General features: G+C 32.8%; 63 protein-coding genes and 5 pseudogenes (2 of these 68 only partly in view). 51 read left to right on the forward strand and 17 right to left on the reverse strand.

Going from position 1 to position 57,671, the window contains the following annotated elements; genetic code table 11:
• On the forward strand, positions 1–78 hold the final stretch of the coding sequence (locus ABID96_RS06330) for a cytochrome d ubiquinol oxidase subunit II (protein WP_192601302.1). It extends 960 nt beyond the left edge of the window; only the last 78 of its 1,038 coding nucleotides appear in the window; its start codon lies off the left edge, out of view; it ends in the stop codon at positions 76–78.
• A gap of 291 nt (positions 79–369) precedes the next feature.
• Here the strand turns inward: ABID96_RS06330 and rnjA are convergent, their stop codons facing one another.
• Positions 370–2,037, reverse strand: a complete 1,668-nt coding sequence (gene rnjA, locus ABID96_RS06335; protein ID WP_192601303.1) for a ribonuclease J1 — start codon at positions 2,035–2,037, stop codon at positions 370–372.
• 4 nt (positions 2,038–2,041) lie between these two features.
• Positions 2,042–2,254: a DNA-dependent RNA polymerase subunit epsilon gene (locus ABID96_RS06340; protein ID WP_192601304.1), complete on the reverse strand. Its 213-nt coding sequence runs from the start codon at positions 2,252–2,254 to the stop codon at positions 2,042–2,044.
• A gap of 350 nt (positions 2,255–2,604) precedes the next feature.
• Between ABID96_RS06340 and ABID96_RS06345 the strand changes: the two genes are divergently transcribed.
• The gene (locus ABID96_RS06345) at positions 2,605–3,513 is read left to right on the forward strand and encodes a DMT family transporter (RefSeq protein ID WP_192601305.1); all 909 of its coding nucleotides are present in this window, start codon (positions 2,605–2,607) and stop codon (positions 3,511–3,513) included.
• 16 nt (positions 3,514–3,529) lie between these two features.
• Positions 3,530–4,302: pseudogene (locus tag ABID96_RS06350) on the forward strand (Cof-type HAD-IIB family hydrolase).
• Between the two features lie 54 nt (positions 4,303–4,356).
• Here the strand turns inward: ABID96_RS06350 and def are convergent.
• Positions 4,357–4,914, reverse strand: coding sequence for a peptide deformylase (gene def, locus ABID96_RS06355; RefSeq protein ID WP_192601306.1), 558 nt, complete (start codon positions 4,912–4,914; stop codon positions 4,357–4,359).
• Positions 4,915–5,104: 190 nt separating this feature from the next.
• A pseudogene (locus ABID96_RS20785) lies at positions 5,105–5,182 on the reverse strand (YjcZ family sporulation protein); the annotation flags it as partial.
• A gap of 228 nt (positions 5,183–5,410) precedes the next feature.
• Here ABID96_RS20785 and ABID96_RS06365 point away from each other — a divergent pair.
• From ABID96_RS06365 to ABID96_RS06390, 6 genes are all read left to right on the forward strand, one after another.
• Positions 5,411–6,058: a YkyA family protein gene (locus ABID96_RS06365; protein ID WP_192601308.1), complete on the forward strand. Its 648-nt coding sequence runs from the start codon at positions 5,411–5,413 to the stop codon at positions 6,056–6,058.
• Between the two features lie 476 nt (positions 6,059–6,534).
• A complete protein-coding gene (pdhA, locus tag ABID96_RS06370; RefSeq protein WP_377897037.1) occupies positions 6,535–7,614 on the forward strand; it encodes a pyruvate dehydrogenase (acetyl-transferring) E1 component subunit alpha in 1,080 nt (359 codons plus the stop codon).
• 3 nt (positions 7,615–7,617) lie between these two features.
• Positions 7,618–8,595 (forward strand): alpha-ketoacid dehydrogenase subunit beta, encoded by a 978-nt coding sequence (locus ABID96_RS06375; protein WP_192601309.1) that lies wholly within the window; start codon positions 7,618–7,620, stop codon positions 8,593–8,595.
• A 109-nt stretch (positions 8,596–8,704) separates the two neighbouring features.
• On the forward strand, positions 8,705–10,072 hold the full coding sequence (locus ABID96_RS06380) for a dihydrolipoamide acetyltransferase family protein (RefSeq protein WP_377896756.1): 1,368 nt from the start codon (positions 8,705–8,707) through the stop codon (positions 10,070–10,072).
• Between the two features lie 5 nt (positions 10,073–10,077).
• Positions 10,078–11,490, forward strand: a complete 1,413-nt coding sequence (gene lpdA, locus ABID96_RS06385; protein WP_192601310.1) for a dihydrolipoyl dehydrogenase — start codon at positions 10,078–10,080, stop codon at positions 11,488–11,490.
• A 147-nt stretch (positions 11,491–11,637) separates the two neighbouring features.
• Positions 11,638–11,877 (forward strand): hypothetical protein, encoded by a 240-nt coding sequence (locus ABID96_RS06390; RefSeq protein ID WP_192601311.1) that lies wholly within the window; start codon positions 11,638–11,640, stop codon positions 11,875–11,877.
• On the opposite strand, the gene ABID96_RS06395 is transcribed toward ABID96_RS06390, so the two are convergent.
• A complete protein-coding gene (locus tag ABID96_RS06395) occupies positions 11,878–12,273 on the reverse strand; it encodes a DUF1885 family protein (protein WP_192601312.1) in 396 nt (131 codons plus the stop codon).
• A 156-nt stretch (positions 12,274–12,429) separates the two neighbouring features.
• On the opposite strand from ABID96_RS06395, the gene ABID96_RS06400 reads away from it, so the two are divergent.
• Together ABID96_RS06400 and ABID96_RS06405 are read left to right on the forward strand one after the other, a co-directional pair.
• Positions 12,430–12,723, forward strand: a complete 294-nt coding sequence (locus ABID96_RS06400; RefSeq protein ID WP_088000180.1) for a DUF3055 domain-containing protein — start codon at positions 12,430–12,432, stop codon at positions 12,721–12,723.
• Positions 12,724–12,894: 171 nt separating this feature from the next.
• Positions 12,895–13,017: a GapA-binding peptide SR1P gene (locus ABID96_RS06405; protein ID WP_088000181.1), complete on the forward strand. Its 123-nt coding sequence runs from the start codon at positions 12,895–12,897 to the stop codon at positions 13,015–13,017.
• Positions 13,018–13,087: 70 nt separating this feature from the next.
• Here the strand turns inward: ABID96_RS06405 and ABID96_RS06410 are convergent, their stop codons facing one another.
• Positions 13,088–13,921 carry a protein-glutamine gamma-glutamyltransferase gene (locus ABID96_RS06410; protein ID WP_192601313.1) on the reverse strand — a complete coding sequence of 278 codons (834 nt, stop codon included), beginning with the start codon at positions 13,919–13,921 and terminating at the stop codon, positions 13,088–13,090.
• 144 nt (positions 13,922–14,065) lie between these two features.
• Positions 14,066–15,518: pseudogene (locus tag ABID96_RS06415) on the reverse strand (aminotransferase class I/II-fold pyridoxal phosphate-dependent enzyme).
• A 277-nt stretch (positions 15,519–15,795) separates the two neighbouring features.
• Between ABID96_RS06415 and ABID96_RS06420 the strand changes: the two are divergent.
• Positions 15,796–16,065 (forward strand): UPF0223 family protein, encoded by a 270-nt coding sequence (locus tag ABID96_RS06420; protein WP_088000184.1) that lies wholly within the window; start codon positions 15,796–15,798, stop codon positions 16,063–16,065.
• 472 nt (positions 16,066–16,537) lie between these two features.
• On the opposite strand, the gene ABID96_RS06425 is transcribed toward ABID96_RS06420, so the two are convergent.
• The gene (locus ABID96_RS06425; protein WP_192601315.1) at positions 16,538–17,167 is read right to left on the reverse strand and encodes a YktB family protein; all 630 of its coding nucleotides are present in this window, start codon (positions 17,165–17,167) and stop codon (positions 16,538–16,540) included.
• 198 nt (positions 17,168–17,365) lie between these two features.
• Here ABID96_RS06425 and ABID96_RS06430 point away from each other — a divergent pair, with 198 nt between their 5' ends.
• Both ABID96_RS06430 and ABID96_RS06435 read left to right on the forward strand, forming a co-directional pair.
• A complete protein-coding gene (locus ABID96_RS06430) occupies positions 17,366–17,554 on the forward strand; it encodes a hypothetical protein (protein ID WP_088000186.1) in 189 nt (62 codons plus the stop codon).
• 214 nt (positions 17,555–17,768) lie between these two features.
• The gene (locus tag ABID96_RS06435; RefSeq protein ID WP_192601316.1) at positions 17,769–18,590 is read left to right on the forward strand and encodes an inositol monophosphatase family protein; all 822 of its coding nucleotides are present in this window, start codon (positions 17,769–17,771) and stop codon (positions 18,588–18,590) included.
• Here ABID96_RS06435 and ABID96_RS06440 read toward each other — a convergent pair.
• Entirely contained in the window at positions 18,587–18,772 is a 186-nt protein-coding gene (locus ABID96_RS06440; protein WP_192601317.1) for a DUF5325 family protein, read from the reverse strand. The two genes, ABID96_RS06435 and ABID96_RS06440, sit on opposite strands and share 4 nt — an antisense overlap.
• Before the next feature lie 198 nt (positions 18,773–18,970).
• Between ABID96_RS06440 and typA the strand changes: the two genes are divergently transcribed.
• The 3 genes from typA (at position 18,971) to ABID96_RS06455 (ending at position 21,528) form a co-directional block, all read left to right on the forward strand.
• On the forward strand, positions 18,971–20,812 hold the full coding sequence (typA, locus tag ABID96_RS06445; RefSeq protein ID WP_088000447.1) for a translational GTPase TypA: 1,842 nt from the start codon (positions 18,971–18,973) through the stop codon (positions 20,810–20,812).
• 88 nt (positions 20,813–20,900) lie between these two features.
• Positions 20,901–21,224 carry a YlaH-like family protein gene (locus ABID96_RS06450; protein ID WP_377896760.1) on the forward strand — a complete coding sequence of 108 codons (324 nt, stop codon included), beginning with the start codon at positions 20,901–20,903 and terminating at the stop codon, positions 21,222–21,224.
• Between the two features lie 31 nt (positions 21,225–21,255).
• Complete coding sequence (locus tag ABID96_RS06455; protein WP_088000189.1) at positions 21,256–21,528, forward strand: hypothetical protein; 273 nt, start codon at positions 21,256–21,258, stop codon at positions 21,526–21,528.
• A gap of 136 nt (positions 21,529–21,664) precedes the next feature.
• Here the strand turns inward: ABID96_RS06455 and ABID96_RS06460 are convergent, their stop codons facing one another.
• Positions 21,665–21,865, reverse strand: coding sequence for a YlaI family protein (locus ABID96_RS06460; protein ID WP_192601318.1), 201 nt, complete (start codon positions 21,863–21,865; stop codon positions 21,665–21,667).
• A 154-nt stretch (positions 21,866–22,019) separates the two neighbouring features.
• Here ABID96_RS06460 and ABID96_RS06465 point away from each other — a divergent pair, with 154 nt between their 5' ends.
• On the forward strand, positions 22,020–22,481 hold the full coding sequence (locus ABID96_RS06465) for a PNPOx family protein (RefSeq protein ID WP_192601319.1): 462 nt from the start codon (positions 22,020–22,022) through the stop codon (positions 22,479–22,481).
• A 157-nt stretch (positions 22,482–22,638) separates the two neighbouring features.
• Positions 22,639–23,967 (forward strand): PhoH family protein, encoded by a 1,329-nt coding sequence (locus ABID96_RS06470; RefSeq protein WP_088000192.1) that lies wholly within the window; start codon positions 22,639–22,641, stop codon positions 23,965–23,967.
• 87 nt (positions 23,968–24,054) lie between these two features.
• Here the strand turns inward: ABID96_RS06470 and ABID96_RS06475 are convergent, their stop codons facing one another.
• Positions 24,055–24,543: a peptidyl-prolyl cis-trans isomerase gene (locus tag ABID96_RS06475; protein WP_192601320.1), complete on the reverse strand. Its 489-nt coding sequence runs from the start codon at positions 24,541–24,543 to the stop codon at positions 24,055–24,057.
• A 344-nt stretch (positions 24,544–24,887) separates the two neighbouring features.
• Between ABID96_RS06475 and ABID96_RS06480 the strand changes: the two genes are divergently transcribed.
• The 3 genes from ABID96_RS06480 (at position 24,888) to pyc (ending at position 30,018) form a co-directional block, all read left to right on the forward strand.
• Positions 24,888–25,178 carry an Fpa/YlaN family protein gene (locus tag ABID96_RS06480; protein WP_088000194.1) on the forward strand — a complete coding sequence of 97 codons (291 nt, stop codon included), beginning with the start codon at positions 24,888–24,890 and terminating at the stop codon, positions 25,176–25,178.
• Positions 25,179–25,350: 172 nt separating this feature from the next.
• Positions 25,351–26,493, forward strand: a complete 1,143-nt coding sequence (locus tag ABID96_RS06485; protein ID WP_192601321.1) for an FtsW/RodA/SpoVE family cell cycle protein — start codon at positions 25,351–25,353, stop codon at positions 26,491–26,493.
• A gap of 75 nt (positions 26,494–26,568) precedes the next feature.
• Positions 26,569–30,018, forward strand: a complete 3,450-nt coding sequence (gene pyc / locus ABID96_RS06490) for a pyruvate carboxylase (RefSeq protein WP_192601322.1) — start codon at positions 26,569–26,571, stop codon at positions 30,016–30,018.
• 45 nt (positions 30,019–30,063) lie between these two features.
• Here the strand turns inward: pyc and ABID96_RS06495 are convergent, their stop codons facing one another.
• Positions 30,064–30,999, reverse strand: coding sequence for a COX15/CtaA family protein (locus ABID96_RS06495; RefSeq protein ID WP_192601323.1), 936 nt, complete (start codon positions 30,997–30,999; stop codon positions 30,064–30,066).
• A 440-nt stretch (positions 31,000–31,439) separates the two neighbouring features.
• Here ABID96_RS06495 and cyoE point away from each other — a divergent pair.
• From cyoE to ABID96_RS06530, 7 genes and pseudogenes are all read left to right on the forward strand, one after another.
• Positions 31,440–32,322 (forward strand): annotated as a pseudogene (gene cyoE, locus ABID96_RS06500) (heme o synthase).
• A gap of 94 nt (positions 32,323–32,416) precedes the next feature.
• Complete coding sequence (coxB, locus tag ABID96_RS06505; RefSeq protein ID WP_192601324.1) at positions 32,417–33,460, forward strand: cytochrome c oxidase subunit II; 1,044 nt, start codon at positions 32,417–32,419, stop codon at positions 33,458–33,460.
• Between the two features lie 31 nt (positions 33,461–33,491).
• Entirely contained in the window at positions 33,492–35,348 is a 1,857-nt protein-coding gene (gene ctaD, locus ABID96_RS06510) for a cytochrome c oxidase subunit I (RefSeq protein WP_192601325.1), read from the forward strand.
• On the forward strand, positions 35,348–35,971 hold the full coding sequence (gene ctaE / locus ABID96_RS06515) for a cytochrome c oxidase subunit III (protein ID WP_088000201.1): 624 nt from the start codon (positions 35,348–35,350) through the stop codon (positions 35,969–35,971). The genes ctaD and ctaE overlap by 1 nt, the downstream gene beginning before the upstream one ends.
• A gap of 3 nt (positions 35,972–35,974) precedes the next feature.
• Positions 35,975–36,316, forward strand: a complete 342-nt coding sequence (gene ctaF, locus ABID96_RS06520; RefSeq protein ID WP_192601326.1) for a cytochrome c oxidase subunit IVB — start codon at positions 35,975–35,977, stop codon at positions 36,314–36,316.
• A 292-nt stretch (positions 36,317–36,608) separates the two neighbouring features.
• Entirely contained in the window at positions 36,609–37,508 is a 900-nt protein-coding gene (gene ctaG / locus ABID96_RS06525) for a cytochrome c oxidase assembly factor CtaG (RefSeq protein WP_192601327.1), read from the forward strand.
• Positions 37,509–37,519: 11 nt separating this feature from the next.
• Positions 37,520–37,981 carry a DUF420 domain-containing protein gene (locus ABID96_RS06530; protein ID WP_192601328.1) on the forward strand — a complete coding sequence of 154 codons (462 nt, stop codon included), beginning with the start codon at positions 37,520–37,522 and terminating at the stop codon, positions 37,979–37,981.
• Positions 37,982–38,047: 66 nt separating this feature from the next.
• Here ABID96_RS06530 and ABID96_RS06535 read toward each other — a convergent pair whose 3' ends face one another.
• Positions 38,048–38,419, reverse strand: coding sequence for a YugN family protein (locus tag ABID96_RS06535; protein WP_088000204.1), 372 nt, complete (start codon positions 38,417–38,419; stop codon positions 38,048–38,050).
• Between the two features lie 175 nt (positions 38,420–38,594).
• Between ABID96_RS06535 and ABID96_RS06540 the strand changes: the two genes are divergently transcribed.
• The 6 genes from ABID96_RS06540 to ABID96_RS06565 all read left to right on the forward strand — a co-directional run bounded on the left by ABID96_RS06540 (position 38,595) and on the right by ABID96_RS06565 (position 42,556).
• Positions 38,595–39,641, forward strand: coding sequence for a CAP domain-containing protein (locus tag ABID96_RS06540; RefSeq protein ID WP_192601329.1), 1,047 nt, complete (start codon positions 38,595–38,597; stop codon positions 39,639–39,641).
• 116 nt (positions 39,642–39,757) lie between these two features.
• A complete protein-coding gene (locus ABID96_RS06545; protein ID WP_192601330.1) occupies positions 39,758–40,168 on the forward strand; it encodes a YlbD family protein in 411 nt (136 codons plus the stop codon).
• A 10-nt stretch (positions 40,169–40,178) separates the two neighbouring features.
• The gene (locus tag ABID96_RS06550) at positions 40,179–40,463 is read left to right on the forward strand and encodes a YlbE-like family protein (RefSeq protein WP_088000207.1); all 285 of its coding nucleotides are present in this window, start codon (positions 40,179–40,181) and stop codon (positions 40,461–40,463) included.
• A 65-nt stretch (positions 40,464–40,528) separates the two neighbouring features.
• Positions 40,529–41,101, forward strand: a complete 573-nt coding sequence (locus tag ABID96_RS06555) for a histidine phosphatase family protein (protein WP_192601331.1) — start codon at positions 40,529–40,531, stop codon at positions 41,099–41,101.
• A 60-nt stretch (positions 41,102–41,161) separates the two neighbouring features.
• On the forward strand, positions 41,162–41,617 hold the full coding sequence (locus ABID96_RS06560) for a YlbF/YmcA family competence regulator (protein ID WP_192601332.1): 456 nt from the start codon (positions 41,162–41,164) through the stop codon (positions 41,615–41,617).
• A gap of 660 nt (positions 41,618–42,277) precedes the next feature.
• Entirely contained in the window at positions 42,278–42,556 is a 279-nt protein-coding gene (locus ABID96_RS06565; protein WP_088000211.1) for a YlbG family protein, read from the forward strand.
• An 84-nt stretch (positions 42,557–42,640) separates the two neighbouring features.
• On the opposite strand, the pseudogene ABID96_RS06570 reads toward ABID96_RS06565, so the two are convergent.
• Positions 42,641–43,031: pseudogene (locus tag ABID96_RS06570) on the reverse strand (DUF7147 family protein).
• 159 nt (positions 43,032–43,190) lie between these two features.
• On the opposite strand from ABID96_RS06570, the gene ABID96_RS06575 reads away from it, so the two are divergent.
• Genes ABID96_RS06575 through coaD form a run of 3 tightly spaced genes read left to right on the forward strand, consistent with a single transcriptional unit; the run spans position 43,191 to position 44,439 of the window.
• Complete coding sequence (locus ABID96_RS06575; protein WP_192601334.1) at positions 43,191–43,331, forward strand: hypothetical protein; 141 nt, start codon at positions 43,191–43,193, stop codon at positions 43,329–43,331.
• A gap of 41 nt (positions 43,332–43,372) precedes the next feature.
• On the forward strand, positions 43,373–43,936 hold the full coding sequence (gene rsmD, locus ABID96_RS06580) for a 16S rRNA (guanine(966)-N(2))-methyltransferase RsmD (RefSeq protein ID WP_192601335.1): 564 nt from the start codon (positions 43,373–43,375) through the stop codon (positions 43,934–43,936).
• An 11-nt stretch (positions 43,937–43,947) separates the two neighbouring features.
• Entirely contained in the window at positions 43,948–44,439 is a 492-nt protein-coding gene (gene coaD, locus ABID96_RS06585) for a pantetheine-phosphate adenylyltransferase (RefSeq protein ID WP_192601336.1), read from the forward strand.
• Here the strand turns inward: coaD and ylbJ are convergent, their stop codons facing one another.
• A complete protein-coding gene (gene ylbJ / locus ABID96_RS06590; protein ID WP_192601337.1) occupies positions 44,440–45,711 on the reverse strand; it encodes a sporulation integral membrane protein YlbJ in 1,272 nt (423 codons plus the stop codon). It lies immediately after the preceding gene.
• Between the two features lie 133 nt (positions 45,712–45,844).
• Between ylbJ and ABID96_RS06595 the strand changes: the two genes are divergently transcribed.
• Together ABID96_RS06595 and ABID96_RS06600 are read left to right on the forward strand one after the other, a co-directional pair.
• Positions 45,845–46,651, forward strand: coding sequence for a patatin-like phospholipase family protein (locus tag ABID96_RS06595; protein ID WP_483300649.1), 807 nt, complete (start codon positions 45,845–45,847; stop codon positions 46,649–46,651).
• Entirely contained in the window at positions 46,626–47,651 is a 1,026-nt protein-coding gene (locus ABID96_RS06600) for a SepM family pheromone-processing serine protease (RefSeq protein ID WP_192601339.1), read from the forward strand. The genes ABID96_RS06595 and ABID96_RS06600 overlap by 26 nt, the downstream gene beginning before the upstream one ends.
• An 85-nt stretch (positions 47,652–47,736) precedes the next feature.
• Here ABID96_RS06600 and ABID96_RS06605 read toward each other — a convergent pair whose 3' ends face one another.
• Positions 47,737–48,972, reverse strand: a complete 1,236-nt coding sequence (locus ABID96_RS06605) for a nucleotidyltransferase (protein ID WP_192601340.1) — start codon at positions 48,970–48,972, stop codon at positions 47,737–47,739.
• 520 nt (positions 48,973–49,492) lie between these two features.
• Here ABID96_RS06605 and ABID96_RS06610 point away from each other — a divergent pair.
• The 4 genes from ABID96_RS06610 to ABID96_RS06625 all read left to right on the forward strand — a co-directional run bounded on the left by ABID96_RS06610 (position 49,493) and on the right by ABID96_RS06625 (position 51,890).
• Positions 49,493–50,008: a YceD family protein gene (locus ABID96_RS06610; protein WP_088000224.1), complete on the forward strand. Its 516-nt coding sequence runs from the start codon at positions 49,493–49,495 to the stop codon at positions 50,006–50,008.
• Positions 50,009–50,063: 55 nt separating this feature from the next.
• Positions 50,064–50,237, forward strand: coding sequence for a 50S ribosomal protein L32 (gene rpmF, locus ABID96_RS06615; protein ID WP_025672195.1), 174 nt, complete (start codon positions 50,064–50,066; stop codon positions 50,235–50,237).
• A 216-nt stretch (positions 50,238–50,453) separates the two neighbouring features.
• Positions 50,454–51,221 (forward strand): enoyl-CoA hydratase/isomerase family protein, encoded by a 768-nt coding sequence (locus ABID96_RS06620; RefSeq protein ID WP_192601341.1) that lies wholly within the window; start codon positions 50,454–50,456, stop codon positions 51,219–51,221.
• Positions 51,222–51,299: 78 nt separating this feature from the next.
• Positions 51,300–51,890, forward strand: coding sequence for an RsfA family transcriptional regulator (locus ABID96_RS06625; protein ID WP_192601342.1), 591 nt, complete (start codon positions 51,300–51,302; stop codon positions 51,888–51,890).
• Between the two features lie 46 nt (positions 51,891–51,936).
• Here the strand turns inward: ABID96_RS06625 and ABID96_RS06630 are convergent, their stop codons facing one another.
• Positions 51,937–52,344 carry a GNAT family N-acetyltransferase gene (locus tag ABID96_RS06630; RefSeq protein ID WP_377896764.1) on the reverse strand — a complete coding sequence of 136 codons (408 nt, stop codon included), beginning with the start codon at positions 52,342–52,344 and terminating at the stop codon, positions 51,937–51,939.
• A 156-nt stretch (positions 52,345–52,500) separates the two neighbouring features.
• Between ABID96_RS06630 and ABID96_RS06635 the strand changes: the two genes are divergently transcribed.
• From ABID96_RS06635 to ABID96_RS06665, 7 genes are all read left to right on the forward strand, one after another.
• Positions 52,501–53,388 carry a 2-dehydropantoate 2-reductase gene (locus ABID96_RS06635; RefSeq protein ID WP_192601343.1) on the forward strand — a complete coding sequence of 296 codons (888 nt, stop codon included), beginning with the start codon at positions 52,501–52,503 and terminating at the stop codon, positions 53,386–53,388.
• Positions 53,389–53,394: 6 nt separating this feature from the next.
• A complete protein-coding gene (locus tag ABID96_RS06640) occupies positions 53,395–53,787 on the forward strand; it encodes a DUF3397 family protein (protein ID WP_192601344.1) in 393 nt (130 codons plus the stop codon).
• Positions 53,788–53,813: 26 nt separating this feature from the next.
• Positions 53,814–55,442: a bacillithiol biosynthesis cysteine-adding enzyme BshC gene (gene bshC / locus ABID96_RS06645; protein ID WP_192601345.1), complete on the forward strand. Its 1,629-nt coding sequence runs from the start codon at positions 53,814–53,816 to the stop codon at positions 55,440–55,442.
• A gap of 125 nt (positions 55,443–55,567) precedes the next feature.
• Entirely contained in the window at positions 55,568–55,999 is a 432-nt protein-coding gene (gene mraZ / locus ABID96_RS06650; RefSeq protein ID WP_192601346.1) for a division/cell wall cluster transcriptional repressor MraZ, read from the forward strand.
• Positions 56,000–56,092: 93 nt separating this feature from the next.
• Positions 56,093–57,025: a 16S rRNA (cytosine(1402)-N(4))-methyltransferase RsmH gene (rsmH, locus tag ABID96_RS06655; protein ID WP_192601347.1), complete on the forward strand. Its 933-nt coding sequence runs from the start codon at positions 56,093–56,095 to the stop codon at positions 57,023–57,025.
• Between the two features lie 13 nt (positions 57,026–57,038).
• Entirely contained in the window at positions 57,039–57,410 is a 372-nt protein-coding gene (gene ftsL, locus ABID96_RS06660; protein ID WP_192601348.1) for a cell division protein FtsL, read from the forward strand.
• Between the two features lie 11 nt (positions 57,411–57,421).
• Positions 57,422–57,671, forward strand: partial view of a penicillin-binding protein gene (locus ABID96_RS06665; protein WP_192601349.1) — the beginning only. The gene runs 1,943 nt beyond the window's last position; only the first 250 of its 2,193 coding nucleotides appear in the window; the start codon lies at positions 57,422–57,424; its stop codon lies beyond the right edge, outside the window.

Here is a 57,671-nt window from a genome sequence, read left to right on the forward strand (position 1 = left end):
TTTTTAATGATGAATAAACCGCTTTTCATGAGACTATATTTAAAAAATAATGATAAAAATAACATATCTGAGAAATGAAAAATAGGCTCACAATTTTATTTACGGCTCTCTTTATAAAGAGCATATAAATTACTAAATCTAACTTTAAATAAAAATAAGCACGATAAAGGGGGCTCATCAGTCAATATGACTTGAAACTCCCTTTTTTTATTTATGTATCAATTAAACCACTAGGTGTCATAGAGCCAGAATAGAGTCTCTAACTAAAGTGGTATATCCACAAATGAATGTAGAAATAAAAAATGGCAACTAATTAGTAGGTTAATTAGTTGCCATTTCGTCTGTTTGTTTTATTACCGCTTGTATGATTTATACTTCCATAATAATTGGAAGGATCATTGGTTTTCGCTTTGTTTTTTCGTAAAGGAATGGAGATAATGTGTCTGTAATTTCGTTTTTAATTTCAGACCATTGCGATGTTTTGCGATCCATTATTTTATTTAAATGAGCAGAAATCATTGCTTGTGCCTCATTAATTAAATCGCCACTTTCTCTCATGTAGACAAAACCACGTGAAATAATATCAGGTCCAGCAGAAATTTTAAATTCTTTCATATCAATGCTTACTACAACAATAACAAGACCTTCTTCAGAAAGGATTCTTCTGTCGCGTAAAACGATATTTCCGATATCACCTATTCCGCTTCCATCAATATACACATTGCCTGATGGTACTTTACCCGCAACCATCGCTTCATCAGAACGAAGTGCTAATACTTCACCATTGTCCATGATAAAACAATTTTCTTCAGGTACACCACAGTCCATTGCAAGTTTAGCATGCATACGTTGCATTCTATATTCACCATGGATTGGCATGAAGTATTTTGGTTTCATTAAACGAAGCATAAGCTTTTGTTCTTCTTGTCCACCATGACCACTAGTGTGAATATCATTTAATGAACCGTGAATTACTTCTGCGCCTGCGCGGTATAGAAGATTGATTGTACGGTTAACGCTCATTGTATTACCTGGAATTGGTGAAGAAGAAAATACAACTGTATCTCCAGGGATAATTTGAATTTGACGGTGTGTACCGTTTGCAATTCTAGATAGCGCTGCCATTGGTTCACCTTGGCTACCAGTACATAAGATAACAATTTGATTAGCTGGAATTCGATTGATTTGTTGTGCATCAATAAAAGTATCTTTTGGACATTTGATATAACCTAGGTCATGACCGATGTCTATATTAGCTTCCATACTACGACCGAAAACTGCTATTTTACGACCAGTAGCGATCGCAGCTTCAACTACTTGTTGAAGACGGTGGATGTTTGAAGCGAAAGTAGCAAAAATGATACGACCGTCAACCTTACGGAAAATTTCATTGATCGTGTCACCAACTTTGCGTTCAGACATCGTGAAGTGAGAAACCTCACTGTTAGTACTATCAGAAAGTAAGCATAAAACGCCATCTTTTCCGATTTCAGCCATCTTTGTTAAATTAGCTGAATCTCCAACTGGTGTGAAATCAAATTTAAAATCTCCAGTATGAACAACTTGTCCTTGAGGAGTTTTAACGACAATACCATAACAATCAGGAATACTATGTGTAGTACGGTAAAACGAAACGCTAGTCTTTCTAAATTTAATGATGTCATCTTCTTTAATTTCTATTAACTTAGCTTTACGTAATAAACCATGCTCTTCAAGTTTATTTTTGATTAAAGCTAAAGCAAGTTTACCACCATAAATTGGTATATTTAATTCTCTTAATAAATATGGAATACCACCAATGTGATCTTCATGTCCGTGAGTGATAAATAAACCTTTAATTTTTTCCTCATTTCGAACTAAATAGGAATAATCAGGAATTACATAGTCTATCCCTAATAGCTCATCTTCAGGGAACTTGATGCCGGCATCGATTAATATAATTTCATCTTGGTATTGTACTGCGTATGTATTTTTTCCAATTTCCCCTAAGCCACCTAGTGCGAATACGGCAGCTTGATCATTTTTAAGAAATTTCATAAATTTACACTAACTCCAAAATTTTAAAGTTTTCACTTTGTTTTTCAAATTCAAGATGAGCACCGGTTAAAGCTTGAACAAGCTCAATATTATAATTGAAAGGTAATAATTTCGCACGAACTTCTCTTTCACTCTCTGCTTCAACATAAACCGTCTTTGTTTTCTCTCTTACAGGCGCTTCTAAAAGCACTTCCTGATAGTATACTTTAAAAATCATTTAAATCTCTCCTTGTCAATTCTCTATCTTCTCAATATTATAAGGGATTTTCATTATATTTTCATTCTTTTTATTGCATATTGCCTAAATTAGGCTCATTTTAAAAATTTATTTGAAATTATAGAGATATATTTCTTCTTTTTTAATAATTGTTTTAGCCGTTTCTTTAATTTATTTCTAAGTCTTCTTAACATTAGTTTTGCCTCCATTACTCAAAATTAAACTCGTATGTAAAGAACACGGACATTGGATAAATTATGTATAGTATTTAACGAAAGAACATTTTCATACAATATAGTGGAAAAAGGAGATAAAATAAAGGTTATCTAACTTATTAAGGAGAGAATGCTGTGAAGAAATTATATGTCGCCTTATTTTTACTAAGCATTATTTGGAGTACTTCATTTTTGTTTATTAAGCTATTATTAAATGATATTAGCCCAGAGGGGATCGTATTTTATCGATGCTTTTTTGGGGCAACCACCCTATTAATCATCATGCTGATAAAAAAAGTAAGGATTGATTTTAAAAATTTACCTAAAATGGGTTTACTAATTGCAATATCGCTTTTTAATCATGCGATTCCTTGGTTATTCCTATCCTTCAGTGAAACGCATCTTCAAAGTAATGAAGCAGCAATCCTTAACGCATTTACACCTATAGCAACACTGGTTATTGGAATTTTTTTCTTCTCGCAAAAAATTGTTTCAAAACAGTGGATTGGACTATTCGTAGGAATTATAGGATTAATGATTATGATGAATATCAAACTATCAACAATCTTTTCCAATAATATATATTATTCTTTATTAATGATTTTTGTTACTTTCTGTTATGGGCTTGGTTCACATTTAACAAAAAAATATCTTCAAAAAATAGATGTATTAATCGTGTCATTTTTAACGCTTGGCATTTCAGCCTTTTTCGGCTTCATTTATATGGTACTAGCTGGGAAGGGTACAGTTAAACCATTTGTAAACATTGAAGTATTCGGTGGAATTCTAGGACTTGGCGTACTGTGTTCAGGCTTGGCATATTTATTATTTTATTATATGGTTAAAGAGGGTAGTGCGGAGTTTGCGACAATGGTAACTTATATTGTTCCAGTTTTTGCGTCTATCTGGGGATTCTTCTTTTTAAATGAACCATTAACAATTAAAATGGTTGCTGGATTACTAATTGTATTAGTAGGCGTGTTTATTACAAATAGTAAGAAAACTACGAGGATCAAAAACAAAAATGCAAATGCGGCTTCATAAGTAAGGAGAGAAGAATATGTCAAAACCAATCGTATTTTTTGATATAGATGGCACAATTTTAAATCATGATAAACAGATTCCAAAGAGCACAAAGAGGCAATTTTTGAGCTCCAAAATAGAGATGTACATGTAGCAATAGCAACTGGAAGAGCACCATTTATGTTTAAAGAGTTAAGAGAAGAATTAAACATTAATAGTTTTGTCAGTTTAAACGGTCAGTATGCAGAATTTGAAGGGGAAACAATTCATAAGCATGCTTTACATTCCGAACAGCTTCACCTATTTACACAAAGAGCTAATGAATTAAATATCCCACTTGTTTACTTAAATAACGAAACGATGAAAGCTTCCATAGATGCACATCCACATATTCTTGAAGCTATGACTTCGATAAAAATGAATCATCCAGAAGTACAAAGTGATTTTTATCATGGTCGTGATATTTATCAAGTTCTACTTTTCTGTGAGGAACATGAAGAGACAAAATTAACAAATGGATTTGAACAATTTAATTTTATTCGTTGGCATGATTATTCTTCAGATGTATTACCGATTGGTGGATCAAAGGCAAATGGTATACAACAAATGGTTAACCATTTAGGAATAGATATGAAGAATGTATTTGCATTCGGTGATGGATTAAATGATTTAGAGATGATAGAGAATGTAGGTACTGGTATAGCAATGGGGAATGCAGTTGAACCCCTAAAAAAATTAGCTAATCATATTACTTCTAGTGTAGAAGAAGATGGTATTTTAAAAGGATTAAAGTGGGCTGGATTACTATAAATAAAAAAAGCAGAATTTCGCAAGTGCGATTTCTGCTTTTTTATTTTATCTAAACTAGTTTCTTTCCAATGGAGCTGCCCCTTCAGGAGCAGAAAAAGGATTATTTTTATTAATACGATCATAAAACATAATGCCGTTTAAGTGATCAATTTCATGTTGAAAACAGATTGCTGGTAAGCCCTTTAATCGGATTTTTACTTCGCCTAATCTAGTATCAAAACCTGTAACTGTAATCCTAGCGTATCTCGGAACGTATCCTTGAACATCGCGGTCAACTGATAAGCAACCTTCTCCAGCAGATAAATATACTTCCTCAACAGAATGACTGATAATTTTAGGGTTTAATAAAGCATAACTGAATAAATTACCTTGTAAATCAGTTACATGCACACCAATCGCTCTTTTTAAAATCCCAATTTGGGGCGCAGCTAACCCGATTCCTGATCGTAAACTGTATTCTTTTGATATTTCAGGATCCTGACTATTAATAACATATTCCAATAAAGAATTTGCTAAGTTGATATCTTCAATACTTGGCGGTAAATTTACTTCCGCTGATACTTCCCTTAACCTAGGGTCACCTTCACGGATAATATCTTTCATTGTAATCAAACAATCTCACTCCTTATGTTGCATTATATTAAATATGTAATTTGTATTAGTAATAATACTAACAAATCTTCTTTAAATTGTCAGTAAAGCAAAGATTTGAATGAAATTGAAAAGGAGCGAATATAACATTCGCTCCTAAAGTTTGTGGTTATACATAAATATAGAGTGTTTTAGCGATGAAACTAAAAAATTAGTAAAGGAATGCCGCACCAACGATGATTAATAAAATGAATAGAACAACGATTAATGCGAAACCACTTCCGTAACCGCAACCGCAACCGCCATATCCAGGCCCAACTCCGCCTTTACCATATCCTCCGTAACCGTACATAATATAACCTCCTTTTAAGGGTGTTTCCGCCAGTAGCGGATACTACAAAATATGAAAAAGGAGCTAAAGTGTGTGGGTATGTGACTATGTTTATTATGAATACGCATAAAAAGTCAGAAAAGATGCATGATGAACATAATACAAAAAAAATTTCAGGTGAAAATCATGTATAAAAAAATAATCAGTTATTTAATGGTTTTTTCATTTCTCATTTTGGTAAACACAGCTTGTCAATCGCAAGCTAAACAAATGGATTCTGTTATTGAAAAATTAAATAAAATAACGACCATGGAACAAAAATTCTTCAAAGCTGGTGAGCAAATTCAAGAATTAGAAATACAAGAATTAGAATGTTACGAAAAGATATTTTCATTCAAAGTAAATGAAATTGATAAAAGACAAGCTACTGCAAAAAAGGCAATCACATTATTAAATGAGAGAAAAGGAATGATAGAAGAGGAATCAAAATTAATTCACAAGATAGACATAAAAATTGAAGAACTTCAAACAATAAACATTGAAACAAAAGATGCTGAGTTTCGAAAAGATGTGAATGAGTTCATACTCACTTGGAAAAAAAGAACAACAAAGTATGATCAGTTAAATAAGAAATATCAGGAAGCAATTAAAATAGACCTTACAATTTACAATTTACTATCTCAGAAAAAAGTTGAATTGAAAAATGTTAAGAATAAGACAAAGAACACAAACGTTGTTTATAAAGATGTCATAAAAATAAATGATAGACTAAATCTTTATACTCAAAAATTAAATGAACAAAGAAAAGATATATATGAAAAATATGGAAAATAAGTTAATAATAGTAGGGTCTAACAATAAAAAGTCGTTGTAGTACAGCTTTGTTTTACTTCAAAAAAATCAAGGAAATTCGCTATTGAAGTATAATTAATAGGATGTTCGATTATTGTATAACAGATGGGTGTTTCATGGGTAATACAGATTGAAATTGTAACGATATTTTTTTAGTGAAATCATGTTTAAAATAATACAACAAAATATTTGACGAGTCTGTGAACGTGCGATAAACTGTACTAGTATTGAACGTTGTACTAATGTAATACACTATAAAGATAAGTACAGTTTAAAATTGTAAGTGAAATCATCTCGAACAACTTATAATTACTACCTAAAATACTAAAGTGGATATTGTTAATAAATGATAGCCTCCATAATTAAAGAAGGGTGTGGGTTTAGTGGCAACTACTACTAAGAAAGTAGAAGGAAAGGAAAAAACAGAAATGAAGAATAAACAAACTGTTTCTGAATTAATGGACCAAATGCTTCAATTTGGTGATTCAGTAGGAACTCTTCAAATTTTAAACGAAGAGGGCGAAATCGTTAATGAAGCAGCTATGCCTGAATTAACAGACGAGCAATTAAAAGAATTAATGAAGCGTATGGTATGGACACGTGTTCTTGATCAACGCTCAATTTCATTAAATAGACAAGGTCGCTTAGGTTTCTATGCTCCAACAGCTGGTCAAGAAGCTTCACAATTAGCGAGCCATTTTGCTCTTGAAAAAGAAGACTTTATCTTACCTGGTTACCGTGATGTACCTCAAATGCTTTGGCACGGTTTCCCATTATATAAAGCATTTTTATGGTCACGTGGACATTTAGTAGGAAGTCAAATTCCTGAAGATGTTAATACACTGTTCCCACAAATTATCATTGGTGCGCAAATTATTCAAGCTGCAGGTGTTGCACTTGGTATGAAGTTAAAGGGGCAAAAATCTGTTGCCATTACATATACAGGTGACGGTGGTGCTTCTCAAGGTGATTTCTACGAAGGTATGAACTTTGCTGGTGCTTACAATGCTCCTGCGATTTTCGTTGTTCAAAATAACAGATACGCAATCTCAACTCCTGTTTCTAAGCAGTCAAAAGCTAAAACAATTGCTCAAAAAGCAATCGCAGTCGGTATTGCTGGTATTCAAGTAGATGGTATGGATCCATTAGCAGTTTATGCAGCTACGTCAGAAGCTCGTAAACGTGCAGTTAATGGCGAAGGTCCAACATTAATCGAAACATTAACATTCCGTTATGGACCTCATACTATGGCTGGTGATGACCCAACTCGTTACCGTACAAAAGACACTGAAAATGAGTGGGAAGCAAAAGATCCAATCGTTCGTTTCCGTAAATTCTTAGAGAAAAAAGGTCTATGGACTGAAGAAGAAGAAAATGCAATTATCGAAGAAGCTAAAGAAGCAATTAAAGAGGCAATTAAACTTGCTGACCAAGAGCCAAAACAAAAAGTTACTGACTTAATGGCTAATATGTTCGAAAACAAAACAAATAATTTAGAAGAGCAATATGCAATTTACAAAGAGAAGGAGTCGAAGTAAGTCATGGCGCAAATGACAATGATTCAAGCTATCACAGATGCATTACGCGTTGAAATGAAGAATGATCCTACTGTAGTAGTATTCGGTGAGGACGTTGGAGTAAACGGTGGTGTATTCCGTGCAACTGAAGGTTTACAAGCAGAATTCGGTGAAGAGCGTATTTTCGATACTCCACTTGCTGAATCAGGAATTGGTGGATTAGCAATCGGTCTTGGAATTCAAGGATTCCGTCCTGTAGCAGAAATTCAATTCTTCGGATTTTTATTCGAAATAATTGACTCAATTGCTAGTCAAGCATCTCGTATGCGTTACCGTACTAGTGGTCGTTTTACTTCACCAATTACGTTCCGTTCTCCATTTGGTGGAGGGGTGCACACACCTGAAATGCACGCGGATAGTTTAGAAGGCTTAATGGCTCAAACTCCTGGTTTAAAAGTAGTTATTCCATCAACACCTAAAGATGCAAAAGGTCTTTTAATTTCATCAATTCGTGATAATGACCCAGTTATCTATTTAGAGCACATGAAGTTATATCGTTCATTCCGTGAAGATGTACCTGAAGGTGAATACACAATTGAATTAGGTAAAGCTGATGTTAAACGTGAAGGTAAAGATGTATCTGTATTTGCTTACGGTGCAATGGTTCACGCTGCATTAAAAGCTGCTGAAGAATTAGAAAAAGAAGGGGTTTCAGTAGAAGTTGTAGACTTACGTACTGTTCACCCATTAGATATCGATGCAATTGTTGCATCTGTTGAGAAAACTGGCCGTGCAGTTGTTGTTCAAGAAGCACAAAAACAAGCTGGTATTGCTGCAAATGTAGTTGCTGAAATTAATGATCGTTGTATTCTTTCATTAGAAGCACCAGTTGTACGTATTGCGGCAGCTGACACTGTATTCCCATTCTCAGAAGCGGAAACTGTTTGGTTACCAAACCATAAAGATGTAGTTGAAGGTATTCAAAAAGTATTAAACTTCTAATAAGTATGTAACAAAAATAGTGGAAAGGTATTTGATGAATTCATCAATACCTTTCTTACATTATAGATGAAAGTTTAAAAATAATAACTTTGTTCGGAGGTAGAAATCTGTGTCAAACTCAGTGGCAAGTCTATTTGAATTTAGATTACCAGATATCGGTGAAGGTATTCACGAAGGTGAAATTGTAAAATGGTTTATTAAAGCAGGCGACGAAGTAAATGAAGATGATATCATTTGTGAAGTTCAAAACGATAAATCAGTTGTTGAAATTCCATCACCTGTTAAAGGTAAAGTTTTAGAAGTATTAGTAAGTGAAGGAACAGTTTCAGTTGTTGGTGACGTTTTAGTACGCTTAGATGCACCAGGTTATGAAAACATTGCTTTCAAAGGGCAACATGCTGAAGAAGCTCCAAAGACTACTCCAGTACCAGAAGCTGCTGATGCTGTTCAAGCGAAAGTACAAGAATCTTATGAGCAAAGCGAACCAAAAACAGATGCTGCACCACTTTCTCCAGTTGCTGCAATTGAACCAAAAGCACATGTAATTGCTATGCCATCTGTACGTAAATATGCACGTGAGAAAAACGTAGATCTTCGTATCGTACCAGGTTCAGGTAAAAATGGTCGTGTAACTAAACAAGACGTGGATGCATTCTTACTAGGTGGAGTAGCTCCAGCTGCTGCAGCACAAACAGAAGTTGCTGTTGAAGTTGTTAAAGAAGCTCCAGTTGCAGAAAAAGAAGCTCCAAAAGCAATGCCAATTCCAGAAGGTCAATATCCTGAAACTCGTGAAAAAATGAGCGGAATTCGTAAAGCAATTGCTAAAGCAATGGTTAACTCTAAACATACTGCTCCACACGTAACATTAATGGACGAAGTAGATGTAACGAAACTAGTTGCTAGCCGTAAAAAATATAAAGAAGTTGCTGCTGCTCAAGGTATTAAGTTAACATTCTTACCTTATGTTGTTAAAGCTTTAACTTCAGCATTACGTAAGTTCCCAGCATTAAATACATCAATCGATGATGCTTCTAGCGAAATCATCCACAAGCATTACTATAACATCGGTATTGCTGCAGATACTGATAAAGGTTTATTAGTACCAGTTGTTAAAGATGCTGATCGTAAAGCAATCTTCTCAATTTCAGCTGAAATTAACGAATTAGCTACAAAAGCTCGTGATGGTAAATTAGCTCCTGCAGAAATGAAAGGTGCTACTTGCACAATCTCTAATATCGGTTCAGCAGGTGGACAATGGTTTACTCCAGTAATTAACCACCCTGAAGTAGCTATCTTAGGTATTGGTCGTATTGCTGAAAAACCAGTAGTATTAAACGGAGAAATCGTTGTTGCTCCAGTATTAGCGTTATCATTAAGCTTTGACCACCGTATTATCGATGGTGCAACAGCTCAAAACGCTTTAAACCACATTAAACGATTATTAAATGATCCAGAATTATTATTAATGGAGGCGTAAGATAAATGGTAGTAGGAGATTTCGCAATTGAACTAGATACGGTCGTTATCGGCGCTGGTCCTGGTGGATATGTTGCAGCAATTCGTGCAGCACAACTTGGACAAAAAGTTGCAGTTATTGAAAAAGGTAACCTTGGTGGAGTTTGCTTAAACGTTGGTTGTATTCCTTCAAAAGCATTAATTACTGCTGGTCACCGTTATGAGACTGCAAAGCATTCAGAAGAAATTGGTATCACTGCTGAAAATGTAAAAGTTGACTTTACTAAAGTACAAGCTTGGAAAAGCAGTGTTGTTAATAAATTAACTGGCGGTGTAGCTGGTTTACTAAAAGGAAACAAAGTTGAAGTAATCAAAGGGGAAGCTTACTTTAATGATGCAAACACACTACGTGTGATCACTGAAGATTCAGCTCAAACTTATACTTTTAATAATGCAATTATCGCAACAGGTTCAACTCCAATCGAAATCCCTGGTTTCAAATGGAGTAAACGTGTAATCGACTCAACAGGTGCATTAAACTTACCTGAAATTCCAAAAAAATTAGTTGTTATTGGTGGCGGCTATATTGGTATGGAATTAGGTACTGCTTATGCAAACTTTGGTACACACGTAACAATTTTAGAAGCTGGTGATGAAATCTTAAATGGTTTTGAAAAATCAATGAGCTCAATTGTTAAGCGTGGATTAAAGAAAAAAGGCAATGTTGATATCGTAACGAAAGCATTCGGTAAAGGCGTTGAAGAAACTGCTGATGGCGTGACTGTTAAATTCGAATCAAACGGAGAAATGAAAGAAATCGAAGCTGATTATGTATTAGTAACAGTTGGACGTTTCCCGAACTCTCGTGATATGGGCTTAGAAAATATTGGTGTTGAAATTAACGAACGTGGTGTAATTGGTACTGATAAACAAGCTCGTACATCAGTTAAAAATATTTTTGCAATTGGTGATGTAATTGCTGGGCCTCCATTAGCTCATAAAGCTTCTTACGAAGGTAAAGTTGCTGCTGAGGCAATCAGTGGGTTATCAAGCGAAATTGAATACCTAGCTATTCCTGCAGTCGTATTTACTGATCCAGAATTAGCAACAGTTGGATATACGAAAAAACAAGCAACTGATGAAGGTTTAGATGTAAATGTTGCGAAGTTCCCATTTGGTGGAAATGGTCGTGCGTTATCTCTAAACGCTACAGAAGGTTTCGTACAATTAGTATCTCGTAAAGAAGATGGCGTGTTAGTCGGAGCTCAAGTAGCTGGTGTAAATGCTTCTGATATTATTTCTGAATTAGGTCTTGCAATTGAAGCTTGCATGAGTGTTGAGGATATTGCTCAAACAATCCATGCTCACCCAACATTAGGTGAAATTTCAATGGAAGCTGCTGAATTAGCAATGGGACACCCAATTCACGTATTGAAATAATCTGTCATACTGTAGTGACATTTGCCACTACTCATCATAAAAAACCTCCTATTATTAGGAGGTTTTTTTGCATGTTAAAAGTATGTACCGCATAACGTTGTAGAAAATAACATTTTTTGGTATGTAATGGGTGGTGGTGGTGTAAAAATGCGTAAACAATTAATGGTATTATTTATTCATCAAATCTTTTGGTTCGGCTTTTCAATTGTCATGTATTTATCAAAAAGAGATCAATTGTACGCAAAATTTATATTATTTTTAGTATTTTTTTATCAATTGTATTTAATTGCTAAATTTGTTGGAAACACAAGAAAAGCAAGTATTATGATTACTTGCTTCTACGCTTGTATATTTTTCTTTTGTCAATTGATCGTAAACTTGTTTTAATTATCTTTTATAAAAATACATGATACGTTTATTAAATAATTCAAGTTTACCTTCTATTTTTTGAGCTAAGTATCGGCACAATTCATTTGCTTTTCCTTTATCACCATAAGTTGAATTCGGTAATAAAGTAATGATAATATGTTTGTCATCTTGGATAGAAACAACAAAATGATTATAACGTGAATCATTGCTTTTTAAATATAATGCATCCTGTTCATCTAGCTTTTTATTTGAAAGGTTATAAGGGAATGAAGCCCTTTCATAATTCCAGTCAACTTGTTGTCCAATTTTTGTAGACGATTGTATGTAGTCGTTAATTAAGTTTTGTAATAAGTCTAAACTTGCCTCTTGATATTTTGATTTATCCATTAATTGAATGGTAGCTTGTTGAACCATTTTCATATCCCCCTAAGTTGTATATCCAGTTAAACATCACTTTTTTCTTTTTTATCATAACATTATTTCAAATTTTTAGACAAGTATTCGGAATGAATTTTACTTTCACTTCATATGTATTAATTTACAACACAAATGTGAGGAGTGGAAAATGATATGTTTGAAAAATTATATGATGATCACGAAAATGTTAGAGTAAGATTTGTTGGTTTTATAGCAAACGATGTAAGGTACGATATAGGCATTGTATATACGAACATGTTTTTTGGGAAACCACTCGTCATCTGCATGCAGTCTAGGCAATGTATTGTTCTAGATCGACAAGATGTTTCATATCCAAATCAATTAAAATTCCTTTGCAAATTGAAGAGTGATGAGGAAGCAATGAAGCTTGCAGATTATTTAGCTGATTGGTTGCCACACCCAAGGATGGAAGAGAGTTACGAATAAGTTTGAATTTAATGTGTCATACTAATTACTTCGTTAATACAATGAATTATGAAATAAAAAGATTGAAAATAAATTTATTGAGTTATACTTATTTACCTATTGCGTAAATAAGTATAACACTTTATAATGAAGTTAAGTTAATTGATACAACATTATGAAAGGGGTTACAAGATGGGAACGTTCGTATGTAAATGTTGTGAGAAAACAGTAGGTCATTTCGAGGATGAAAAAGTTACGACTTTATATGTAAAAGACTGTGAGCATTGTGAACCGTCAATTGAAGAAACTTGCTAATATAATTTAAATAAGTAACGATAAAGAGGGTACTTTAAAAAGTTCCCTCTAATTTTATTTTTTTAAGAATTTAAGCTATTTGGTGCTGGTCACCTATTCTAGCAGTAATAACATCACGTGATTCTTCTCTAGTATTAACAGGAATTAATTTTGAATCATCCGTTAAATAATTTACCATTTCATTTGCATCTATTCGTGTATTTAAGCTAGTTAAATAAGCAGAAATCATTGCAAATGGGTATCTATGCATATTTAGATGAAAGATTATTTCAGGTAAAGGTCGAATACCAATACCATGTCCATAATAGTAATTACTACCCATACTTACAGTATTCTCACCTTGCCACTCCGGCGTAATAGGGTCTACTTGAGGATTTTTTATATAAACGACATCTCCAGGTACTGGTCGATCAATTTCTGCAGTACGAATAGCTAATTTTGGATCGTAGTTCCATGTATATAAGTACATTCCTCGATTGAATAATTCGTCAAATACTTCATAACCGTATAAATCCAACAGAGCTTTATAGAAAACAATTACGATTGCTGTAGCACACTCAGTAGCATAAAATTGTCCATTTCTAAAAATGTCATATATGCCAGCAGAAGGTCTAACACCTGGTCTTAAACGAAATCCTCCCTGTCGTGTACGAATCCAAAACATAGGATTACAGTAAGCTCTCCTAAAAACTCTAAATTGCATATTACTTGCCAACAATTCTTTTGAAGCTCTAATAATATAAGAACGTAATGTTAAATCAAATGATAATTCTCGATCAGATTTATAAATATTTGAATGTCGACTGTTTGATAAATTTCTTATAATTTCTTGTAGAAGTTGCTCATTCCAATCTCCACTATCTTTTAATGAAGCATGAACAATTTTATTATTCACGACTATCATTAGGTTCACATCCTATCATAATAGCTTTTTTATAACATTTCTCTAATTATTTACCTTAGCTATCATATGCCTAATAAAAATGAATGTGATACATATAAAAAAAACTAAGGAAAGTTTTCCTTAGTTTTCGGTTTCAAACATAAATTATTTAATTACTTTTAACATATATAAGTCATCATCTTCAGGTCCTTGTACAGGTAGGCCAGCTTCAATATTCTTCTTAATATATATTAAATTTTCTAGTGAAATTTCTTCACCTGGCAAGAAGATTGGGATACCTGGTGGGTAAACCATAACGAATTCAGCTATTATACGTCCAACTGATTCTTCTAGCGGTACTGACTCTGTTTCAGCATAAAAAGCATCCCTAGGTAATACGGCTAGATTTGGTATTGTTGGAATCGTTACATTATAAGCTTTATATTGATCTACAATAGGAAACTCTTTTACAAGAACTTCAAATGCATGGATTAATTTCTCGATATCTTCTTTACTATCTCCAGGAGTTAGTATACATAAGACGTTATATAAATCAGACATTTCTACTTCAATATTAAAACGTTCTCGTAACCAAACCTCAACGTCATGACCAGTAATGCCTAATTTTTTTACACTTATTAATAATTTCGTTGGATCAAAGTTATATGTTGCTTCATTTCCAAGTAATTCATAGCCTGGACTGTATAAACCTTCTATATTATTAATCCTTGCCCTAGCATCATTTGCTAGTCTAATAGTTTCTGTAATCAGTTCCTCACCAATTGTTGCAAGACGTTTTCGTGCAACGTCAAGAGAGGCTAGTAATATATACGATGTTGAAGTTGTCGTTAACATACTTAATACAGATTGCACTCTGTGGACGTTTACAATGCCTTCTTTGACATTTAAAATGGAACTTTGAGTTAGTGAGCCACCAAGTTTATGAACGCTTGTAGCAGCCATATCAGCACCGCGCTTGCATAGCCGAGATTGGAAGTTCATCATTAAAATGAATATGTACACCATGTGCTTCATCAACTAGTACAGCTATTCCATGTGAGTGAGCTAAATCTACGATACTTTTTAAATCAGCAACAAAGCCAAAATATGTAGGATTGATGACTAAAACTGCTTTTGCATCCGGATGATTAACGATCGCTTCTTTTACAGCATTTGTTGTAATACCATGAGAAATTCCTAACTCATTATCAATTTCCGGATGAACAAAAATTGGCATCGCGCCTGAAAAAATAATGGCTGATAATACCGATTTATGAACATTTCTAGGAACAATGATCTTATCTCCAGGACCACATACACTCATGACCATTGTCATGATAGCCCCGCTAGTACCTTGCACTGTAAAGAAAGTATAATCAGCACCAAACGCTTTTGCAGCAAGATCCTGCGCTTGTTTTATTTTACCTTTAGGATGATGTAGGTCATCTAAAGGAGCAATATTGATTAAGTCGATAGACAATGCGTTATCGCCAATAAATTCCCTAAATGTTGGATCCATTCCATTCCCTTTTTTATGTCCTGGGATATGAAACTGAATAGGGTTCTTCTTTGCATGTTCAAGTAAAGAAGTAAATAACGGCGTTTCATTTTGGTTCATTTAACATACACCCCATTTATGAATAATAGTGTTTTTCGGAAGTGGTATGTTTGTAAACAAATCAAATATGTTTACTCTCATTAAGTTATAAACTGTTGTACCTTCATTTGAAAAACAAAAAAATTATATCATTCTATGAATTTTCTGTATAGGAAAAAATGCTAAACTTATGAAATATTATTCATTGAAATGAAATTATATCAATATTTATTAGAAGAATTGAAATCGAAAAATGTGATAAAATGGTAATAGTAACATGATATAGGAGTGGGTTTACATGGATTATCAATATCCGATACTTTACGATTGGAGTACGAATGAAACAATCGAAGTTATTCAATTTTACACATCAGTGGAAAAAGCATATGAAAAAGGAATTGAACGTGAAGAATTAATGTTAGCGTATAAACAATTCAAAAAAATAGTTCCAAGTATTGCTGAAGAGAAGAAGTTATGTGGTGAATTAGAAGAAATTTCAGGTTATTCGGCGTACAGACTAATGCAAAAAGCGAAAAGTGCTGCACCTGGAGATAAAATTAAAATGTAAATGAAAAAAGCAAATGATGTCCGAGACGGTATCATTTGCCTTTTTTTATGCCAATTTCTTCCATTAATTATACGATATGAAAAAATGTATTCTATAGTCCTTGTCTCATGCTTGTCGGAGCCGAGCAGTCGCCTCCACTTTTCGGGATGTCTAGTTCCGGCTCCTAGCTCCTCGAGTACATAAGCCAAACCCCTTTAAAGTTAAAAAGCACCTTTCTTGGTTTTTGTCTTATGCTTGTCGGGGTAGAGCAGTCGCCTCCACTTTTCGGGATGTCTAGTTCCGGCTCCTAGCTCCTCGAGACATAAGCCAATGCCTATTTAAGTTAAAAAGCAACTTTTATAGTCCTTGTCTTATGCTTGTCGGAGCTGACCAGTCGCCTCCACTTTTCTTACTGTCGAAAAATGTGAAGAGATTGGGCATAGACTTTTGTTTTTGACATATGTATAATTAAACAACACTTATAAAAATTTATTCATTTTATACTGATTTCGTATAAAGGAAGTAAAGTGTTATAAGTATCTTTAATTGTATGGATGAGACTTTCTTTTGTAAGTGTAATGGCTTCATCTTTTGGAATTGTAATGCCACAAAGGTACTCGGATTTTTTTACATCATGGAATCTTTGGATTCCTTGTTGGAAGTCATCTTTTTTCATTTTACTTCTTGGGTGAACATCAGGCTTCATATGGTCATAGGAAATTACAAAGTTTTTAGGGATTAACTTAAATAGTTTGTTTTTATTTTTATCAAAATTAGTTGCAATCTTTTGTTTATTTGGACTTTCGTAAATGATACCGAAAAGAACAAAAAGATGTGTGCCCCAAAGGCCAAATTGAAAATGAGGAAGCATTTTGTAACCTCGTTTATTCGTTGCAAATGCGATCCAAGTGTCTTTTGGAGCATTTACTGTACGACGAGCGTGTTTTGCAATATGACCGAAGAATTCTTCTTCTGTTGAGTTGTTTAAAAAAGGAAGGATTTCTTGTTCTATTTCCTTGAATTTTGGTTGAATTTCACTTTTAATAGCATCCATTCTAGTTTCTAAGGATGAGTCAGTTGTGAAGATGTTAAAATCGCTTTCTGTAAAAAATGGTTGATTCATTTTGGACCCCCTAGTATATAGTCTTTAAATAGTATACCATGATTGTCCGCAAACAAATGGGTAGAATGTTTCACTATAAAATAGTTACATTATAAGCTCAAATAACATATATTAGTAGCAAAATAAAAATCAGAAAATTTAGTTAATTAAACTGAACACATTTTGTTTTGCCAACTTATATTCTATGGAGGGATAATAATGAGACAAGTGATTAATGCGTTAAAAAGAACTGATGCTGAGAAGAGAATTCCTGTACTTAGATTAGAATTAGATTATGAATTAGCAACATTATTCGATGCAATGACAATTAACGACAATGAAGCTATGATCGAATCTAAGAAAAAATTAGAAGTGCTAAGATTAGAATTAATTCGTTTAGAAGCTTAGCGAGTATTTAATTACCGAACCTTTAAATAGGTTCGTTTTTCTGTGCACACATTTCTTTCTTTAGCCCATCGATGTATCGTATGCCCACCCTCCAAAAAAGTTCCTCATTTTTTATGATTAAAATCATTTCATTAGGTTTTTTTAGGATATTATTGGTAAACTGTTAAACAGAAGATATTTTATCAGTTTAGATGTAGACATTGGAGTGTTCAAAATGAAAGAAGATTGGAAAAAAATAGAGCAGTTTGCAAGAAACCTTCTGATTAATGCCACGAAAAATATAAAAAGTTCTTTATACGACTCCATTACTATTAATACAAAATCAAACGAAAATGACTTAGTTACAAATAAAGACGAAGAAATTCAAAGATATTTCTTTGAAAACATTAAAACAGAATTTCCTCATCATTCTCTACTTGGAGAAGAAGGCAAAGGTGACGATCTGAAAAATGTAAACGGTATCGTCTGGATATTAGATCCAATTGATGGGACAATGAACTTTGTTCATCAAAAACGGAATTTTGCAATTTCGTTAGGGATTTATGAGAATGGAATTGGGAAAATGGGCTTTATATTTGATGTAATACATAATGAATTATATTTTGCAAAAAAAGATGAAGGTGCTTATCTAAATGACCAAAAAATAAGCCCGTTAAAAAATATCGTCATAGAAGAAGCGATTGTTGCAGTTAATGCGATTTGGTTGACAAAAAATCGATATTTAAATCATGAAAAATTAGGATTACTCATTAAAAAAATAAGGGGTAGTCGTTCGTACGGTTCAGCTGCACTAGAGATGGTTTATGTAGCAACAGGTAGAATAGATGCATATATTACCCCTAGATTGTCACCATGGGATTTTGCAGCAGGGAAAATAATTGTAGAAGAGCTTGGCGGGATTTGTACTACTCTTAAAAATGAAGAACTTTCAATTTTAAAAAATAGTTCAGTATTAGTAAGTAACGCATCAATACAAAATGAGTTGTTAACAAATTATATTGAGTTTCTTCCTGATCAAAAGGAAGGTAAGTTTTAAAGCTTACCTTCTCTTTTTAATTTAGCACGTAAAATAAATCCATATCCTACTGAAAAAATCGAAGCAATCAGTGCGATAATTGCCCCAATAACGCTTTTTTCTGCTAATAAAATACCAACAAGAATTAAGAAAATGACTGATAATAGTGCTATAAATAATAGACGGTATTTAATGCTCGACATGATGAAACCTCCTGTTCCTAATCCTATTTTACTTAAAGTATATATGTATGTAAATTTGAAAAAAACAATATTTACGAAATTTTTATTTTAATTTTATATAGGATTATAAACATTTAGTTGAAAAATTATGTCATGCATGTGCTATAATGTTTTAGTTAATAATGAAAATAGATGTGGAAACATTTTAGGAGTGAATATATTTTGAAAAAAAGAGAAGATTTACGCAATATTGCTATTATTGCGCACGTTGACCATGGTAAAACAACTTTAGTTGATGAACTATTAAAACAATCTGGTACATTCCGTTCAAACGAAAATGTTAACGAACGTGCAATGGACTCTAATGATATAGAACGTGAACGTGGTATTACGATTTTAGCGAAAAACACTGCAATTCAATATGAAGGTAAACGTATCAACATCATGGATACTCCAGGTCACGCTGACTTTGGTGGAGAAGTAGAACGTATCATGAAAATGGTTGATGGTGTTCTTTTAGTAGTTGATGCATATGAAGGTTGTATGCCTCAAACACGTTTCGTACTGAAAAAAGCTTTAGAACAACATTTAACACCAATCGTTGTTGTAAATAAAATTGACCGTGACTTTGCTCGTCCAGATGAAGTAGTAGATGAAGTAATCGATCTATTTATTGAATTAGGTGCAGATGAAGATCAATTAGAATTCCCAGTTGTATTCGCATCAGCGATCAACGGTACTTCAAGCTTAGATTCAGATCCAGCGAAACAAGAAGGAAATATGAATGCACTATTTGACACAATTATTGAGCACATTCCAGCTCCGATTGATAATAGTGATGAGCCATTACAATTCCAAGTTACATTATTAGATTACAATGACTATGTTGGTCGTATTGGTATTGGTCGTATTTTCCGTGGAACAATGAAAGTTGGTCAATCAGTAGCGTTAATGAAACTAGATGGATCAGTAAAACAATTCCGTATTACGAAAATGTTTGGTTTTATCGGATTAAAACGTATTGAAATTGAAGAAGCTCAAGCTGGAGATTTAGTTGCAGTATCAGGTATGGAAGATATCAACGTAGGTGAAACAGTATGTCCTGCAGAATACCAAGATGCACTTCCAATCTTACGTATTGACGAGCCAACTCTTCAAATGACATTCTTAGTTAACAACTCACCATTTGCAGGTCGTGAAGGTAAGTTTGTAACATCTCGTAAAATTGAAGAAAGATTATTACAAGAACTTCAAACAGACGTAAGTTTACGTGTAGAAAATACTGACTCACCTGATGTTTGGATTGTTAGTGGACGTGGAGAGCTTCACTTATCAATCTTAATTGAAAACATGCGTCGTGAAGGATACGAGTTACAAGTTTCTAAACCAGAAGTTATCATTCGTGACATTGATGGTGTGAAATGTGAGCCGGTTGAACATGTTCAAATCGATGTTCCTGAAGAGTACACTGGTTCAATTATGGAATCAATGGGTGCTCGTAAAGGTGAAATGCGTGACATGGTAAATAACGGTAGCGGTCAAGTTCGTTTAACGTTTATGGTACCAGCACGTGGCTTAATCGGATATACTACAGAGTTCTTAACATTAACTCGTGGATACGGTATTATTAACCACACGTTTGATAGCTATCAACCTGCTATCCAAGGTCAAGTTGGTGGACGTCGTCAAGGTGTATTAGTTTCTATGGAAACTGGTAAAGCTTCAACTTACGGTATTATGGGCTTAGAGGACCGTGGTGTTATTTTCCTTGAAGTTGGTACTGAAGTTTATGACGGTATGATCGTTGGTGAACATAACCGTGAAAATGACTTATCGGTAAACGTAGTTAAAGTAAAACAAGCAACAAACATTCGTTCAGCAAATAAAGATCAAACAACTACAATGAAAAAACCACGTATCATGACGCTGGAAGAATCATTAGAATACTTAAATGATGATGAGTACTGTGAAGTAACGCCTACATCAATTCGTTTACGTAAAAAGATTCTTGATAAGAACGAGCGTGAGCGTGTAGCGAAAAAGAAAAAATTCGCTGAGTAAGAATCAAATATTTAAAATAATTATGATATAATAAAAACCGACTAACAGATTAGTCGGTTTTTTATTAACGTTTAGGGGGATAAAGAAATTGGCTCCAAATGAATTAGACAAGTTAGAATTTGTTATTAGAAATATAATAAAAATAACGAATGAAGATTTTCAATTGTCAATGTGGATTTTATATGGATTAATTATTGTATTAAGTATAGCGGTCTATCACTTAGGTTTTGCGAAAAAACTTAGTATCATAAAAATGTTAATCACTTATGTATTATTATGTGTAGGTTGTACATTCTTAACATTTTTAGCACTTCGAATTCCAATAGTAGAGGCATTGCTTGCAAGTGTATTTGTTTTAGGAATTTATAAAATACGATTACATCAATCAAAAAAAAATAATGCAACTACATAGTTAATTTGTTAATAGAAAGTGGGATTTTAGGATGAATTCTGTTCAGGATGCTTTATATAACTGGTTAACGATTAAAGTGATATATGATGGAAGGCCATCTGATGAAGCAGCAAAAGAGACTTATGAAATGTTTGATACGATCTTAAAAGAGGATCATAAAGTTTCTAATATTAAAATTGAAGTAATGGAGGATTTCTACTTAATCTCATTCACTCAAGGTGAAAAGGATCGAACGACTCGTTTCCCAATTGAAATGATCGATTGTTTTTTAGATCAAGTAAAAGTGAATCCTGAAAGATATTAAGAACAGACTGCTTCTAAACATTTTTTTATTGTTGCAGTTCGCTTTTAGTGACTTTAAACATCTAATTTAAAATACGTTATTAATATCAAAAGCCTAGAAAAAATTCTAGGCTTTTTTTATTTCGTGATTGTATGTATTACCATTCGTCATTATCTTTTATCGGTTTTTGAAAACGGAATTTTCCAGTAGCAATTCTTTGCTCGGTTTTTATCGTAATCCTGTCATAGCATTCTGAACAAGTGTATGTATGGATTGGTCGATTACGTAGTTTTTTAGCGACTGGTGATTCATCACTAATTGATTCTGATTTATCACAGATCATACATTTAACTCTCATGTAAAGTTTCTCTCCTTATATCTGTAACTTAAGTTAACATAATTATAACAGGTTTTAGAATATATTTTTAGAAATCAATTTAATAAGCAGGAAGTTTTTATATAAACTTTGAATTATCTTAGTATACTCTTTATTTGAAGGAGATGAAACAGCAATGGCAAACAGTATCGAGAAAGAATTGTCACCAGTATTGTTTGAAGACTGTAATAAAGAAAAAATTGTCTTATTAAGTACAATTAGTAGTGAGAAAAGCATACCTGTAATGAATGCAATTTCGTGGTTTATTGCTTTAGATGAGAAAACAATTCGCTTTGCGATCGATCAACGTTCATTAGTTGTTTCAAATGTAGAGACAAATAGTACTGTTTCGTTTAGCTTATTTTCGAATGAAACAGTCTATAACATTTTAGGTGATGCTAAAGTGTTAACAAAACAAATGCCTTCTATTCCTTTGAAATTAGCATGTATTGAAGTCAATATTAATGAAGTGAAAAATATTTTATTTTATGGCTCAAAAATTATCACAGAACCACAGTATGCAAAAACGTATGATGAAAGAGCTGCTAAAAAATTAGATGACGCTGTTTTAAATGGCTTAAGAACGCTAGAAGTTTGATGGCAAGATAAAACGTATTCTAAAGTAGAGAGAAATTCATATAATATATAAACGGTTCGTCCAATACTTCACAAGTAACCTAACTGTTTTTAAAACTTGCACTTAGAATTTAATTCAAATATTTTATTCTGTGTTATTTGAGTCAGGAGGTTAAGGATTGAGTAAAATATACGTTCTCGACACCAATGTACTATTGCAAGATCCACTAGCAATCTTTTCATTTGATGACAATGATGTAGTTGTACCTGCTGTTGTATTAGAAGAGGTAGATTCAAAGAAGAGATATATGGATGAAGTAGGTCGCAATGCTAGGTATGTTTCCAAATTAATCGATAGCTTTCGAGAACTAGGAAAATTACATGAAAGTATTCCTCTTGAAAATGGTGGTACGTTTAGAATCGAACTAAATCATCGATCATTTCAACAGTTACAAGAAATTTTTGTAGAAAAAACAAATGATAATCGAATTTTAGCTGTGGCGAAAAATTTATCTCTCGAAGAAGAAGCAAAAGAAGATGGCAAAACAGTTATATTAGTTAGTAAAGACACATTAGTGCGTGTTAAAGCGGATGCGTTAAACTTACTTGCGGAAGATTACTTAAGTGATCGAGTGGTAGAAGTTGACCATATATATACTGGCTATCTAGAGTACTACATAAATACGGAGCTACTAAATAAGTTTTATGAAAAGACTGAATTACCAGTATCTGATGTTGCGAACCACCCTTTTTATCCAAATCAATTTGTCGTATTGAAGGATGCTTTAGGTGGATCTAGTTCAGCGCTTGGTATTGTAGACCAATCAGGTACAAGGATTAAAAAATTCGTTTTTTCTAATGATCATATTTGGGGCATTCGACCAAGAAATGCGCAACAATCAATGGCGCTAGAACTACTGTTACGAGATGATATTCCACTTGTGACTCTAATTGGTAAGGCAGGGACTGGTAAAACTTTATTAGCTTTAGCTGCAGGACTAATGCAAACAGAAGATTTACAAAACTATAAAAAATTACTAGTTGCAAGACCAATTGTTCCTGTTGGGAAGGATTTAGGCTATTTACCTGGTGAGAAGGATGAAAAGCTAAGGCCTTGGATGCAGCCGATTTATGATAATCTTGAATACTTGTTTAATACGAAAAAACCTGGCGAACTTGATGCGATATTAGCTGGTATGGGTTCTATTGAAGTAGAGGCACTAACATATATAAGGGGTAGAAGTATTCCAGAACAATTCATCATTATAGATGAGGCCCAAAATTTAACAAGGCATGAGGTAAAAACGATATTAACTCGAGTAGGGGATAAGAGCAAAATTGTCTTAATGGGAGATCCAGAACAAATTGATCATCCGTATCTAGATGAATATAACAATGGTCTAACATATGTTGTAGAAAAATTTAAAGATCAAAAAATAAGTGGTCATGTAAAACTCGTTAAAGGAGAGAGGTCATCAATTGCTCAATTAGCAGCAGACTTATTGTAAAGCTTTTTATATACGAGAGTTGATGCAAAAAATCTTTCTTAAATAGTCTTTTAAAAAAACATCCTACAAATTCGTAGGATGTTTTCGTTAGAAAATAATTTTTTGAATAGATGTAATTGGCGTATCTTTATTTGAGCCATCTTTAAAATATAAATGAACTGGACCTTCTTCAACAATTCTTTTCCCATTGTTTGAAAATGCTAAATATGATTGATATACCGTTTCAAACGGTAATGTGATCGTTGATTTCTCCGTCTCAATCGTAACATTCTGTTCTCGAGATTTAGGTTTACTATTATCGATAAAATATGAAAACGGCATGACGTATGTTTTTTCAAGCCATTGTTTCTTCGTTTGAGCAAATGGGATACTCGTTTCTACTCTTGCTCCTTCAATAATTTCTCGATCCCAATGTTTGGATACACTCTTAGTGTATTTTTCATTTTCGTTTTCCGTTTCGAGATCCCCTTTAAAAATAAGCTCAAGTTCAATTTTTCTTTCATCAAAAATCCACACACTTGGATCAATTGTTAGTGGGTGCTCGACCTCACCGGTAATTAAAAATACATCACTCATTTGTTGTCTCCCCTAAGAGTATAAAGTATATATATAGTTTACGACTAATTCTAAGAGTAAATCAATGTATTGATATAGAAAATTGCATAGTGCAAAAATATTGATATGAAAAATTGAATTATAGAGTATAATGAATAGAACTTACATTTTATAAAAGTTAAAATGTTTCATAATCGGAAATACTTTACATACACTTAAATTGAAGTGATTTTTTGTAAATTGATACACAACATGAAATTAGATGCATTTTACATATTATAATAATGACGTATTTTAAGTTGATTTTTCTTTAAAAGAACTATAATATTAAGAAGTATAGCTTGTACGGAAGCGGAGGGAGAAAATTGAGGTCTGATGCTGTAACGGATTACAAAGATAAAGCATTTGAATTATTAAAAAAAGATGCTGAAAAAATTTTAAAACTAATAAATGTACAACTTGATCATTTAACAATGCCACAATGCCCTCTATATGAAGAGGTTTTAGATACTCAAATGTTCGGGTTATCGAGAGAAATCGATTTTGCATCTCGACTTGGATTAATTGAAGTTGAGCAAGGAAAAGAACTTCTATCAGAACTAGAACGTCAATTATCTGCTTTGCATGATGCTTTTACAAATCAAAAAAATAAATAGTTAGTATGATCCAAAAGCTCAAACAATTCTTTGTTTGAGCTTTTTTGTTTTATTTTAATTGCATAAGGAATTAATCTATGAATCTATGTTACAATATTGATATTTATAAAGGGAATTTCTCAAAATAGTTGAATACATAATGTATAAAGAATTGAAGCAGGGATGATTAGCAATGTTAAAAAAATATTTAAAAAATATGGACTATATGATTATTGTTCCATTACTTATTTTATGTTTATTTGGATTAATTATGGTATATAGTGCTAGCTCGGCATTACCAACCATTCGCTATCAAAGTGAAAATTGGGCGAGTGATCATTTTTTTCGTAAACAGCTGCTTGCATTTGAAGTTGGTATGGGTGCTTTTGTTTTATTAACGTTAATACCCTCAACAATATTTAAAAAAAGGATTATTTTATTATTAAATCTACTCGTTAGTATAGGGTTATTAGTAGCTGTATTAGCTTTTGGTCAAGTGGTTAACAATGCCAAAAGTTGGGTGTTTGGGATTCAACCTGCTGAATTAATAAAATTAAGTTCAATTATTTTGCTAGCGGGTTGGTACTCAAAAAGACAAAAAGGGATTACAAGGAATTGGAAGATGTTATTTGCTCCTTGGTTGGTCATTTTGTTATATGTCATTTTACTACGTATGCAACCAGATACAGGTACGGCTTTACTAATCATTGCAACTTGTGCAGTCGTTTCATTTTGTAGTGGGTTTATTGTAAAAAGACTAATTCTTTTGTTTTCAGCAGGAATTATCGTCTTATATCCATTAGTAAGCTTTTGTGTTAGTTTTGGTGTTGGACTAACAGATGTTCAAGTCAATCGATTTCTAGCATTTAGAAATCCATTTGATTATGCACAAGATATCGGTTTCCAAATTGTCAATTCGTTAATAGCTTTTGCCAATGGTGGTCTTACTGGTGTGGGGTTAGGTAAAAGTATTCAAAAATTAGGTTACTTACCAGAACCACATACTGATTTTATATTAGCAATCATCGGAGAAGAAACAGGTCTCATTGGTGTGATCATAGTAATCATTTGTATCTTTTTAATTGTATGGCGAGGTTTATTAATTGCACATCAATCAAATGATTCTTTTGATTCATTATTGGCTACAGGAATTTGTGCATTGATTGTAATCCAAACATTTGTAAATATCGGTGGTGTTACATCGCTAATTCCATTGACAGGTGTTCCTTTACCATTTGTAAGCTATGGTGGTACGTCAATGATGGTGATGTTATCAATGGTAGGTATGTTAATGAATATTTCCATTCGAAATAAAATGAATAAAGAAACGTTATAAACTGTTTCTTAATGCAATCATAGATTACATTTCATTTATAATCATTTATCTTTCATGAATACAGGAGGCATTATTATGACTTATACGAAACAAATTAAAAAAGTTTTAGTTGCTAACCGTGGCGAAATCGCTATTCGTGTATTTCGTGCATGTACTGAACTAGGTATTCGCACTGTAGGTATTTATTCAAAGGAAGATGAAGGTTCATATCACCGTTATAAAGCGGATGAAGCATATATCGTTGGGAAAGGTAAAAAACCAATTGATGCTTACCTTGATATTGAAGGAATTATTGAAATTGCAAAGAAAAATAATGTTGATGCTGTCCACCCTGGGTATGGATTTTTATCTGAAAACATTAAATTTGCACAAAGATGTGAGGAAGAAGGCATCATTTTTATTGGTCCTCACTCAAGACATTTAGATATTTTTGGTGACAAAATTAAAGCTAAGCAAGAAGCGTTAAAAGCAAAGCTTCCAATTATTCCAGGAAGTAATGGGCCAGTTGAAACACTTCAGGATGTTGTAGAATTTGGAGAAACTTTCGGATTCCCTATTATCATTAAAGCTGCACTTGGTGGCGGTGGAAGAGGTATGCGAATTGTCCGTACTAGTTCTGGTTTAAAAGAAGCATTTGAAAGAGCAAAATCAGAAGCAAAAGCTGCATTCGGTAATGATGAAGTTTATGTAGAAAAATATATTGAAAATCCTAAACATATTGAAGTTCAGATTTTAGGTGACCATCAAGGTAATATCATTCATTTATATGAACGAGATTGCTCAATTCAACGTAGACATCAAAAATTAGTTGAAGTCGCTCCTTGTACATCAATAACTGAAGAACTAAGACTTCGTATTTGTGAGGCTGCAGTTCAATTAATGAAAGATGTAGAATACGTTAATGCAGGAACAGTAGAATTTTTAGTTTCTGGAAATGATTTTTATTTTATAGAAGTGAATCCACGTGTTCAAGTTGAGCATACGATCACTGAGATGATTACAGGAATTGATATTGTACAAACTCAAATTTTAATTGCACAAGGTAATAGTTTACATAATGAAAAAGTAGGAATTCCATTGCAAGATGATGTTCCTAGAATTGGATTTGCTATACAAGCGCGTGTTACAACAGAAGACCCATTAAATAATTTTATGCCAGACACTGGGAAAATCATGGCTTACCGATCAGGTGGCGGTTTTGGTGTACGTTTAGATACGGGTAATAGTTTTCAAGGTGCTGTTATTACACCTTACTATGATTCGTTATTGGTTAAAGTTACAACTCATGCACTGACATTTGAAGGTGCTATAGCGAAATTAAATCGAAACTTAAAAGAGTTCCGTATTCGTGGAATTAAGACAAATATTCCATTCTTAGAAAATGTTATGCAACATAAAGATTTCTTATCTGGTGAATACAATACGTCCTTTGTTGACTCATCACCTGAGTTATTTGTTTTTGCAAAACGAAGAGACCGTGGGACGAAATTATTGAATTATATTGGCAATGTAACAGTAAATGGATTCCCTGGTATTTCGTCTTCGGAGAAACCAACATTTGAAGATGTCATTATTCCAAATGTAAGTGATATCCAAATTGCTGATAAAGGGACAAAACAATTATTAGATGAACTTGGTCCAGATGAATTTTCAAAGTGGTTAAAAAATCAGCCGAATGTTTTATTTACTGATACAACTTTTAGAGATGCGCATCAATCACTTTTGGCGACTAGAATTCGTTCGAAAGACCTACAAGCTGTGGCAGAGCAAACATCAAAATTATTGCCAAATCTATTCTCAATGGAAATGTGGGGAGGGGCAACGTTTGATGTAGCCTACCGATTCTTAAATGAAGATCCATGGGAAAGATTATTAACGTTAAGACAGCAAGTACCAAATATTTTATTCCAAATGTTATTACGTGGCTCTAATGCTGTTGGTTATAAAAATTATCCTGACAATTTAGTTAAAAAGTTTATTGAAGCATCGGCACAAGCAGGAATAGATGTGTTCCGTATTTTCGATAGCCTTAACTGGATCAAGGGTATGGAGGTTGCCATTGATGCTGTTCGCGAAAATGGTAAATTAGCAGAAGCTTCTATTTGTTATACAGGTGATATTTTAGATCCATCAAGAACAAAATATAACTTAGCTTATTATAAAGAGCTTGCAAAGGATTTAGAATCAGCAGGTGCACATATTTTAGCCATTAAAGATATGGCAGGATTATTAAAGCCACAAGCTGCCTATGCCCTTATAAGTGAGCTTAAAGCGACTGTAGACTTACCAATCCATCTTCATACTCACGACACGAGTGGAAATGGCTTATACACATATATAAAAGCAATTGAGGCAGGTATTGATGTTGTCGATGTTGCAATTGGAAGTATGTCAGGCTTAACATCACAGCCAAGTGTAAACAGTTTATACTACGCTCTACAAGGATCTGATTTTGAGACAAACTTAAATATTAATGGTTTAGAACAATTATCTACTTACTGGGAAGGTGTGCGTAAATATTATAGTAGTTTTGAAAGCGGAATGGTGTCACCACACACAGAGGTATATCAACACGAAATGCCAGGTGGCCAATACTCAAATTTAAAACAACAAGCAAAAGCAGTAGGGTTAGGAGATCGTTTCGAAGCCGTTAAAGATATGTATGGTCGTGTAAATCAACTATTTGGTGATGTTGTTAAAGTAACACCTTCATCTAAAGTAGTAGGTGATATGGCGTTATTTATGGTACAAAATAATCTTGTTGAAGATGATATTTATGAAAAAGGGGACGGAATTGATTTCCCAGATTCAGTTGTAGAATTCTTCGAAGGTCAGTTAGGTCAGCCGCATGGTGGGTTCCCTAAGAGCTTACAACGTATCATCTTAAAAGGAAAACAACCATTAACTGAAAGAGCAGGCGAAACGTTAAAACCAATCGATTTTAAAGAAGTAGAAGAATATTTATTTCAAACTTTAAAACGACAAGTTACAAATTTTGATATTTTATCTTATTGTTTATATCCGAAAGTATTTATGGATTATCAAAACAATGTTGATAACTATGGTGACCTTTCAGTACTAGATACTCCTTCATTCTTCTATGGAATGAAATTAGATGAAGAAATAAAAGTAGATATCGAACGTGGAAAAACATTAATTGTAAAATTAGTATCGATTGGTCAAGCACAACCTGATGCAACAAGAGTCATTTACTTTGAATTAAATGGTCAGCCACGTGAAGTAGTGGTTAAAGATTATTCTATTAAGTCAACCGTTGTTCAAAAAAGAAAAGGTGATTCTAGTAATCCAAATCATATTAATGCGACAATGCCAGGAACAGTCTTAAATGTTTTAGTTAATAAAGGTGATGTTGTTGAAAAAGGACAAACATTAGCAATTACTGAAGCAATGAAGATGGAAACAACTGTACAATCTCCATTTACAGGAGTAATAAGAGATCTATTTATTACTTCAGGCGAGAGTATTTCAACAGGAGACTTATTAATCGAATTAGAGCAAAGATAATAAAAAAGGTATTTCTTCAGTTATTAGCTGAGGAAATACCTTTTATTATGAAATGACTTTATTTTGATGTAATTGTGTATTGGATTTTTTACTTCTAGTACTAAGTAGACATTGGAAGCTTAAAATGGCAAATAAGCATGAAATTAAAATGGCATGTGTTAATGCTACATAAATGTTCAAGTTTGTTAAAATGATAAATGCGCCACAAATAACCTGTAAAGTAACAATAATAGCTGATACTAACCATCCTACATAAATTCCACGTTCTTTACGATAGTGTTTATATGCGTGAATAAAAGCGATGATGACCCAAAGGAATAAAATGAAAGCTGCTAAACGATGGCCCATCTGTACCCATTCATGAAATTGAGTTGGGAAACCATTATTAGCTTTACTGCACATTGGCCAACTCGGACAAACTAAACTTGCATTCTCATGTCTTACAAGTGCGCCGGTATAAACGACTAAGTATGAGTAAATCCATAGTCCGTACGTATGAATTTTCATTGTTTTCCCAACAAAAAATGTATCTTTTTGGTAATTTCTATCACGTTCAAAAATTAATAATGTTAACATGACAACAGCAGCGAAACAGATTAATGAGATTCCAAAATGAATGGCTTTAACAGCAGGAACTTGTCCCCACACAACAGCAGCTGCTCCGATTAATGCTTGTGATACTAAAAATACACATGAGATGATTGCTAAAAATTTCGTTTCTCTTTTATGTGGAATAATAATCCAAGCAAGCACTGCTAATAATAATACTGACATTCCTGCAAGACCTGATGCTGCTCTATGAGATAATTCAATTACTGTTTCAATCGTTAAATTATCAGGAATGATTTGACCTTTACATAATGGCCAAGATTTTCCACATCCAAGTCCAGAATTTGTCTTTGTTACGAGTGCCCCACCCAGTAAAACAATAAGAAGTACGAATGAGGTCAATAATGAAACCCCTTTTAAAACACGTAGCAAAGTATATACACCCACTTTTATAAAATAATAATTATTGTTAAAATATATCTATTAAAAAAATTATTCTGCTAATAATACTTCTATATCATATAAGATTACGACATAAAATTCAAAGATAACCTTTCATTTTAGACATAATATTTGTTTTTTCTACACATAGAATGTATTCAATTTTAAAATATAGAAATAATTAATTTTATAATTAAATAGTATTTAGTATTGAAAAGCTTGACTGTTTACGTTAAAATTTTTTTGAAACGTACACAATTTGTTCATATATTTATCACAAATATTTCATTTGATTTAGTTTAATAGAAATAGGTTAAAATTTAATAATGATTAAAACAAAATTATATTTGGTTAATAAAATATGAATTTTTGTTGAAATGAGGAGGATTGACTTGGAACAATTAGCAAATAATGTTTCTAATGATAGCGAAATGGATCATCCTTCTTCTTCACTAAAGAAAGATTTACTTTCTTTAATGAAAATAGGGATTGTGAATTCTAATATACTGACAACGTTTACAGGAATTTGGTTAGCTATCCAATTAAATGGATTAGATATATTAGAAACTCTACCAAAAGCAATCTTAACGATAATAGGTTCATCGTTAATTATTGCAGGTTCTTGTGTAATCAATAACTATATTGATCGAGATATTGATCCATACATGGAAAGAACCAAAAATAGGCCAACTGTAACAGGAAATATCAAACCAAGTGTTACAATTTCGATTGGAATTATGTTACTAATCGTTGGTTTTACTTTTATGGCTTTTACTACTTTAATGGCTGTTGTATATGCATTTATTGGTGCATTTACATATATCGTACTATACACTCTTTGGACGAAACGTAATTACACGTTAAAACACAGTAGTAGGTAGTATATCTGGTGCAGCACCCCCTTTAATTGGATGGGCAGCGATTGATGCGAATTTGCATTTTATTGCTTGGATGCTGTTTTTAATCATGTTTATTTGGCAACCACCACATTTTTTAGCATTAGCGATGCGTCGCTCTGAAGAATATAAAAGAGCAGGTATCCCTATGTTACCAGTGGTGTACGGATTTGAAATGACGAAACGTCAGGTGATGATCTGGGTACTTTGTTTATTACCTCTGCCATTTTACATGCAAGATCTAGGTTTACCATTTATTATTTTTGCAACAATATTGAATATAGGATGGATTGTATTAGGAATTTATTGTTATAAACAAAAGAACGATCAAAAGTTCTCAAAACTAATGTTTATTTATTCAATAAATTATTTAACACTTCTGTTCATGTCAATGATTGTGTTTACAATTTCGTTTTAGTTAGGGGTATTACGGGGGAAATTTTATCGTTTGTTGAATCTTATTTTCAAATAAGAATGAAACACTTTAAATTGAAAGAGGGGGAAGTATACTTATGAAACATTGGCGATTAGTCTCGCTAATTTCCTTGATAGCAGTGATATTGAGTGGATGTGTTGGTAATCCAAATCAATCTACATTGATTCCTCAAGGTGAAGTAGCAGAAATGCAGTACGAGCTTATGAAGCTAAGTACTATTATCATGGTATTTGTTGTTGCTGTTGTAACAGTACTTTTCCTTTATGTTGTCGTTAAGTTCCGTCATCGTAAAGGGGAAGAAGATGTAATTCCTAAGCAAGTTGAAGGTAGTCATACTTTAGAGCTTCTTTGGACTATTATTCCTGTTATCTTACTTATCGTTTTAGCAGTTCCAACTGTATCACAAACTTTTAAGCTTTCTGATGAAAAACAAATCGCTAAAGATGAGAAAAAGAAAGATGCAATTGTTGTAAATGTAAACGCTCATCTTTTCTGGTGGGAATTTGAGTATCCAAAATCAAAAATTGTCACGTCTCAGGACATGATTATCCCAGTTGGTAAAAAAGTAATCTTAAACTTAAAAGGTGAAGATATTAAACACTCATTCTGGGTACCATCATTAGCAGGTAAAATTGATACAAACGTTGAAGGCACAAACAGAATGTGGTTATCAGCAGATAAAGAAGGTACATATAATGGTTTTTGTGCAGAATTTTGTGGTCCTTCACATTCTTTAATGCAATTTAAAGTAAAAGCTGTTAGTCAAGAAGAGTATGATCAATGGTTAGTTTCGATGAAAGATCAAAAAGGTCAAGCTGTAACTGCAGATGCTAGTGAGGGAGAAAAAATCTTCCAACAAAGCTGTATCGGTTGTCATGCTGCTGATGCAAATGACACAAGACCACCAGCTGCACGTCTTGCGCCTAACTTAGCTAATTTCGGTGATCGTGATATGGTTGCTGGTGTTAGAGAAAACAACGAAGAAAACTTAAAAGCATGGTTAAAAAATCCTGAATCAATCAAGCCAGGTAACCTAATGACAGGGAAATATGGCGAGTTATCTGATGAAGAGATTGATGCTTTATCTGCTTACTTACTAAGCTTAAAAATTGCAAAATAATGGATGGATATGAAGCAAAGGGGGTAATACTGTGAGTTCTGTAGGGCATAAGAAACCACTTATATGGGACTATTTAACGACAGTCGACCATAAGAAAATTGCGATCCTGTATTTAATGGCAGGGGGACTATTCTTCTTAGTTGGTGGAATGGAAGCGTTATTTATTCGTATACAATTAATCAAACCAGACAACACCTTTTTAGTAGGTGATGCATACAACCAAGTATTAACAATGCATGGTACAACAATGATTTTCTTAGCGGCGATGCCATTAATATTTGCATTCTTTAATGCAATCGTGCCTTTACAAATTGGTGCACGTGACGTAGCATTCCCGTTTTTAAACGCTTTAGGTTTTTGGTTATTCTTCTTTGGTGGAATTTTCTTAAACTTAAGTTGGTTTTTAGGTGGAGCGCCTGATGCAGGTTGGACTTCATACGCAACATTAGCTTTAGCTAGTAAATCACATGGTGTAGACTTCTATTTACTTGGTCTACAGGTTTCAGGTATTGGTACATTAGCTGGGGGTATTAACTTCTTAGCAACAATTATAAACATGCGTGCTCCTGGTATGACTTATATGCGTATGCCACTATTTACTTGGACTGTATTTGTAACATCAGCATTAATTTTATTCGCATTCCCAGCATTAACAATCGGTTTAGCATTATTAATGTTCGATCGCCTATTTGGTACAGCGTTCTTTGACGCTTCATTAGGTGGTAACTCAATGATCTTTGAACATTTATTCTGGATCTTCGGACACCCGGAAGTATATATTCTTGTTTTACCAGCTTTTGGTATCTTCTCAGATATCATTCCAGCATTCTCTAAGAAACGCTTATTCGGATATTCTTCAATGGTATTCGCAACAGTATTAATTGGTTTCTTAGGATTCATGGTATGGGCTCACCATATGTTCACTGATGGACTTGGTGCAGTTGCAAATGCGATCTTCGCAGTAGCAACAATGGCAATCGCAGTTCCAACTGGTGTTAAGATCTTTAACTGGTTATTAACAATTTGGGGCGGTCAAGTACGTTTCACAACAGCAATGCTTTGGTCAGTAGCATTTATTCCATCATTCGTATTAGGTGGAGTAACTGGTATTATGAATGCTGCAGCTCCTGCTGACTATCAGTTCCATGATAGTTATTTCGTAGTAGCTCACTTCCATTACGTAATCGTAGGTGGGGTAGTATTCGGTTTGTTCGCTGGTGCACACTACTGGTGGCCAAAAATGTTTGGTAAAATTTTAAATGAAAAATTAGGAAAACTAACTTTCATTTTATTCTTTATTGGTTTCCATTTAACATTCTTTATCCAGCATTTCTTAGGATTAATGGGTATGCCTCGTCGTTACTTTACATATTTACCAGGACAAGGTTTAGAAACAGGAAACTTAATCAGTTCAGTTGGTGCAGCCTTCATGGGACTTGCAACAATCGTATTATTAATCAATGTAGTTTACACAGCTGTTAAAGGAGAAAAAGCAGAAGGCGATGCTTGGGGTGTAGGTCGTACACTTGAGTGGGCAATTTCTTCTCCAGCTCCTGAATATAACTTTGCTCAAATTCCATACGTTCGTGGATTAGATGCTCTATGGGTAGAAAAAATGGACGGTAACGGTAAAATGACGCCTGCTGAACCACTAGGTGATATTCATATGCCAAATTCATCTATTCTTCCTTTCGTTATGTCACTAGGATTATTTATTGCTTCATTTGGGGCATTATATAATGATGGTTTAAAAAATCATACAGCAGTAGGTGTTTTAATCCTTGGCTTAGTGATTACGTTCGGATGTATGTTCTTACGTTCATGGATTGATGATCATGGTTATCATATTCATAAAGAAGATTTAGCGGACGAGGGGGTTAAAGCATAATGGAAATGAATCAAAAATTTACTGCTGAAACGTTCCCGCATAACCCTGAAAAAGCAACAGAAGAAGGTAAAAATAAGTTCTTAGCATTTTGGCTATTTTTAGGTGGAGAAACAGTATTATTCGCTTCATTATTCGGTACGTTTTTAGCGTTAAGAAACTCTACTGCTGGTGGAGCAAGTGCAAGTGAAATGTTCGAACCTAAATTAGTATTTATTGCTACAATGTTACTTTTAACATCTTCATTAACAAGTGTATATGCTATGTATCACATGAAAAATTTCGAGCATAAGAAAATGATGCTTTGGTTAGGTATTACACTTTTATTAGGTTTAGGTTTCTTATTATTAGAAATTTACGAGTTTAGACATTATATGCACGAATATGAGTTTACAATGAAAAGTAGTGCATTTGGTTCTGCATTCTATACATTAGTTGGAACGCACGGTGCTCACGTATTTGTTGGGTTACTTTGGATTACTACACTAATGTTAAGAAACGCTGGAAGAGGTTTAAATTTATACAATGCGCCTAAGTTCTACGTAGCAAGTTTATACTGGCACTTTATCGACGTAGTATGGATTTTCATCTTTACAGTAGTATACTTAATGGGAATGGTGGGATAAGGAATGGGTACAAATACAAACTCTCATCAAGGTCACAATCAAGTTGAATTAAAGTACCACAGACGTAAACATGCAGAAGAAATGAAGCAACAAGTTATTTCGTTCTTATTTATGATCGTTTTAACACTAGCTTCATTTGCTGCTGTAATTTACCGTGAACATATGGATGCATATTTCACAGTACCGTTTATCTTGTTATTAGCTGTAGTTCAATTAATTTTCCAACTTTATTACTTCATGCATATGAAAAATAAAGGACATAGCACAACGTCATTCTTCTTATACTCAGGATTGACAGTTGCGATCATTACACTTTTAACATTCTTAACTTTAATCTGGCTATAATGAAAAGAGGAAGTGAATATAATTCACTTCCTTTTTCTATGTCAAAAAAGTGTGGTTAGGTTTGAAATATCTTAATGAATAATAATTATATTTAGACATAATTCTGTCATACTTAAATTTGAACAAATTGTTAATACTAGTATATAATTTAGTAGTATAATAGTTTGAATTGTGTATTTTTCTATTATAAAATCTAATTACTACTAAGATGCTTTCTTTTTCGACATCATTATATTAATGTAAGCAGTAGTGAGCTATAAGAGTGAATTCAAGAGATAAAGGGTGTGCATCAATGATTAATTTAAGTATGTTCGGATTCAAAGCTCTTTGGAGTCCTTACTTATTCGTATTTTTACTTTTGGTAATAGCCGGTTATTTTTATTTGATTCATAAATATCAATCAAAACATAATGAGACGGTAACAAAACAAAAAGTCTATTTTATACTTAGTATCGCTATTATTTATATTGCACAAGGTAGTCCAATTGATTTAATTGGTCATATTATTTTTAGTGCTCATATGACGGAAATGGGCTTATTGTATTTAGTTGCACCGATCTTTTTGATTATCGGTATTCCTAATTGGCTATGGAAAAAAATATTAAAACCTACATTTGTAAATGTCTTTTTTACATTTTTTACAAAGCCTTTGATTGCATTAATTATTTTTAATGGTGTTTTTTCAATGTATCATTACCCATTAATATTTGATTTCGTGAAGACGGATAATGTATATCACTTTTTATTTACGAATGTATTATTCTTTATGGCTATTTTCATGTGGTTCCCAGTTATGAATAATTTAAAAGATAGACAAACTTTATCTGATATTCAAAAAATTGGTTATATGTTTGCAAATGGTATATTATTAACGCCTGCATGTGCATTAATCATTTTTTCGGGACATCCATTCTATGCTACTTATAATGATCCCGTTTTGTGGAGTAAGGCTATGGAGTTATGTGTATCTCCGGATTTATTAAAATCATTAAATATATCTGGACCAGAAGTACTGAATTTCATGTCTGCTCGAGAAGATCAACAAGTTGGTGGCGTTATCATGAAAATTATCCAGGAAATAGTTTATGGCTGGGTGATTGGTTATAACTTCTTTAAATGGGCTAAAAGAGAACAAAATGGAAATAAAATTGATCCAATCAGTAGTAATCCATTATTGCTTAAAAAATCGTAGGGGTGGAAATATTGAATTTACCAATTTTACCAACAATTAGTACAAGCTTTATTGTCATTAGTGCAATTTTAGTTGCAATTGGCTGGATACTAATCGCAAAAAGAAATGTCGAAGCGCATAAAAAAGTTATGTTCTTTGCAGGAGTATTCGCTTTATCATTTTTTATCGTATATGCTTCTAGAACAATCTTTATTGGAAACACAAACTTTGGTGGACCAGAAAGTTTAAAATTGTATTATCACATATTTTTATTCTTCCATATATTCTTAGCTACTACTGGTGGAGTATTTGGTCTTGTATCTTTACTATCTGGTTTTAAAAACAAATTAAAGTTGCATAAAAAAATTGGTCCGATTACTAGTATTATTTGGTTCTTTACTGCAATTACAGGTGTATTTGTTTATTTCTTACTTTATGTATTGTATGAAGGTGGAGAAACGACATCGGTTATTAAAGCGGTTTTAGGATTCTAATGAAAAGACAAAATAAAAGAGTGAGTATTAGAAGTTTGTACTTCTATTACTCACTCTTTTTAATAATTATAGAATAATGAACTTACTAACAAGTGCGATTTGTTCTTCTGCTTTTTTCAGTAGATCTGCACTCTTATCTAATACTGCTTGAGGGAAGTTTTCACCTTCACCATACTCTACACCGTGTGGGTAGTAATACTTACCTAATAATGGAGTAAGTAATTGAATTTTACCTTTGCTAGATTCAACGTGACCTTCAACAGAATAACCTTGTACACGTAAATAGTAAATTTCATTGCGAAGTTCAAATTTATAATCGTAAGTTACACGTTCGTAGTCCCATTGACCTGCAAGGACAAAACCTAATTCTTCCATGATTTCATTTAATAATTTTACATTCACTACATGATTTTCTAAATTTGTATTTTCAAATTTCATGTTATTACCCCCTAAATTACTTAGAAAAAATCCCTACTAATATAATATTATCAATGACAATAATTAGCAATGAAAAGCTGATAAATGTATTTTAACTAATTTATATATTTTTTTGAATAATTTGGCTACAATGGATATATATAAATTAGATTACTACCGAGAAGGGAAGATAAAAATGGAAAAGCTTTTAAAACTTTTCTTTTTTACAATAAGTTTTGTAACTGTATTTATATTCAGTCCACTAATCAAAGATTGGTTTTTAAATATAACGAACGTAAATCAATTTCAAAGAGTTGATGAAGTCCAAATACCTTTGACTGAGCATACTGATACGAAAAGTGCAACTAGTTTTTCAGTTATAGAATATATCGGTAAGAGTGAACAAGATGTAATGAAAGTTTACGGTAAGCCATCAAGAAAGGTTCCTTCTCAATATGATTATGATTGGCTGATTTATGATAAAGATCCTGCAAATTACATACAATTTGGTATTTTGAATGGTACTGTAGTGACAGTATATGTTGCTGGCAATAAAGTTGATGTATCACCTTTTTTAATAGGCAGTCATTATGAAGAATCAATTGATCATGTAAATTTACATGAGAAGTTGTCTTTTTCATTATTTAATAATGAATATACATTTAAATTATCAACAACGGATTTACATGAACGACCACTTGTTGCAGTGAATGATAGTTATGCTCAACTTTATTTTGACCGATTTACTGGAAGTTTATTAGGTGTAAGATTCCTTTCTCCTGAAACGCTAGTAAAGCAAAGACCATATGAACTAGTCTATAGTGGTAAATTAATAAGTTCAAAACATTTAAATGAAGCTGAGCAAGCAATTATAGATCGCGAAGAAGAAAAACAAATTTTTAATCTTACAAATGTTTACCGTAAAAGAATGAATTTATCAACATTAAAATGGAATAAAGAAGCTGCGAAAGTAGCATTAGGTCATAGCAAGGATATGGTAGAGAACAAATATTTTGATCATCATTCATCTTTGTACGGTAGCTTAGCTGATCGGTTAAGTGATGCAGATGTTCCATATCGCTTAGCTGGTGAAAATATTTCTGCTAATTATGTTGATGGAATTGCTTCTGTTTATGGTTGGATTAATTCAAAAGGTCACCGAGTGAATATGTATAAAAAAGATTACACCACACTTGGAGTTGGAGCATATAAAAAATATTACACTCAAAATTTTATTAAATAATTAAAAATCAAGCATTAACGTTTTGTTATGTGCTTGGTTTTTTTATTTCCATACAAGCACGAAATTATTCTTCATACATAATTTTGTAATAAATGCTTTTAATTGGAGTGAGATGTATGAGAAATAATCATAACCGTCCATCTATCGAACAATTCAGGCAATTCGCCAAAGAACATCCTAAGCTAAGAGATGAAGTCAAAAAGGGGAATAAAACATGGCAACAACTTTTTGAAGAATGGTATTTATATGGTGAAGAAAGTGATGAATGGAATGCTTATAGAACAGATAGTGGAAAAGCAACATCAAAAAAAAATCAAAAGAAAGAGCAATCCGAAGAAGGATATGTAGGAAAAGTAATGTCCTTTGTTAAGAATTTAGATCCAGATCAAATCCAAGATCATTTATCAAATGTAAATTCAACTTTAAATAATATTCAGCAATTAATTTCTCAGTTTAAATCCCCAGCTTCATCTGGTCAACGTGAAGAAAAGCAAACGTCACAACCTTTTAACTTCAGACAGGATTAAGGAGGTTGAAATGAGAAAAGATGTATTAGATTTTCTACAGAGCGATGAAGAGTATATTAAATTTATTAGACAACAACCAAAATGGTATAGAAAACTGTCTCGTAATCCAGAATTAGTTGAAGACTTCAGACTTGCCTCGTTAGAGTTTTTTGGAAAAACGATACCACAGCGTGTAGATAAACTGCAAAATCAAGTACAAATGGCTTCATTTATGATTGATATGTTTCAAGTATTAAAGGAACAGCAAGGTCAAAGTAGTACGAGTGATTCTGATGATGCGACTGAAAATGAATAATATTTTATACTGTCATAGCTTTTTGCTACAATAAGGGATACAAGTTTTAAAAAGGAGCAAAAGTTATGACAGAAATTTGTTTAGTTAGACATGGACAAACAGATTGGAATCTTAATCATATTATCCAAGGTAGAGAAGATATTCCATTAAATGAAACTGGAATAAAGCAGGCATATGACAGTGCACGTTTTCTTAGTGGAGAAAAGTGGGATATGATTATAACAAGTCCATTATCTAGAGCAAAAGAAACTGCAATGGCAATTGCGGAGTTTACTAGTATTGATCAAATTATTGAAGATGTTCGATTTGTAGAAAGAGAATTTGGTGAGGCTAGCGGAAAACCTGTATCTGACTTTCATGATCATATCTATCATGACAATGTAGTTGGAATGGAGACAAATGAGCTTTTAATTAAACGAGCTTTTCATGCACTTCAAGATATTGCTGAAATTCATAAAGGTAAAAGAATTGTGATCGTTGCTCATTCACATACAATTAAGGCAATTTTACATGCAATTGATCCTATTAAGGTTCCTTTTCAAACTGTTTTAAAAAATGCATGCGCGAATTATATAGAATATAAAGATGGTAATTGGAAGATAAATGCATTTAATGTATCAGAACATATAAATAGCTAAGCATGTACTTTTATTTTACGAATTATTTATGGTATAGTTTATACTTGGAGGTGTAAGGAAATGTACGCAACAATTGAAACCTTGCAACTTATGACAGTATCAGAAGAAATTGCTTCTATGATCGTACAATCTGATGTTGCAGATCAGTATAGAGCTTCATATATAGCCTTAAATAATGACAGAACCGCGCAGGACATAATCCAACGCTTTACAAAGACGAAAGAATTATATGAGGATGTCCAACGTTTTGGAAAGTATCATCCCGATTATAAAGAAATTCGTAAAAGTATGAGTGAAGTCAAAAGAGAACTACAATTGAATGAAACGATTGCTGCTTTTAAACAAGCGGAAGACGCAATTCAGTTGCTGTTAGATGAGACAAGCTTTTTAATTGCTCAATCTGTTTCAACTTCAGTAAAAGTTCCAGCAGGCAATCCATTCTTTGTTAATACTGGTGGAGGCTGTAGTACAGGCGGATGCGGTACGGGCGGTAAATGTGGATGTAAAACAAAGTAAAATAATTTAGTAAGAATGACTCATTAATGATTAGTGAGTCTTCTTTTTTATTAAAGCTATTTTCTAAATGATTGTTTCTTTTAGGATTTTAAAGGAAAAGTCAAAAGTTGAATTAGAACCTAAAGTGCAAGACTCTTGTATGAAATGTAGAATGCTGAGCATCCTGGAGTGAGTTGTCATCAATAAACGTATTCTTATGTCCTAACAATATGTACCCGAAAATAGACTATATCAATTATTTTCGGAATCTAGTACAGTTTATACATTCATTTCCACAACAGAACATTTTTTGATTTGGAACGTAAAAACGATGTCTAAAGATCAAGATATTCTGTTCGGCTCGGACAAATTCAATTCGATATATTAACTTATATTGTGATGTATACTCTTTAGAACATGTTAAAACGATGTTTTTAATAAATGCCTCGCTTTTTTGGGGGACCAGTGGTTGAATATATAAAAAGATAACGCCACAAATTAATTTATTAGAAACTTCTTTTACTTCATCATTGGAAGCTATACATAAAAGAAATTGTTCCCAAATATCATCTAGCATCTTTATTCAGTCCTTTCATACGAATGAATTATGAAAGTTTCATTGCAAAAGAAAATTGGGATATGATATTCTATTTCTAACGGATTTTTAAAGGAGAAAGTTATATGTTTGTGCAAAGACAAGGTATTATCATTTATTTACAGTCATTAAAGCAAGCAAAAATGTTACGTAAATTTGGAAATATTCACTTTGTTTCTAAGCGTTTGAAATATGTTGTCTTATACTGCAATATGGATGATATTGAACGAACAATAGAGAGATTGAAGAAATTTCATTTTGTAAAAAGAATCGAATTATCATATAAACCTTTTATCAAAACTGAGTATGAAAATGCGAAGCCAGATCATGCGAAAGAAAAGGAATATGATTATCAAGTAGATTAAAAACGATTGAATGGTAAGCTTAATTTAGGAAATTACTTCTAAATTAAATACCGTTCAATCGTTTTTTAATGAATTTGAATCATTTTACTTCATTGGTGGAATAAAATGATTAAGTCTTAAAATGCCAATTAAATATTGTTGATATAATTCTATTGCATGGAAGGAACTTGAATGCCTAATATGTAATGTAATAATTTCTTTATTTAATTTTACAGCTAGATCTTCAAATAGTTCTTCTCTTTTCGAAATTGAATTCTCTTTTATCGTAATACCTTCTCTGCAATAATATATTGGTTGAAATTCGCCAATAGAAGTAGGTGCTTAAAATAACTGCGAACGTACAGCATTTTTGATTATTTTTATCTGATGTTAACTTAAGTAAAAATTTTACTCGATCTTTCTGAGATTTAGCTAATTCAAATAATTCATATAAATCGGAGTAACCTTCTCCAATTTCAATCATGCGTTGGATCATGATGAATCCCCCTTAAATATCTGTATTACATTGGATATGCATCACTTATTTTACAGGAATCAGACATAAAAAAAAACCCCGCATTCGCAGGGCCCCTCTTATTAAAGTGTAATCACTTAAAAGAAGGCAAAGGGAGAGGAGAAACCGGAGGAAGAACTTATGGGGAAACGTAAGTCTTCTCCGCGGTTGGCAACAACATCAACTGAGATGTTGTTAAAAATAGTTATAACCAATGAGAATGATTTTATACATTGGAAGAAGAATATGGAAAGAATTGTTTTTGTTTGTAGAAATTTATGATAGGATATTTTGAGAATTGAAAAATATAGTAGGTGTTAATAATGAGAGTAGTTTCAGGTAAATGTAAAGGTTTGAGTTTAAAAGCCGTTCAAGGTACAAGTACACGACCAACAACAGATAAAGTAAAAGAAGCGATGTTTAATATAATTGGCCCTTATTTTGAAGGCGGCACTGTTCTTGATTTATTTGGTGGCAGCGGTGGACTCTCGATAGAGGCTTTAAGTAGAGGGATGGATAAAGCAATCATTGTAGACCGAGAAATGAAAGCAATCAAGACGATTAAAGATAATTTAGAGACATGTAAACTTTCATCGGCTGCAGAGGTTTATCGAAATGATGCAGAGCGAGCAGTCAAAGCAATCATTAAAAGAGAAATGCAATTTGATTTAATCATATTAGATCCCCCTTATAAAAAGCAGCAAATTGTTTCATTGATTGAAACATTTGACGAAAAAGAATTGTTATCTAATGATGGTACAATTCTAGTAGAACATGCGACTGATGTAGAATTACCAGAAAATATCGGTCATTTTGTCAGAACAAAAGCAGAAAAATATGGAATTTGTGGTGTTTCTGTGTATCATAAAATTAAGGGAGAAATATAAGGGGGTACAACATGAAACGTATTGCAGTGTGTCCTGGTAGCTTTGATCCAATCACATTAGGGCATCTTGATATTATTAAACGTGGGGCTAGGGTGTTTGATGAAGTAATTGTTGTCGTATTAAATAATTCAGCAAAAAATTCGCTGTTTTCATTAGAAGAACGAACAACATTAATATCTGAAGCGACTAAATCCATAACGAATGTAAAGGTAGATTCATTTAGTGGCTTATTAATGGATTACGCTAAATCTATTAACGCTTCTGCCATTTTAAGAGGACTAAGAGCAGTTTCAGATTTTGAATATGAAATGCAGATTACTGCAATGAATAAAAAATTAGTAGATGAAATTGATACTTTTTTTGTCATGACGAATAATCAATATTCCTTCTTAAGTTCTTCAATTGTAAAAGAAGTTGCTAAATATGGCGGAAATGTAAAAGATTTAGTTCCTGAATGTGTCAATATTGCATTAGAAAATAAATTTAAGAAACCTCAAGTTTAATTAAAACTGAGGTTTCTTTTTTTGTATATATATTCGATATATGATGAGGAGCACATAAATATATAAAGCAGTCAATGTAATGATTGGACCAATCACAAAAATTGAATCTATATGAAAATGTTGTTCTGTAAAGTTATTTATTACTGTGATTGTTTTGTGATTCGACCAGCTCGCCAAGCGATCAACATATAATGGTTTCCAGAGTATTACAGCAAGTATAGGGGCAATAACAGATTGTAGTAAACGACCAATCATATATGGCTTCATACTCATTTTTACTTCCGAAATAATACTTGCAACTTGTGCTTGAATCGAGAAACCACCAAAGCCTAATATAAAGCTTGTTAGAGCAACTTGTTGTAATAATGTACTATTCGCAACATCACTCACTAATTTTGATCCTAACGTGATTTCAAATAATCCAGAAACAAAAGGGGTGGATAGGTCTTGATGGATACTTGACTTTGAAATGAAAAAAGAAATGATTTTTCCGACTTGGGTTATGAAACCAACTTCAATCAAAAGCATGTTCAAAACGGAAAATACGATAATAAATCCACCAATCATGAGTAAAGTTTGGATAGAAGAGGCGATCGCATCTCCTAAAATCTTACCGATTGGTCTTTTTTCTTTCATTCTTTTTTCATGTAGTACTGTAAAAGCGTGTTTAATTCGATTTGAAGGGGTTTTTTCACGTCTAGAATAGTTGGGTTGGTTTTTGCCATAAAACCTCATTAACAGGCCAACAAGAGCGTTTGATAGGTAATGACTAGCAGCCAGAACAATTCCTATGTTTACATTATGAAAAAATCCAACTGATACTGCGACGAAAATAAATAATGGATTAGAAGAGTTCGTAAATGAATTTAGTCTTTCAGCTTCTAATTTTGTTAACTCTCCATCTTTGTATAATTTAGCAGAAAGCTTCGCTCCGGATGGAAAACCTGAAGCCATTCCCATCGCCCACACAAAAGCTCCAACTCCTGGAACTCTAAATAATGGCCTCATGACAGGTTCTAAAAATACACCGATAAATTGTACGATTCCAAAACAGATTAATAGCTCACTTAAAATAAAAAAGGGTAATAAAGAGGGAAAGACGATTCCCCACCACATTTCTAAACCTCGAGTTGATCCTTTAAATGCAACATCAGGGTAGATGATAATGGTTGCGGTTAGCGTAACTAGAATGATAAAAATAATGAACGTAATAAAATGATTTTTTTTCACGAACAAACCTCCAACAAATGATTGGAACAAAATTTGATTCATCTTATATTGTCGTAAATTGAATGAATAGAAAATATGTTATTAATATATGGATCCAAAATAAAACTTGTACTATTCAATATACGTTAAATGAGCTCGATTTTAGACCAATTTAGTTTATATGGAGGGGAATAAATTGAATCCGAAAATTGGTATAGCACTAGGGTCAGGTGGTGCAAGAGGTTTTGCACATATTGGTGTAATATCCGTATTAAAAAAGCATAATATCCCCATAGATTATATTGCCGGAAGTAGTATGGGTGCACTTGTAGCAGTCTTGTACGGGGCAGGTTCTAATATAGAAAGACTCTATAAAATTGCGAAAGTCTTTAAATCAAAGTACTATATTGATTATGTTGTACCTAAAATGGGATTAATCTCCGGAAATCGGGCAAAAGAATTAATTAGAGCATTATCATACGGTAGAAAAATTGAAGATTTAGATTTACCAATTGCTGTCATCGCAACTGACTTGTTAACTGGAGAAAAAATTATCTTTAGAGAAGGAGATATTGCCACTGCTGTAAGAGGGAGTATTTCTATTCCAGGTATTTTTGTTCCAGAACCATGGAATGGCAGACTTTTAGTTGATGGCGGTGTGATTGATCGAATTCCTGTATCAGTTGTGAAGGAAATGGGAGCGGAGTTTATTATTGGTGTTGATGTATCACCAATAAAAGTAAGTGGTGAGGTATCAACAATTTATGATGTCATTATGCAAAGTATTGAAATAATGCAGCACGAACTTGTTAGAAACAGAGAAACTGTTTCAAATGTTATGATTCGACCAAATCTAGATCATTTTAATTCAAGGAACTTTACTGACTTAGAAAATATTATTCAAACCGGAGAAGAAGAAACAGAAAAAATGATACCAGAAATCATCCATCAGATTGAACAGTGGAAGGAGAAATATAGTGGAGAAAAGGATCAAGATACTTAATGTATTATTAGTACTAGGGATTGTCATGATACTATTAGTTTTTATCCCACTACCATATTATGTGACTAAACCTGGATTAGCGGAACCATTAGGCCCATATGTAAATGTTGAAGGGGCAAAAAAAGATGACGGGGATTTTATGTTAACGACTGTCTCAATGAGTAAGGCAAATATTTATTCCTATATCGGTACGTATACAAATTCTGTTCATCATCTTTACAAAGAAACAGAAATCTTAAGTGAAGGTGAAAGTAATGATGATTATCAATTTCGTCAATTACGATATATGGAAGAATCAAAACAAGCAGCAATCGTAAATGCATACAAAGAAGCTGGCAAATCTTATTCAATTAACAAAACTGGGGTTGTGATCATTTCGGTATTAAAAGATATGCCAGCTTCTAAAGTGTTAAAGTTGGGAGATATCGTGACAAAAGTGGGAGAAAAGGAGATTCATTCAGTAAATGATTTTACGAAAACAATCTCATCATCACCTGCGGGGACGACCTTTCAGCTTTCTATTATTCGTAATGGAAAAAATAAAAAAGTTAGTATTTCATCTAAACAATTTAAGGATGAACCGAAAAGATTTGGCATTGGCGTTTCAATAGTAGAAAATATTAAGCTAAGTACCAATCCAAAAGTTGAAATTGACTCTGAGGAAATTGGTGGACCTTCAGCGGGGCTAATGTTTGCTTTAGAAATATATGATCAATTGAGTGAAGAAAACTTAGCAAAAGGACATGAAATTGCTGGTACGGGTACGCTAGATACAGAGGGAGTAGTAGGCCCGATTGGTGGTATATCTCAAAAAATCATTGCTGCGTCAAAAGCAGGGGCGGAAATCTTTTTTGCACCAAATGAAAACGGGAAAAGAAATTCAAATTATAAAGAGGCTGTAAAAACAGCTAAAGAGCATAATGTAAAAATGAAAATTGTTCCAGTGAACACATATGCAGACGCAATAGAATACTTGAAAAATTTAAAGTCTAGTTCATAACAAAAAAACTGTTTTTGAATTCATCAAACAAATCGTTGTTTGGTTAGAATGTCATAAACAGTTTTTTTATTTATATCAATACTATTTATTCCCTACTAAATTGGCTCGAATTTTCATCATAAATAAATGGGTAAAGTGAGTATTCAGTACGAATTAATTTTTGTTGATTTTGTATTGAAAGAATAGAAGCATACGCATGGGTAGACTTTAAGTCTGTACTTAAAGCATTTTGGTTTTCTTGATTGATGGTTGTATAAATTGGCAGGTCTATTTGTTTTTTATTTACATTCAAATAAGCTTTACCTTTTTGTGACATTCCTAATAGACGAATATACGGAACTCGATCAGTTTCCAAAATAGCTTTCATTTCTTCTTTTGAGGTATTCGTTAATAAATGAGTTAATAATCTTTGGATACGAGTCCATGTATATCTTTTTGTTTTGATTGAAGTCATTAAGTCCTCAAAGCTTGAACATTTTAAAATCGCATCGACTACTCTTCTTTCTAATCCCTCAACCGCTTCATAAATCAGGGATAAGTCTTCAAGCTTCGTTGTCATTAATCGATATTTTAAAAATGGAAGATAATCATTCCATGAATGTAAGATTTCGTTTTCGTTTATATATGTTTCAATTGCGTTTTTCGTGTAGGTTGGAACAAAGTTTGAAATTGAATCATCCTCTTGTTTCAGTATTTTACGAATTGCAGTGGCACTTGCTATACTTTGGTGGCTAGCTTCTTGGTCATGATAATTTGCAGCAATCCGTTTAATCGTTGTGCCCTGCATCTTACTTGAAAAGTGTTCGATCGATTCCAAGTAATGGATACCTAAAATATTGTTTGGTAAGGAGACATCTAGTTTAGAGGTTTCCAAATTTGTTTGTAGTGCAGTACTGTACGCTGAAGGGTAACTCATTCCTTTATCAAGTAATGAGCGGATGCTCGTATTGATCGAACTGGTAAGCTGTTTCTTTTGATTAATTAATTCATAAAATGATTCAATTTTACCTTCTTCACTGCCAAAACAAACAGTATCACAATTCAAGGAATCTAAGATTGAAATAGCACCTTTTGCAAAAAGAGTTGCATGCTGGGTAGAGTAACTATAAGGGAGCTCAATGACAAGATCTGCTCCAGCTTGTAATGCAAGTTTTGCTCTGACATGCTTTGGAACCACAGCCGGTTCGCCTCTTTGTAAAAATTGACCACTCATCACCGCAATAACAACATCGGCATTTGTTGACTGTTTTGACTGTGATAAATGGTAGACATGTCCATTATGAAGCGGATTATATTCGACAATCACGCCAACAGATTTCATGAAAAACACCTCCAATATTTACAAAATATGAGAAATTATACATATAGAATAACAGTATCAAGAAATAATTCGCAACTTAAGGTGAATTGTATTGTAATTTTTTGTTGAAAATAATATATTAGATAAGTTACATATTTTCCTATATCAGAATGATTTATATGGGAAGACTAGCTTATTGTCTACAATTCGTAGTGGATAGTTCCAGGCGTTTTCCCCCCTCGAGGTCATAAGCCAATTTACAGCAAAGGTTAAAGAACAACCTTTACTAAAAAATCGTCTTATGCTTGTCGGGGCAGAGCGAACGCTTTCCGCTTTTCATAGTGTCTAGCTCCTCAAGCTAGCTCTTCGGCAAAATTCCAATTACTTTTGAAGTGGAAAAACCACCACTTCTTCAATTAATCGGAGATTTTTCCTTCAGAGCTGGGCGAGCTTGTTCCGCTTTTCGTAGTGTAAAGAAAAAATATTGACAAATGATTATAGGGATTATATAATTTTCATTGTTGCCTTGAGGTGGTTATTTATGAAATGGTCAGTGCACCAATTACAAAAATTAAGACATAAAGGTTTAAATTTAGATGAGACAATTGATGTAAGTCAATTGAAGGAACGTAATAAGGAAATTCGCGAAGTTTCGCCTATTAAAGTGACTGGACGAGTTGATTTTGGAACGAACCGATATACGTTTCATTTAACAATAACTGGATATTTAATTTTACCTTGTGTAAGAACATTAGTTGATGTAAAATATCCTTTGTCGATTACCACAACAGAAACGTTTTTTACAACATCTGAATGGAAAAGTGAAGATGAGAATTTTCACATCCTAGAGGGTGATGTGTTAGACTTAACTCCTGTGATTGAAGAGATTATCTTAGCTGAAATACCTTTGCAAGTTTTTGCTGAGGATACTGAAGGCAAAGAGACAGCTCCGACATCTGGTACAGATTGGGAAGTTAGGGAACACGTTGAAAAAGAGCAAAAAATTGACCCTCGACTTGCTGGATTAGCAAAATTTTTTGACAAAAAAGATAATTGAGAAGTACCGGATTACCGGCTTCATAACTAAAACTCACTTTAAGGAGGTGGGATCAATGGCAGTACCTGCAAGAAGAACGTCCAAAACTGTAAAAAGAAAGCGTCGTACGCATTTTAAATTAGCGGTACCTGGAATGGTTGAATGCCCAAACTGTAGTGAATTAACATTAGCACACCGCGTATGTAAATCATGCGGACACTACAAAGGAAAACAAGTACTTAGCAAATAAGCTAGTCATTTAAAGCACATAGGAAACTATGTGCTTTTTCCTTTTGTCCTTAAATTCCGAAATCCACATATATTACCTCTCTTGCGACGTACGCCATCACATTCTGTTTCCATTTAAAGATTCAATCTCTTACCTTCATCTTTTTATACTACTTACCGTATGTAAAACGTATAGTGTACTAGTGAGAATAATCGGTAATTAGAGAGAGGGATGTAATTGTCTGAAGTTATTACATATCAACGAGATAAAATAGATTATATCTTTTTGAATAGACCAAATAGTGGGAATTGCATAGACGAAACGATGGTCGATAAACTATTAGAAATCATTTACGACATTCATTATAAATCAGATAGTAAGTTAGTTATATTAACCGGTGAAGGATTAAAATATTTTTGTACTGGTGGTGACTTGAAGACAATTCTAAAATTTAAAGATGATTGTAAGGGGTTAGAAACATATTGTTTAAAAATGTGTGAAGTGATCTATCGAATAGCAATGTTACCTCAGATTACGATTTGTTATATTAATGGTTTTGCGTTAGGTGGTGGTTGTGAGTTGGCAAGTGCATTTGATTTTCGCTTTGCTAACCATAATGCAAAAATAGGCTTTATTCAAGGTCAGATGGGAATCCCTACTTCGTGGGGAGGTGGTACCATATTACGAGAGAAAATGAATCATCAAGAATGGATTACTCTTTTATCTTCCTCTAACATATATACTGCATATCAAGCGAAAAAACTTGGATTTATCCATGAGTTATGTAAGGATTTTATATCGTTACATAATGAAAGCTTTATCAGCTTAGCTAGAAGTATTCCAACGCATATACATCATCAAAATAAAAAAATAGTTACTAGAAAATGGGTTCAGGAAAGATTAAAAACTCGTATGGAGGAAGAAGTTATATCAGCACTTCCATTATGGTTCTCAGAAGAACATTTAAAAAATATTGAACAATTTACAAAAAAATTGGAAAAGTAATCTTCTACCTTTATATTTTATTGCATATGAATTATAGTAAAATCTGCTTATTGCATAAGAAATTGGAGGGGATTGCAAATGGTTGCAAATCGCCAGGATGCATGGACAAAAGAGGAGGATAACTACTTAGCTGAAGTAGTTTTAAAATCGATAAATGAAGGGTCAACTCAATTAACTGCTTTTAAAATTGTAGCTGGAAATTTATCGAGAACCGCAGCTGCATGTGGCTATCGTTGGAATTCATTCGTCCGAAAATTTTATAAGGAAGAAATTGAAAATGCAAAAGTAAATAGCAAAAAACAAGCGACAAATAAAAATGAATTAAATGATGAAGTGCCAAAACCGCAAACTGAAATAGAATTACCTGAAGTAGTTTCAAGTGAAAGCGATCAAGAAGTATCTTTTGAAGCTGTGTTTCAATTTTTAGAAACTGTAAAGGAAAAAGTAGAGTCGCTTCCAGTTAGAGAAATTCAATCCCTCGAAAAGAAGTTATTAATTTCAAAACAAGAAAATGATCAATTAAAAGTTGAAAAACAACAATTGCTTGAAAAAGTAAAAGAGCTAGAGAGTGAGTATGAAAATTTATTTGAGTTTATTGACCAAAAACGAAAATTTGTAAATATTTCAGGTGGAACGCCTGATAAAAAGGTAAGATCTAAAAAAGAATAAAAAAACTCAACATCTCTTCATTGAGGTGTTGAGTTTTTTTTTATGATTATTTAGGTTGCCAAATGACAAACTCTGAATCAGATTCAGTGAAACCTTGTTTCTTCCAAAATTCATTTGAATTTGCTCTTGGAATCGTTTTGATTGGTTTGTTAAATGATTTAGCAAATGCGACTAATTCTTTTCCGTAACCATTTTTTTGATAATAAGGAAGTACTTCCATTTTGTTAATTTCGATTATTTCTTCGTTTTCGTTTTTATGCGTGTACAAGCTCATACGAGCAATAAGAGCTTTGCCTAAATAAATACCATAAAATGGTGATTGGAACTCATTATCGATTAAGTTTGATTCAAGATCTTCCAACATAGAAAGTTCTTGTAATCCGTAACCAGAAAATTGCTGAAATTGTTCAAGTGTTTTAAAATTTATTTGTAAGCGTTCGATCTTGTTGCTCAAATGTTGCTCCCCCTTAAATTGAATGTAAATTTTTAATATTTGAAATATAATTATATTATATCGTACTATACATTTTAAAAAAAGATAGATTACATGGAAATTTATTTTGGTTAAACTAAAATTCCATTAGAATACTTAAATTGAATGGAGAAAAAAATGAAAATTGGAATTATAGGTGGCGGTGCAATTGGACTGCTTGTAGCATCGTATTTTCATCAGCAAAAACATGAAATTATGTTATATACAAGAACGGATGAACAGGCGAAAATAATCAATGAATCAGGTATCTTACTATCATTAAATGAAAATATTTCTCAAATGTGTATAAACACCAAAAAATTATCTTCACATATTGATCCTTGTGACATTCTGATTATTTGTGTAAAGCAATATCATTTAGAAAAAATCAAATCAATCATAAATAATTTTAAAGGCGATACAATTTTATTCTTGCAAAATGGTATGTCGCATATTGAATATGTAAAAAAATTATCAATAAACAATTGTTTTGTCGGAATTGTCGAACACGGTGCATTAAAAATGTCAATGAATGAGATCAAGCATACAGGTCTAGGGACGATTAAAATTGGTCAGATAAAAGGGAACCAAGAAGCTCTTGAAAAACTGTTAACATTACACACGGAAGGATTTTCACTACAATTTGAGAATAATTGGTTGTACATACTACATCAGAAATGTCTTGTAAATTGTACGATAAATCCCTTAACTGCAATATTAAACATAAGAAATGGTGAATTGATTACCAATGATTATTTTAAACAAATTAGTAAGTTATTATTTAATGAAGTTGCAAGCGTTTTACAATTGAATAAAGAAGTAGAATGGCAGAAGGTAATTAAAATCTGTGAAAAAACATCTATGAATTACTCATCAATGAATCGAGATCTTTACTTTGGCAGAGAGACTGAGATTGAAAGCATGCTTGGCTATGTAAAGAATCTTGCAATTCAAAAAAAAATAAATGTCCCAACGATCGAACTTGTGTACAATGTAATTAAAGGACTTGAGAAGAAAAAGGGGTAATTCTTATTGGGAAAATTTTTCATTTTCTTCATATCATTTTTAATTGAATTTCCAATCGTTTCAACAATCTTTATCTATATGTTTCTAAAACTTTTTTTAAAGCATAATAAGCGTAAACTTTTGCTTTTTACTTTAGATTTAACTACAATTCTATATATTAGTTCTTTTTATTTTATGTTAAACATGTTTTTTCCAACTGCGACCGGTTGGATTTTGATTAATCTATTATTAATTATCTTATTTATAAGTATTATTCTTCAATGGAAAGCAAAAAGAGATATTCGATTTTTTAAGCTTATAAAAGGTTTTTGGAGGATTTCCTTTATTTTGTTTTTTATCCTTCATTGTATTACCTTGTTAACAGGTCTGACTTTGAGCATATCTGAATATACTGCTTAATTGGAGAACGAGAGAGGAAGTTCTTAATGCAAATTAGTAAAGTCCATTTAGCGGGTCAAAATAAATTGTTGAATGATTTTTTAAATGGAAAAGAGTCGATTTCTTCTTTCTTTGGTGCAAATCCGTTAAAAAAAGAAGAAATGGAATTCAGAATTAAAAATGTAATGAACCGATCATATAATCGTCAAGGTCTAGTAGATGCATTAGAGCTTTTCCATCAAAAACATCATGCTAGTATTGAATCACAGGAAAATATGAAAAAATTGCGAAATGAAGATACGTTTGTTGTAATTGGTGGTCAACAGGCTGGATTGTTAACCGGACCTTTATACACAATACATAAAATAATTTCAATCATTCAATTAGCTAAAAAATACGAAGATGAATTGAATATTTCGGTTGTGCCTGTTTTTTGGATAGCAGGAGAAGATCACGATATTGATGAGATAAATCATATCCATACAATTGATGATCATGAAGTCAAAAAACAAACCTACTATAGTAAAGATACTCATTCTTTCTCAGCTACAAAGACAGAGCTAGATCAAAAGGAAATGAAGAATTGGATTCAAAAGATCGTAAAGACATTTGAAGAAACGAATTATACAAATGATCTTTTACAGGAATTAAACAAGACTCTTGAGGAGTCTGTTACTTTTGTTGATTTCTTTGCAAAGCTATTATTTAAACTGTTTGCAAAAGAAGGTTTAGTTTTAATTGATGCAGATGATCCGAACATAAGAGCTTTAGAAGGTTTAATGTTCGAAGAAATGGTTTCAAAACAAGATATCGTTAGAAGTGTACTAAAAGATACGAAAAGTAAATTAGTTAAATCTGGATACCAAGAAACACTTCAAATTTCTGAACAGAGTATTCATATTTTTTACCATAGTAATGAAGGTAGACAGTTGTTAGAAGTAGGAGAAAGTGAAGGGGTTATTCAGACTAAGAACAAAAGCTATCAATTTACGAAGGATGAGCTCCTAAGCTTAGCTATTGAACAACCTACCTTACTGAGCAATAATGTTGTGACACGTTCAATTATGCAGGAATATTTATTTCCTACACTTGCGTTTGTTGGTGGACCTGGTGAAATCGCATATTGGGCTGAGTTAAAAGATATTTTTGAAGTATTTAATCTAGAGATGCCTCCTGTCTTTTTAAGGCATATGTTTACAATCTACGAACGAAATATTGTATCCGCTATGGAAGACTTTTCACTAGGGATTGATGAATCACTTCAAATATCTCTTGAGGAGAAGAAAAATTCATGGGTAAAATCACAGATCAGTGTTGACTATAAAGATGTCTTCGATCAAAGTAGAAAAGCATTGTTGCAATTACATGAACCTCTACAAGAAGTAACAAGTGTGGTCGCACCGAACTTAAATGACTTTTCTAAAAAGAATTATTTGAAAATAGAAGAACAAATATTACTTTTAGAAAGAAAAATTGAAGAATCAATCCTAAAACGACATGAGGAACAAATTGCAAAATGGAATAGAATTATTCATTCTATTTCGCCAAATGGGAGGCCACAAGAACGAGTACTTAATATTTATTATTATATAAATAAATATGGTCCAGACTTTGTTCACCAACTATGTGATTTAACGTTATCCTGGGATTATGCTCATCAAGTCGTCGAACTTTAAATAGAAAATAATTCGATCCTGCTATGTAAATAGCAGGATTTTTCGTTTTTTTAAAGAATTTCATAGAAAAGGTGGTAAGAAGTGGGGGAATGTGGTAAGTTTGTGTTAGAAAGTGGGGGGAAAGGATGTTTATCGGTGAATATCAACATAATATCGATGTAAAAGGACGTCTTATTATTCCTTCCAAATTTCGAGACAGGCTTGGTGAAACCTTCATTGTAACAAGAGGGTTGGATCAATGCTTATTTGGCTATTCAATGGCTGAATGGAGTGTAATTGAAGACAAACTGCGTACACTACCACTAACAAAAAAAGATGCAAGGGCATTTACTCGTTTTTTCTTCTCTGGAGCTATGGAATGTGAGATGGATAAGATGGGGAGAATTAATATTGCACCTACATTGCGTAGTTATGCAAAATTGGAAAAAGAATGCGTAGTAGTTGGTGTAACAAATCGAATTGAGATTTGGGATCAAACAACTTGGAATACATATATGAACGAGTCTGAGGAGTCATTTGGAGAACTAGCTGAAAATTTAATTGGATTTGACCTATAAAACCAAAAATCGTAAGTTCTAGTTCGTTTAGCGTCTTCCCATACGAGGGACCATAAGTGTGACGCTTATACATTTAAGATTGAGGTGAACAACATGTTTGAGCATATTACGGTTTTATTAAGAGAAACTGTTGATTCTTTAGATATAAAAAAAGATGGTATTTATGTAGACTGTACACTTGGCGGTGGAGGTCATAGCGAATACTTGCTATCACAGTTATCTTCTAAAGGAAGATTAATTGCGTTTGATCAAGATGAGACTGCAATTAGACATGCGAAAGAACGTTTAAAAGAGTATGAAAGTCAATTAACAATCGTAAAAAGTAATTTTAAACATATAAAAGAAGAGCTTCATCATTTAGGGATTTATGAAGTTGATGGAATTTTATTTGATTTAGGAGTTTCATCACCACAATTAGATGTTGCAGAGCGTGGTTTTAGTTTTCATCAAGATGCACCACTAGATATGAGAATGAATCAAGAGCAAACTTTATCGGCTTACGAGGTTGTAAACGATTGGCCATATGAACAACTTGTAAAAATATTCTTCCGATATGGCGAGGAAAAATTCTCAAAGCAGGTTGCTAGAAAAATTGAAGAATTGCGTGCTAAAAAACCAATTGAAACAACGTTTGAATTAGTCGAAATTATAAAGGATGCAATCCCTGCACCTGCTAGACGTACGGGTGGACATCCAGCAAAAAGGATATTCCAAGCGATTAGAATTGCTGTAAATGATGAACTTGGTGTATTTGAAGAAGCGCTAAAGGATGCAATCACATTGATTAAACCAACTGGAAGAATTAGTGTCATTACATTCCATTCTTTAGAGGATCGAATTTGTAAAACTATTTTCAAAGAGGCGAGCTCACTTCCACCTTTACCACCTGGATTACCGATTATTCCAGAAGAGTTTAAGCCGAAATTAAAGCTTATTACTCGTAAACCACTATTACCAACTGATGAAGAATTAGAAGCAAATAAAAGAGCAAGATCTGCAAAGTTAAGAGTAGCTGAAAAATTATAAAGGAGGGAAAACAATGAGTAATTTGGCAAGAAAGTTACAACAAAAACAAGTTACTGATTCGCAACTTAGACCTTCTATCAAGAAAAAAGCAAAAACGAAAAAATTATCAAAAGTAACACCGATTGAAAAGTTCCTTTATGTTTCATTTATTTTTGCATGCTTCTTTATTGGAACGAAAATCGTAAAAACACAAGCTGCAATTTTTGATACAAATATTAAAATTCAACAAGTGAAAAATGAAGTAGCAAAAGAAAAACAACATAATTCTGAATTAAAGATGAAAATAGACGAACTGAGTACTTATGACCGAATTTGGCAAAAAGCTAAAGAATTGGGATTAAAGATCGATAGTAATAATGTGAAGTTCACAGATTCTAGCAACTAGGAGATCATATTATGAGTAAGAAAAAGAATAAGTATACGAATTTAGGAATTCGATGGTTTTTTCTTGTAACTTTAGCATTTTTTATCTCACTCATAGCAAGAATTAGTTATTTACAATTAGCAGACACAGTAGAAGGTAGAAACTTAAAAGCATTTGCAGATGAGAATTATAATACATCACAAAAAATTCCTGCAAAAAGAGGTACCATATATGATGCAAATGGTGTTCCTCTTGCTGAAGAAGTAACTTCATATACTGTGT

Origin of the sequence: Gottfriedia sp. OAE603 (assembly GCF_040543965.1) — a bacterium.
Taxonomy (GTDB): Bacteria; Bacillota; Bacilli; order Bacillales; family Bacillaceae_G; genus Gottfriedia; species Gottfriedia solisilvae.

Excerpts from the sequence above, each read along its gene's own strand:
- rnjA (WP_192601303.1), bottom strand. The coding sequence starts at position 2,037 with ATGAAATTTCTTAAAAATGATCAAGCTGCCGTATTCGCACTAGGTGGC.
- ABID96_RS06340 (WP_192601304.1), bottom strand. The coding sequence starts at position 2,254 with ATGATTTTTAAAGTATACTATCAGGAAGTGCTTTTAGAAGCGCCTGTA.
- ABID96_RS06365 (WP_192601308.1), top strand. The coding sequence starts at position 5,411 with ATGTATAAAAAAATAATCAGTTATTTAATGGTTTTTTCATTTCTCATT.
- pdhA (WP_377897037.1), top strand. The coding sequence starts at position 6,535 with ATGGACCAAATGCTTCAATTTGGTGATTCAGTAGGAACTCTTCAAATT.
- ABID96_RS06375 (WP_192601309.1), top strand. The coding sequence starts at position 7,618 with ATGGCGCAAATGACAATGATTCAAGCTATCACAGATGCATTACGCGTT.
- lpdA (WP_192601310.1), top strand. The coding sequence starts at position 10,078 with ATGGTAGTAGGAGATTTCGCAATTGAACTAGATACGGTCGTTATCGGC.
- ABID96_RS06390 (WP_192601311.1), top strand. The coding sequence starts at position 11,638 with ATGCGTAAACAATTAATGGTATTATTTATTCATCAAATCTTTTGGTTC.
- ABID96_RS06395 (WP_192601312.1), bottom strand. The coding sequence starts at position 12,273 with ATGGTTCAACAAGCTACCATTCAATTAATGGATAAATCAAAATATCAA.
- ABID96_RS06400 (WP_088000180.1), top strand. The coding sequence starts at position 12,430 with ATGTTTGAAAAATTATATGATGATCACGAAAATGTTAGAGTAAGATTT.
- ABID96_RS06405 (WP_088000181.1), top strand. The coding sequence starts at position 12,895 with ATGGGAACGTTCGTATGTAAATGTTGTGAGAAAACAGTAGGTCATTTC.
- ABID96_RS06410 (WP_192601313.1), bottom strand. The coding sequence starts at position 13,921 with ATGATAGTCGTGAATAATAAAATTGTTCATGCTTCATTAAAAGATAGT.
- ABID96_RS06420 (WP_088000184.1), top strand. The coding sequence starts at position 15,796 with ATGGATTATCAATATCCGATACTTTACGATTGGAGTACGAATGAAACA.
- ABID96_RS06425 (WP_192601315.1), bottom strand. The coding sequence starts at position 17,167 with ATGAATCAACCATTTTTTACAGAAAGCGATTTTAACATCTTCACAACT.
- ABID96_RS06430 (WP_088000186.1), top strand. The coding sequence starts at position 17,366 with ATGAGACAAGTGATTAATGCGTTAAAAAGAACTGATGCTGAGAAGAGA.
- ABID96_RS06435 (WP_192601316.1), top strand. The coding sequence starts at position 17,769 with ATGAAAGAAGATTGGAAAAAAATAGAGCAGTTTGCAAGAAACCTTCTG.
- ABID96_RS06440 (WP_192601317.1), bottom strand. The coding sequence starts at position 18,772 with ATGTCGAGCATTAAATACCGTCTATTATTTATAGCACTATTATCAGTC.
- ABID96_RS06455 (WP_088000189.1), top strand. The coding sequence starts at position 21,256 with ATGAATTCTGTTCAGGATGCTTTATATAACTGGTTAACGATTAAAGTG.
- ABID96_RS06460 (WP_192601318.1), bottom strand. The coding sequence starts at position 21,865 with ATGAGAGTTAAATGTATGATCTGTGATAAATCAGAATCAATTAGTGAT.
- ABID96_RS06465 (WP_192601319.1), top strand. The coding sequence starts at position 22,020 with ATGGCAAACAGTATCGAGAAAGAATTGTCACCAGTATTGTTTGAAGAC.
- ABID96_RS06475 (WP_192601320.1), bottom strand. The coding sequence starts at position 24,543 with ATGAGTGATGTATTTTTAATTACCGGTGAGGTCGAGCACCCACTAACA.
- ABID96_RS06485 (WP_192601321.1), top strand. The coding sequence starts at position 25,351 with ATGTTAAAAAAATATTTAAAAAATATGGACTATATGATTATTGTTCCA.
- pyc (WP_192601322.1), top strand. The coding sequence starts at position 26,569 with ATGACTTATACGAAACAAATTAAAAAAGTTTTAGTTGCTAACCGTGGC.
- coxB (WP_192601324.1), top strand. The coding sequence starts at position 32,417 with ATGAAACATTGGCGATTAGTCTCGCTAATTTCCTTGATAGCAGTGATA.
- ctaE (WP_088000201.1), top strand. The coding sequence starts at position 35,348 with ATGGAAATGAATCAAAAATTTACTGCTGAAACGTTCCCGCATAACCCT.
- ctaF (WP_192601326.1), top strand. The coding sequence starts at position 35,975 with ATGGGTACAAATACAAACTCTCATCAAGGTCACAATCAAGTTGAATTA.
- ctaG (WP_192601327.1), top strand. The coding sequence starts at position 36,609 with ATGATTAATTTAAGTATGTTCGGATTCAAAGCTCTTTGGAGTCCTTAC.
- ABID96_RS06535 (WP_088000204.1), bottom strand. The coding sequence starts at position 38,419 with ATGAAATTTGAAAATACAAATTTAGAAAATCATGTAGTGAATGTAAAA.
- ABID96_RS06540 (WP_192601329.1), top strand. The coding sequence starts at position 38,595 with ATGGAAAAGCTTTTAAAACTTTTCTTTTTTACAATAAGTTTTGTAACT.
- ABID96_RS06545 (WP_192601330.1), top strand. The coding sequence starts at position 39,758 with ATGAGAAATAATCATAACCGTCCATCTATCGAACAATTCAGGCAATTC.
- ABID96_RS06550 (WP_088000207.1), top strand. The coding sequence starts at position 40,179 with ATGAGAAAAGATGTATTAGATTTTCTACAGAGCGATGAAGAGTATATT.
- ABID96_RS06555 (WP_192601331.1), top strand. The coding sequence starts at position 40,529 with ATGACAGAAATTTGTTTAGTTAGACATGGACAAACAGATTGGAATCTT.
- ABID96_RS06560 (WP_192601332.1), top strand. The coding sequence starts at position 41,162 with ATGTACGCAACAATTGAAACCTTGCAACTTATGACAGTATCAGAAGAA.
- ABID96_RS06565 (WP_088000211.1), top strand. The coding sequence starts at position 42,278 with ATGTTTGTGCAAAGACAAGGTATTATCATTTATTTACAGTCATTAAAG.
- ABID96_RS06575 (WP_192601334.1), top strand. The coding sequence starts at position 43,191 with ATGGGGAAACGTAAGTCTTCTCCGCGGTTGGCAACAACATCAACTGAG.
- rsmD (WP_192601335.1), top strand. The coding sequence starts at position 43,373 with ATGAGAGTAGTTTCAGGTAAATGTAAAGGTTTGAGTTTAAAAGCCGTT.
- coaD (WP_192601336.1), top strand. The coding sequence starts at position 43,948 with ATGAAACGTATTGCAGTGTGTCCTGGTAGCTTTGATCCAATCACATTA.
- ylbJ (WP_192601337.1), bottom strand. The coding sequence starts at position 45,711 with ATGAATCAAATTTTGTTCCAATCATTTGTTGGAGGTTTGTTCGTGAAA.
- ABID96_RS06605 (WP_192601340.1), bottom strand. The coding sequence starts at position 48,972 with ATGAAATCTGTTGGCGTGATTGTCGAATATAATCCGCTTCATAATGGA.
- ABID96_RS06610 (WP_088000224.1), top strand. The coding sequence starts at position 49,493 with ATGAAATGGTCAGTGCACCAATTACAAAAATTAAGACATAAAGGTTTA.
- rpmF (WP_025672195.1), top strand. The coding sequence starts at position 50,064 with ATGGCAGTACCTGCAAGAAGAACGTCCAAAACTGTAAAAAGAAAGCGT.
- ABID96_RS06625 (WP_192601342.1), top strand. The coding sequence starts at position 51,300 with ATGGTTGCAAATCGCCAGGATGCATGGACAAAAGAGGAGGATAACTAC.
- ABID96_RS06635 (WP_192601343.1), top strand. The coding sequence starts at position 52,501 with ATGAAAATTGGAATTATAGGTGGCGGTGCAATTGGACTGCTTGTAGCA.
- bshC (WP_192601345.1), top strand. The coding sequence starts at position 53,814 with ATGCAAATTAGTAAAGTCCATTTAGCGGGTCAAAATAAATTGTTGAAT.
- mraZ (WP_192601346.1), top strand. The coding sequence starts at position 55,568 with ATGTTTATCGGTGAATATCAACATAATATCGATGTAAAAGGACGTCTT.
- rsmH (WP_192601347.1), top strand. The coding sequence starts at position 56,093 with ATGTTTGAGCATATTACGGTTTTATTAAGAGAAACTGTTGATTCTTTA.
- ftsL (WP_192601348.1), top strand. The coding sequence starts at position 57,039 with ATGAGTAATTTGGCAAGAAAGTTACAACAAAAACAAGTTACTGATTCG.